The sequence below is a fragment of the Pseudomonas sp. P4_C3 genome (assembly GCF_056402075.1).
In genome coordinates, this window is record NZ_JBFUIC010000016.1 from 1 (window position 1) to 45474 (window position 45474).

The 45474-nt window shown below is 60.0% G+C and carries 44 protein-coding genes and 2 pseudogenes; 23 read left to right on the plus strand and 23 right to left on the minus strand.

The genetic code is table 11. The features are described 5' to 3' along the window. The coding region (gene hmpA, locus AC1DVH_RS05370; protein ID WP_477752918.1) for an NO-inducible flavohemoprotein at window positions 1-962 on the minus strand (962 nt) is incomplete at its 3' end. 156 nt (window positions 963-1118) lie between these two features. On the opposite strand from hmpA, the gene norR reads away from it, so the two are divergent. The 4 genes from norR (at window position 1119) to AC1DVH_RS05390 (ending at window position 5214) form a co-directional block, all read left to right on the plus strand. Next, window positions 1119-2669, plus strand: a complete 1551-nt coding sequence (gene norR, locus AC1DVH_RS05375) for a nitric oxide reductase transcriptional regulator NorR (protein WP_477752919.1) — start codon at window positions 1119-1121, stop codon at window positions 2667-2669. A 210-nt stretch (window positions 2670-2879) separates the two neighbouring features. Further along, window positions 2880-3782, plus strand: coding sequence for a chemotaxis protein CheW (locus AC1DVH_RS05380; protein WP_477752920.1), 903 nt, complete (start codon window positions 2880-2882; stop codon window positions 3780-3782). A 27-nt stretch (window positions 3783-3809) separates the two neighbouring features. Then, entirely contained in the window at window positions 3810-4268 is a 459-nt protein-coding gene (locus tag AC1DVH_RS05385; protein ID WP_477752955.1) for a GNAT family N-acetyltransferase, read from the plus strand. Between the two features lie 196 nt (window positions 4269-4464). Beyond that, window positions 4465-5214: a YkgJ family cysteine cluster protein gene (locus AC1DVH_RS05390; RefSeq protein WP_477752921.1), complete on the plus strand. Its 750-nt coding sequence runs from the start codon at window positions 4465-4467 to the stop codon at window positions 5212-5214. Between the two features lie 55 nt (window positions 5215-5269). Here the strand turns inward: AC1DVH_RS05390 and AC1DVH_RS05395 are convergent, their stop codons facing one another. Both AC1DVH_RS05395 and AC1DVH_RS05400 read right to left on the minus strand, forming a co-directional pair. After that, a complete protein-coding gene (locus tag AC1DVH_RS05395; protein ID WP_477752956.1) occupies window positions 5270-6409 on the minus strand; it encodes a transporter substrate-binding domain-containing protein in 1140 nt (379 codons plus the stop codon). Between the two features lie 139 nt (window positions 6410-6548). Further along, entirely contained in the window at window positions 6549-6806 is a 258-nt protein-coding gene (locus AC1DVH_RS05400; RefSeq protein WP_477752922.1) for a hypothetical protein, read from the minus strand. A gap of 194 nt (window positions 6807-7000) precedes the next feature. Here AC1DVH_RS05400 and AC1DVH_RS05405 point away from each other — a divergent pair, with 194 nt between their 5' ends. Together AC1DVH_RS05405 and AC1DVH_RS05410 are read left to right on the plus strand one after the other, a co-directional pair. After that, a complete protein-coding gene (locus AC1DVH_RS05405) occupies window positions 7001-7975 on the plus strand; it encodes a 2-hydroxyacid dehydrogenase (RefSeq protein WP_477752923.1) in 975 nt (324 codons plus the stop codon). Between the two features lie 178 nt (window positions 7976-8153). After that, window positions 8154-8663, plus strand: coding sequence for a DUF2165 family protein (locus tag AC1DVH_RS05410; RefSeq protein WP_477752924.1), 510 nt, complete (start codon window positions 8154-8156; stop codon window positions 8661-8663). Between the two features lie 23 nt (window positions 8664-8686). Here AC1DVH_RS05410 and AC1DVH_RS05415 read toward each other — a convergent pair whose 3' ends face one another. Next, entirely contained in the window at window positions 8687-9589 is a 903-nt protein-coding gene (locus tag AC1DVH_RS05415; protein ID WP_477752925.1) for a DMT family transporter, read from the minus strand. A 151-nt stretch (window positions 9590-9740) separates the two neighbouring features. Here AC1DVH_RS05415 and AC1DVH_RS05420 point away from each other — a divergent pair, with 151 nt between their 5' ends. Beyond that, a complete protein-coding gene (locus tag AC1DVH_RS05420) occupies window positions 9741-10616 on the plus strand; it encodes a helix-turn-helix domain-containing protein (RefSeq protein ID WP_477752926.1) in 876 nt (291 codons plus the stop codon). A 69-nt stretch (window positions 10617-10685) separates the two neighbouring features. Here AC1DVH_RS05420 and AC1DVH_RS05425 read toward each other — a convergent pair whose 3' ends face one another. From AC1DVH_RS05425 to AC1DVH_RS05445, 5 genes are all read right to left on the minus strand, one after another. Further along, window positions 10686-13115, minus strand: coding sequence for a TonB-dependent siderophore receptor (locus AC1DVH_RS05425; protein WP_477752927.1), 2430 nt, complete (start codon window positions 13113-13115; stop codon window positions 10686-10688). 237 nt (window positions 13116-13352) lie between these two features. Further along, the gene (locus tag AC1DVH_RS05430; protein WP_477752928.1) at window positions 13353-14342 is read right to left on the minus strand and encodes a FecR family protein; all 990 of its coding nucleotides are present in this window, start codon (window positions 14340-14342) and stop codon (window positions 13353-13355) included. After that, a complete protein-coding gene (locus AC1DVH_RS05435) occupies window positions 14339-14911 on the minus strand; it encodes an RNA polymerase sigma factor (protein WP_477752929.1) in 573 nt (190 codons plus the stop codon). The genes AC1DVH_RS05430 and AC1DVH_RS05435 overlap by 4 nt, the downstream gene beginning before the upstream one ends. A gap of 254 nt (window positions 14912-15165) precedes the next feature. Then, entirely contained in the window at window positions 15166-15573 is a 408-nt protein-coding gene (locus AC1DVH_RS05440) for an HPF/RaiA family ribosome-associated protein (RefSeq protein ID WP_007970346.1), read from the minus strand. Window positions 15574-15787: 214 nt separating this feature from the next. Next, a complete protein-coding gene (locus AC1DVH_RS05445; protein ID WP_008046773.1) occupies window positions 15788-16735 on the minus strand; it encodes a LysR substrate-binding domain-containing protein in 948 nt (315 codons plus the stop codon). Between the two features lie 135 nt (window positions 16736-16870). On the opposite strand from AC1DVH_RS05445, the gene AC1DVH_RS05450 reads away from it, so the two are divergent. Beyond that, window positions 16871-18247, plus strand: coding sequence for an L-serine ammonia-lyase (locus tag AC1DVH_RS05450; RefSeq protein WP_477752930.1), 1377 nt, complete (start codon window positions 16871-16873; stop codon window positions 18245-18247). Window positions 18248-18555: 308 nt separating this feature from the next. Continuing rightward, the gene (locus AC1DVH_RS05455) at window positions 18556-18870 is read left to right on the plus strand and encodes a DUF3509 domain-containing protein (protein WP_477752931.1); all 315 of its coding nucleotides are present in this window, start codon (window positions 18556-18558) and stop codon (window positions 18868-18870) included. On the opposite strand, the gene AC1DVH_RS05460 is transcribed toward AC1DVH_RS05455, so the two are convergent. Beyond that, a complete protein-coding gene (locus AC1DVH_RS05460; protein WP_477752932.1) occupies window positions 18867-19367 on the minus strand; it encodes a phosphate-starvation-inducible protein PsiE in 501 nt (166 codons plus the stop codon). The genes AC1DVH_RS05455 and AC1DVH_RS05460 overlap by 4 nt on opposite strands. Before the next feature lie 276 nt (window positions 19368-19643). Here AC1DVH_RS05460 and AC1DVH_RS05465 point away from each other — a divergent pair. After that, window positions 19644-19883: pseudogene (locus AC1DVH_RS05465) on the plus strand (YebG family protein); the annotation flags it as partial. A gap of 188 nt (window positions 19884-20071) precedes the next feature. Here AC1DVH_RS05465 and AC1DVH_RS05470 read toward each other — a convergent pair. Beyond that, on the minus strand, window positions 20072-21091 hold the full coding sequence (locus AC1DVH_RS05470; protein ID WP_477752933.1) for a Glu/Leu/Phe/Val dehydrogenase family protein: 1020 nt from the start codon (window positions 21089-21091) through the stop codon (window positions 20072-20074). Window positions 21092-21274: 183 nt separating this feature from the next. Between AC1DVH_RS05470 and AC1DVH_RS05475 the strand changes: the two genes are divergently transcribed. Continuing rightward, window positions 21275-22078, plus strand: a complete 804-nt coding sequence (locus tag AC1DVH_RS05475; protein ID WP_477752934.1) for a SirB1 family protein — start codon at window positions 21275-21277, stop codon at window positions 22076-22078. Window positions 22079-22101: 23 nt separating this feature from the next. On the opposite strand, the gene maiA is transcribed toward AC1DVH_RS05475, so the two are convergent. The 3 genes from maiA to hmgA are packed head-to-tail and all read right to left on the minus strand — an operon-like array spanning window position 22102 to window position 25362. Next, complete coding sequence (gene maiA / locus AC1DVH_RS05480) at window positions 22102-22737, minus strand: maleylacetoacetate isomerase (protein WP_477752935.1); 636 nt, start codon at window positions 22735-22737, stop codon at window positions 22102-22104. Between the two features lie 12 nt (window positions 22738-22749). Beyond that, on the minus strand, window positions 22750-24054 hold the full coding sequence (gene fahA, locus AC1DVH_RS05485; RefSeq protein WP_477752936.1) for a fumarylacetoacetase: 1305 nt from the start codon (window positions 24052-24054) through the stop codon (window positions 22750-22752). A gap of 3 nt (window positions 24055-24057) precedes the next feature. Beyond that, complete coding sequence (hmgA, locus tag AC1DVH_RS05490) at window positions 24058-25362, minus strand: homogentisate 1,2-dioxygenase (protein WP_477752937.1); 1305 nt, start codon at window positions 25360-25362, stop codon at window positions 24058-24060. Between the two features lie 164 nt (window positions 25363-25526). Here hmgA and AC1DVH_RS05495 point away from each other — a divergent pair, with 164 nt between their 5' ends. Beyond that, on the plus strand, window positions 25527-26327 hold the full coding sequence (locus AC1DVH_RS05495; protein ID WP_477752938.1) for an IclR family transcriptional regulator: 801 nt from the start codon (window positions 25527-25529) through the stop codon (window positions 26325-26327). A gap of 15 nt (window positions 26328-26342) precedes the next feature. Here AC1DVH_RS05495 and AC1DVH_RS05500 read toward each other — a convergent pair whose 3' ends face one another. The 3 genes from AC1DVH_RS05500 to AC1DVH_RS05510 form a co-directional block, all read right to left on the minus strand. Further along, complete coding sequence (locus AC1DVH_RS05500) at window positions 26343-28886, minus strand: LuxR C-terminal-related transcriptional regulator (RefSeq protein ID WP_477752939.1); 2544 nt, start codon at window positions 28884-28886, stop codon at window positions 26343-26345. Window positions 28887-29027: 141 nt separating this feature from the next. Then, window positions 29028-30398, minus strand: a complete 1371-nt coding sequence (locus AC1DVH_RS05505) for a DUF1329 domain-containing protein (protein WP_477752940.1) — start codon at window positions 30396-30398, stop codon at window positions 29028-29030. A gap of 23 nt (window positions 30399-30421) precedes the next feature. Then, on the minus strand, window positions 30422-32215 hold the full coding sequence (locus AC1DVH_RS05510) for a DUF1302 domain-containing protein (protein WP_477752941.1): 1794 nt from the start codon (window positions 32213-32215) through the stop codon (window positions 30422-30424). A gap of 591 nt (window positions 32216-32806) precedes the next feature. Between AC1DVH_RS05510 and AC1DVH_RS05515 the strand changes: the two genes are divergently transcribed. After that, window positions 32807-33577, plus strand: a complete 771-nt coding sequence (locus AC1DVH_RS05515; RefSeq protein WP_477752942.1) for an N-acetylmuramoyl-L-alanine amidase — start codon at window positions 32807-32809, stop codon at window positions 33575-33577. Window positions 33578-33650: 73 nt separating this feature from the next. Here AC1DVH_RS05515 and AC1DVH_RS05520 read toward each other — a convergent pair whose 3' ends face one another. The 4 genes from AC1DVH_RS05520 to AC1DVH_RS05535 form a co-directional block, all read right to left on the minus strand. Next, entirely contained in the window at window positions 33651-34562 is a 912-nt protein-coding gene (locus tag AC1DVH_RS05520) for an SDR family oxidoreductase (protein ID WP_477752943.1), read from the minus strand. A 197-nt stretch (window positions 34563-34759) separates the two neighbouring features. Continuing rightward, window positions 34760-35662, minus strand: coding sequence for an alpha/beta fold hydrolase (locus AC1DVH_RS05525; protein WP_477752944.1), 903 nt, complete (start codon window positions 35660-35662; stop codon window positions 34760-34762). Continuing rightward, a complete protein-coding gene (locus AC1DVH_RS05530) occupies window positions 35662-36444 on the minus strand; it encodes a class II aldolase/adducin family protein (protein WP_477752945.1) in 783 nt (260 codons plus the stop codon). The genes AC1DVH_RS05525 and AC1DVH_RS05530 overlap by 1 nt, the downstream gene beginning before the upstream one ends. 226 nt (window positions 36445-36670) lie before the next feature. Continuing rightward, window positions 36671-37126, minus strand: coding sequence for a flavodoxin (locus tag AC1DVH_RS05535; RefSeq protein ID WP_477752946.1), 456 nt, complete (start codon window positions 37124-37126; stop codon window positions 36671-36673). 102 nt (window positions 37127-37228) lie between these two features. Between AC1DVH_RS05535 and AC1DVH_RS05540 the strand changes: the two genes are divergently transcribed. Together AC1DVH_RS05540 and AC1DVH_RS05545 are read left to right on the plus strand one after the other, a co-directional pair. Further along, window positions 37229-37705 (plus strand): PAS domain S-box protein, encoded by a 477-nt coding sequence (locus AC1DVH_RS05540; RefSeq protein WP_477752947.1) that lies wholly within the window; start codon window positions 37229-37231, stop codon window positions 37703-37705. Window positions 37706-37759: 54 nt separating this feature from the next. Further along, entirely contained in the window at window positions 37760-38365 is a 606-nt protein-coding gene (locus AC1DVH_RS05545; protein WP_477752948.1) for a hypothetical protein, read from the plus strand. Window positions 38366-38368: 3 nt separating this feature from the next. On the opposite strand, the gene AC1DVH_RS05550 is transcribed toward AC1DVH_RS05545, so the two are convergent. Next, window positions 38369-39328: a MerR family transcriptional regulator gene (locus AC1DVH_RS05550; RefSeq protein WP_477752949.1), complete on the minus strand. Its 960-nt coding sequence runs from the start codon at window positions 39326-39328 to the stop codon at window positions 38369-38371. A 210-nt stretch (window positions 39329-39538) separates the two neighbouring features. Between AC1DVH_RS05550 and AC1DVH_RS05555 the strand changes: the two genes are divergently transcribed. The 7 genes from AC1DVH_RS05555 to AC1DVH_RS05585 all read left to right on the plus strand — a co-directional run bounded on the left by AC1DVH_RS05555 (window position 39539) and on the right by AC1DVH_RS05585 (window position 44045). Beyond that, window positions 39539-40108: an antibiotic biosynthesis monooxygenase gene (locus AC1DVH_RS05555; RefSeq protein ID WP_477752950.1), complete on the plus strand. Its 570-nt coding sequence runs from the start codon at window positions 39539-39541 to the stop codon at window positions 40106-40108. 70 nt (window positions 40109-40178) lie between these two features. Continuing rightward, entirely contained in the window at window positions 40179-40889 is a 711-nt protein-coding gene (gene folM, locus AC1DVH_RS05560; protein ID WP_477752951.1) for a dihydromonapterin reductase, read from the plus strand. Between the two features lie 20 nt (window positions 40890-40909). Beyond that, on the plus strand, window positions 40910-41470 hold the full coding sequence (folE, locus tag AC1DVH_RS05565) for a GTP cyclohydrolase I FolE (protein WP_477752952.1): 561 nt from the start codon (window positions 40910-40912) through the stop codon (window positions 41468-41470). Window positions 41471-41472: 2 nt separating this feature from the next. Next, the gene (gene folX / locus AC1DVH_RS05570; protein ID WP_477752953.1) at window positions 41473-41844 is read left to right on the plus strand and encodes a dihydroneopterin triphosphate 2'-epimerase; all 372 of its coding nucleotides are present in this window, start codon (window positions 41473-41475) and stop codon (window positions 41842-41844) included. A 96-nt stretch (window positions 41845-41940) separates the two neighbouring features. Then, a complete protein-coding gene (locus tag AC1DVH_RS05575) occupies window positions 41941-42237 on the plus strand; it encodes a DUF1244 domain-containing protein (RefSeq protein WP_218429330.1) in 297 nt (98 codons plus the stop codon). Continuing rightward, window positions 42230-42568 carry a HopJ type III effector protein gene (locus AC1DVH_RS05580; RefSeq protein ID WP_429488460.1) on the plus strand — a complete coding sequence of 113 codons (339 nt, stop codon included), beginning with the start codon at window positions 42230-42232 and terminating at the stop codon, window positions 42566-42568. Before AC1DVH_RS05575 ends, AC1DVH_RS05580 begins: the two co-directional genes overlap by 8 nt. A 226-nt stretch (window positions 42569-42794) precedes the next feature. Then, the gene (locus tag AC1DVH_RS05585; RefSeq protein ID WP_477752954.1) at window positions 42795-44045 is read left to right on the plus strand and encodes a 2-aminoadipate transaminase; all 1251 of its coding nucleotides are present in this window, start codon (window positions 42795-42797) and stop codon (window positions 44043-44045) included. 83 nt (window positions 44046-44128) lie between these two features. Here the strand turns inward: AC1DVH_RS05585 and trxB are convergent, their stop codons facing one another. Continuing rightward, window positions 44129-45085 carry a thioredoxin-disulfide reductase gene (gene trxB / locus AC1DVH_RS05590; protein WP_057716403.1) on the minus strand — a complete coding sequence of 319 codons (957 nt, stop codon included), beginning with the start codon at window positions 45083-45085 and terminating at the stop codon, window positions 44129-44131. Window positions 45086-45400: 315 nt separating this feature from the next. Between trxB and AC1DVH_RS05595 the strand changes: the two are divergent. Next, window positions 45401-45474 (plus strand): annotated as a pseudogene (locus AC1DVH_RS05595) (sulfate transporter CysZ); the annotation flags it as partial.

Below are 45474 nucleotides of genomic sequence, written 5' to 3' on the forward strand. Positions count from 1 at the left end.
CAGTAGAAGCGCTTGAGCTGCGGGTGACGCTCGGCCAGGCCATCGATCCAGTCGCGGAAGGCATGGACGCTGCCGTTGCGCGCGCAGTGGATGAAATGCACCGGCCGCTGAGTTTCCAGCGCAGCTTCGAGCATCGCCAGGGTCGGGGTAATGCCGACGCCGCCGCTGATCAGCACCAGAGGTTTGTCGCTGGCGGTCAGGGTGAACTCGCCCGATGGCGGGAACAACTGGATGCTGGCGCCGACATGCAACTGGTCATGCAAGTAGTTGGAAGCGCGGCCACCGGCTTCACGCTTGACGCTGATGCGGTACTGGCCTTTGTTCGCCAGCGCTGACAGCGAGTAGTTACGACGGATCTCTTCACCGTCGAGGATCAGTTTCATGCCGATGTACTGGCCGGGTTCTGCCTCCAGGATCGGGCCTTTGTCTGCAGGTTCAAAGTAGAACGAGGTGATCTCGGTGCTCTCCTCGACCTTGCCGGCCACGATGAATTCCCGCGCCCCGCGCCAGCCGCCCGGTGCCTGTTCCTTCTGGTCGTAGATGCTGGTTTCGGCACCGATCAGGATGTCCGCCAGTTGCCCGTAGGCCGCACCCCAGGCCGCGATCACTTCCGGGGTGGCGATCTCTTCGCCCAATACTTCGGCAATGGCCCGCAGCAGGCAGCTGCCGACAATCGGGTAGTGCTCCGGCAGAATCTGCAGGGCCACGTGCTTGTTGATGATCTTGGCCACCAGGTCGCCCAACTGGTCGAGTTGGTCGATATGGCGCGCATACATCAATACGCCGTTGGCCAGGGCTCGCGGCTGATCACCACTGGCCTGGTGGGCCTGGTTGAACAGTGGGCGGACTTCCGGGTATTCGGAGAGCATCATGCGGTAGAAGTGTGTGATCAGCGCTTCACCACCGCTTTCGAGCAGTGGCACGGTGGATTTGACGATGGCACGATCTTGAACGCTCAGCATAAAGTGACTCCTGGTCTTCTTGGATTGCTAACGGATTACCCTATGCCTATCAGTTTCCATGCCAACTACTTAGTCTTTATAAATCAATAAGTTAATAACTTAATAGTCATTTAGACACTGCCTGACTTATAGTCATACCGACTACACGGAGTCACTATGACTGCAAAACCCCTGCTCACCGCCCTGCTGCCCCTGGTCTCCGACCTGTCCCGCGAACTGCCCGAGGGCGAGCGTTATCGCCGCCTGCTGGAAGCCATGCGCGCCCTGCTGCCATGCGACGCCGCCGCTCTGCTGCGTCTCGACGGTGAATGGCTGGTGCCGCTGGCGGTCGACGGCTTGAGTACCGATACCCTCGGTCGGCGCTTCAAGGTCAGCGAGCACCCGCGTTTCCAAGCGCTGCTCAGCGGCCCAGGCCCGACCCGTTTCGCTGCCGACAGCGACTTGCCTGACCCCTATGACGGCCTGGTCGATGGCCTGGATGATCATCTGGAAGTTCATGACTGCATGGGTTGCCCGTTATTCATCGACGAGCGCCCATGGGGCCTGCTGACCCTCGACGCCCTCGATCCGGAGCGCTTCGAACCGATCGAGCTGGATGCCCTGCAAGCCTTCGCCAGCCTCGCGGCCGCCACAGTCAACGCCGCCGAGCGCATCGAGCGCTTGAACAACCGGGTCGAAGACGAGCATCAGCGCGCCGAGGTCTACCGCCAGGCCAGCGGCCAGCAGACTCGCGAGATGATCGGCCAAAGCAAGGCCCACAAGCGTCTGGCCGAAGAAATCAGTCTGGTGGGCGGCAGCGACCTGACCGTGTTGATCACCGGCGAAACCGGGGTCGGCAAGGAGTTGGTGGCCCAGGCCATCCATGCCGCCTCGCCCCGCTCCGACAAACCGATCATCAGCCTCAACTGCGCCGCGTTGCCCGACACACTGGTGGAAAGCGAATTGTTCGGCCATGTCCGCGGTGCTTTTACCGGTGCGCTGAACGACCGCCGTGGCAAGTTCGAACTGGCCAACGGCGGCACGCTGTTTCTCGATGAAGTCGGTGAGTTGTCGCTGACCGTGCAGGCCAAGTTGCTGCGCGTGTTGCAGAGCGGTCAACTGCAGCGACTGGGCTCGGACAAGGAGCATCAGGTCGACGTGCGCCTGATCGCGGCGACCAACCGCGACCTCGCCGAAGAAGTGCGCAGCGGCCGTTACCGCGCCGACTTCTACCATCGCCTCAGCGTTTATCCGCTGCTGGTGCCGGCCCTGCGCGATCGCGGACGCGATGTGCTGCTGCTCAGCGGTTACTTCCTGGAGCAGAACCGCTCGCGCATGGGCCTCAACAGTCTGCGCCTGAACAGCGACGCCCAGGCCGCGCTATTGGCCTACGACTGGCCCGGCAACGTGCGCGAGCTTGAACACTTGATCGGCCGCAGCGCCTTGAAAGCCTTGGGCAACTGCAAGGAACGGCCGAAGATTCTCAGCTTGAGCGCAGCCGACCTGGACTTGCCCAATGCCAGCGTTGAAACCGCTGCCGAGCAACCCGTCGCCGCCATCACGCAAGCGGTCACCGGCGACTTGCGCGAGGCCACCGAGCATTATCAGCGTCAATTGATCGGTGCCTGCCTGGAGCGGCATAACAACAACTGGGCAAGCGCGGCCCGTGAGTTAGGCCTGGATCGGGCGAACCTGGGGCGGATGGCTAAAAGGTTGGGGATGAAGTGATGGCCCCATCGTCGGAACGCCGCCCGGAGCAAGCTCGCTCCCACAGGATGTGTGAACGACGACGATCTAATGTGGGAGCGAGCTTGCTCGCGATGGCGTCCTACTGTTCACCGCAATTGTTAAAGCCTGCCCCAAACAAGTCGATAACCCGGCATCGAAGTCATTGGCGATCCCGGGATTGCCCGTCACCTTTTTCCAGAGAAGGTTCCTATGTCCTCCACCAAAGCCCGCGCAGACTCACTTTCGCTTCTGCTGTTTACCTTGCGCAGCGGCAAGCTGATGGCGATCAACCTGCTCAAGGTCAGTGAAATCATTCCCTGCCCGCCGCTGACCAAACTGCCGGAGTCGCACCCCCACGTCAAAGGCATCGCCAGCCTGCGCGGTGCCTCGCTGTCGGTGATCGACCTCAGCCGTGCCATTGGCGAACGTCCGCTGGAAGACCCGAACGGCGGCTGCCTGATCGTCACCGACGTCAGCCGCTCCAAGCAGGGCCTGCACGTGCAGGCCGTGAGCAAGATCGTCCATTGCCTGACCACCGACATCCGCCCGCCGCCCTTCGGCTCCGGTGGTTCGCGCGCCTACATCACCGGCGTGACGTCGGTCGATGGCACCCTGGTGCAAGTGCTGGACATCGAAAAAGTCATCCACGGCATCGCCCCGGCACAAATCGAAATGGCGCCGACCGAGCTGAGCATGGAAGACGCCGAACTGCTCGGCAACGCGCGCATCCTGGTGGTCGATGACAGCCAGGTGGCCTTGCAGCAATCGGTGCACACCCTGCGCAACCTCGGCCTGCAATGCCGTACGGCCCGCAGCGCCAAGGAAGCCATCGATTGCCTGCTGGACCTGCAAGGCACCGCACAACAGATCAACCTGATCGTCTCGGACATCGAAATGTCGGAGATGGACGGCTACGCCTTCACCCGTACCCTGCGGGAAACTCCGGATTTCGCGCATCTTTATGTACTGCTGCACACCTCGCTGGACAGTGCGATGAACGCCGAGAAAGCACGACTGGCGGGGGCGAACGCGGTACTGACCAAATTCTCTTCACCGGAATTGACCCAGTGCCTGATCACCGCGGCCAAGGCTGTCGCCGAACAGGGTTATTGAGTGTTGACCGAAGATTACTGCTGGCTGATGCGACGCGACCTCTCTGTCGTCGTGCCGCCCCCCGATTGGCCAGCCGGCCTGCAACTGGGCGAATACCGCCCCGAACTGGGCGCCGCCGTGCATCGGCTGATGGAGCTCGGTTATCTCGACGGCGCTGGGCGTGTAGCCGCGCTGGACATGTGGCAACGGCAGTTCGAAACCGATCCGGAATATGACCCGGCCCTGTGCTTCATTGCCCAGGATGCCGAAGGTGTGGTGGGTGTGTGTCAGTGCTGGACCAGTGCCTACATCAAGAACCTGGTGGTGCATCCGCGGTTTCAGGGCCGTGGATTGGGGCGTGCCTTGCTGTTGCAAGCGTTCAAGGTATTCCAGCAGCGGCGTGAAGGCTTCGTGGACCTGAAGGTTCTGGAAGACAACCTTCGGGCGCGGCGCTTGTATGAAAGCGTCGGGATGCGCGCAGTCCGCAGGGAGCCGGTTCCTCTCTGACATGCCGCCTTCGCTGGCAAGCCAGCTCCTACAGTGACCGAGCCGATCACAAAACATGTGTAGGGCGCGATTCCTGTAGGAGCGGGCTTGCTCCGGCCGGCGAGGCCAACTGAGTGGCGCATAATTTGCTTCGATAGCGGCTTTTGTGGCGGCATTCTGTCGCCGTTTCATGCCCTGTAATGCGAATGAACACTCAATGAATACAAGGTTTTCCTGCGTAGGCTGCGGCAAATGCTGCAACGGCCACCATGTGCCCCTGACCCTGAGCGAAGCCCGGATGTGGGCAGCCGACGGTGCTCAGGTGATCGTGCTGGTGGAAGCGTTTCTGGACAACGGCCTGGGCCTGCCAGTGCAACAACGGGAGCACACCGTACGCCGTTCGGCGGCGGTGCGCAGCGGCGAATCCGACGCGTACGTGGCCATCACCTTCGCCGCCTACAATGTCGGCCCCTGCCGGAATCTTGACGAAGACAACCGCTGCCGCATCTACGAACGCCGGCCGTTGGTGTGTCGCATCTATCCGATGGAAATCAATCCGCACATTCCCCTGAACCCCACCGCCAAGGAGTGCCCGCCAGAGTCCTGGGAAACAGGGCCAGAGCTGATTGTCGGTGGCAAACTGGTCGACCGGGAGTTATCGGAATTGATCCAGCGTTCCCGTCAGGCGGATCGCGACGAAATTCACACCAAGGATGCGATTTGCGCACAGCTGGGCATCCGCACGACGGCCCTGAAGGGCGACGGGTTTACCGCATATCTTCCGGATATGGCGGAGTTCGCCAGAATCATCGACGAACTGACCGGGCAAATGTTGCCGGAGTGGGGCAGCGAGTGGCTGTTTCATGTGTCGGGGGACGATATCGCCGGGCAGATTGTTGCGGCCGGGGCGAAAGTGGCGGCGGATGCGCCGACGAACTTTGCGTTCATTTCGTTGCGCACGGCTTGAGAGGTCAGGTGCGCAGCTTCGCGAGCTGCGCACGCGCCTTCAGACAGGTAAAGATTTAAAGCGTCGTGACCGCCAGACACTCCACTTCCACCCCTGCGTCCAGTACAAGCTTGCCAGCAAATGTCGTACGAGCGGGTAACCGATCCGCCGGAAAGTAGCTGCGATAAACAGCATTCATGGCAGCAAAGTCCTTCATGTCGGAAAGAATAACTGTGCATTTGGCCACCTGCGCCAGAGACGACCCATGATGCTGCAGTGCGTTGCGCAGATTGGCCATGGCCTGTTCCATTTGCGGCCCTATACCACCTTTCACCAACTCCCCTGCCTCCGTCATTCCGATTACGCCAGAGAGGTAAAGTGTCTGACCAACCTGAACCGCATTGGAAAATGGCATGCCTTCTTCGTTTGGAAAGTACCGAGGAAACTCGAGAGCCGGCGTCGGCAAGTAGCGCTGGGTAATTGCTTGCAGCTGACCATTTTGTTTCAACCGCTCAAGAGCAGCATTCAGGTTATTGCGCAGCAGGGTGTCGTTTTTGCGAACCGCCATGGCCACGCCGCTGCCCAGCATGGGATCGCTAATCGCCGGGCCGGCGAAGTCAAAACCTTGCCCCTGCGGTTTACTCAATAGCGCGTAGGTAATTTCGATCGAGTCTTGCAAAGTCGCATCCAGCTCTCCCGCCAGCAGGCTGGCGATCAATTGATCATTGAGGTTGAAGCTGCGTACTGTTACCCCCGCCTGCGCCCAACGCGCCTTGGCGAACGCCTCGCGACTGGTACCGGCCAGCACGCCGACACGCTTGCCCCGGAGCGATTGAGCATCGGGTTGCAGATTCGCCCCCTTGGGAGCCACCAGCCTGCTGCTCAGGGGATACAGGTTTTCGGTGAAATCGACACGCTCGCGACGCAACGATGTGGCTGTCATCGGCATGATTGCGTCGAAACGACCGCCTTCGAGCGCATCGATGTTGGTGGCGTAATCCTGGTCAACCCAGACACAGCGGGACTTGAGTTCGGCACACAGCGCATTGCCCAACTCGATATTGAGCCCTTCCAGTTCGCCATTCGCGTTACGGAATTCAAACGGCGGTACAAGCGGCTCGACACCGAAACGGATCTGTGGATCGACGACAGCTGTAGTACAACCCGCGGCCAGAGCCACTATCAGGGGTGCAGAAAAAAACTTAAGCAGACGCATGAGAAAACCTTCATCAAGATTCATGGAAATGAATCCTCGACGAATGGCCTTCGAGATTCCCAGAGGGCGAATCGCCAACCGGTGTAGGAACGCTCTGACTTACAGCAAGGAATACGGGCGACCTGAAAATGCCTGAACCTTAACGCTTACCCATCGATCGACGAGTTCCCGGCGGCGCCATGCCCGGTGTCTTGGTGTGGCCGTTCTTGGCGCCGTTCTTGTACCACGGCTGGTTGGAGCCCTTGGCGGCCGCCAGTTCGCCCGGTTTGAACGGGAACTTGAAGGCCGGGATTTCGGCTTTGGTTTCGCTGTCGGCGCTGGAGTCGACGCTGTCTGGCAGCTCTGCCTRCACGTCGCTCAGGGCGTCGGCGACCGGCGGTTGTTTCGGGGAAGTCATGAAAGCTCCGGGTGGTGCATGAAGTGTCGGGCCCGGTGAACGAGCCGCATGCCACAGTATAAGAAGTGCGGCAGTATAACTGGATGGAGCACCGCAAGCTGCAAGCTTGCATTGACCGCCTGACGACTCGCACAAATCCCGCGAAGAATGTTAGCGTGCTCATCATTCTTCACCGCCCGACGAGCCCGCCTCCCATGAAAAAGACTGTCCTGGCCTTCAGCCGCGTCACCCCGGAAATGGTCGAACGCCTGCAACAAGACTTCGATGTCATCGTGCCGAATCCGAAAAACGGCGACATCAACGCCCAATTCAACGAAGCCCTGCCCCACGCCCACGGCCTGATCGGCGTGGGTCGCAAACTCGGCCGCGCCCAGTTGGAAAACGCCGCCAGGCTGGAAGTGGTGTCCAGCGTCTCGGTGGGCTACGACAACTATGACCTGGCCTACTTCAACGAACGCGGGATCATGCTGACCAACACGCCGGATGTGCTCACCGAAAGCACCGCTGACCTGGCGTTTGCTCTGTTGATGAGCAGCGCGCGTCGCGTCGCCGAACTGGATGCCTGGACCAAGGCCGGGCAATGGCAGGCCACTGTCGGTGCGCAGCTGTTCGGTTGTGATGTGCATGGCAAGACGCTGGGCATCGTCGGCATGGGCAACATCGGTGCCGCCATCGCCCGGCGTGGCCGCCTGGGGTTCAACATGCCGGTCATCTACAGCGGTAACAGCCGCAAGACCGAACTGGAACAGGAACTCGGCGCGCAGTACCGCAGCCTCGATCAATTGCTGGCCGAAGCTGATTTCGTCTGCCTGGTGGTGCCGCTCAGCGAGAAAACCAAACACTTGATCAGCCATCGTGAACTGGCACTGATGAAGCCAAGTGCCATTCTGGTGAACATTTCCCGTGGTCCGGTGGTGGATGAACCGGCGCTGATCGAAGCGCTGCAAAACAACCGCATTCGGGGTGCAGGGCTGGACGTGTACGAAAAAGAACCACTGGCCGAGTCGCCACTGTTCCAGCTGAAAAATGCCGTGACCTTGCCGCACATCGGCTCGGCCACCCATGAGACCCGCGATGCCATGGCCAACCGTGCCCTGGCCAACTTGCGCAGTGCCCTGCTGGGCGAGCGACCGCAGGACCTGGTCAACCCGCAAGTCTGGAAGGGTTAACGCAAATCGGGCAGACGTTACAAGCGCCTGCCCGTTTGAAAAAAAGTCACTTTCAAGTTATTAAACAACTCTCTGAATACACACCCTGCAATTCAGTCAGCAGCCGAACAACAAAACCACGAGATAGACTCTCCTTGTTTACCCTGGCACTACGGGATCAGCAACGGAGATCACCCATTTGAACTCACTCACAACAAATCAAGTCATTCGACTCAGCAAAGCCAAACTGATGTTATTTACTAGCCTCTTTGGATTGCTGATGCTATACAACAATTTCACGGATTACTCGACCAACTATGAATACATCAGCCATATCCTGAGCATGGACACTACCAATGATCAAAGCAAATACAGACACAGGGCTATTACTTCCGCCATACTTCACCACCGCATTTACTGGCTGATCATTACACTTGAGGTGGTCTACACCCTATGTTGCCTGCTCGGAACCTATTGCCTTTACAAAAACATCAACGCCAGCCCCGAACAATTTCACGAAGCTAAAAAACCTGCAATCATCGGATTATTGATTGCCCTTTTTCTTTATTACGTCGGTTTTCAAACAGTCGGTACCGAATGGTTCAATATGGATGAGTCGAAAACCTGGAACTACAATTACAGGGCTGGACACATTGTTGATTTCATCTTTCCGTTACTGATATACATCGCGATAAAAATCGAGCACTGAGTCACTCAGCACTCGACGCCCCCTCAAGCCAGCTTGCCGTTGCCCAGCACTTGCGGCGTTTTGGGTTTGCGAAACACCAGTACGTTCCCCGACATCACCAACACCAGCCCCAACAGCGCCGGCACCGTCCATTGATAGCCCTCGGCGAACGCTGACACGTTGAGCGCCACCACCGGAAACAGCACCGTGCAGTACGCCGCCCGCTCAGGCCCCATGCGGCCGACCAGCGTCAGGTAGGCGGTGAAACCGATCACCGATCCCGGAATCACCAGGTACAGCAGTGACCCGATGTAACGCGTGCTCATTTCCATGTCGAAGGGAATGCCCTTGACCATACACCACACCGAGAGCATCGCCGCCCCGTAAGCCATGCCCCAGGCATTGGTGGTCAGCGGTTTGAGCCCGGCCTTCTGTTGCAGGCTCGAGAGCATGTTGCCCGCCGAGAAACACAAGGTGCCGCACAGGGCCAGACCGAGACCGAGCAGGGTTTCCGGGCTGGCGGTATGCCCGGCCAATTCAGGCCAGAACAACAGGCCCAGCCCAAGCAGGCCCAGCGCGCCACCCATCAGCACATTGCGGGCGATTTTCTGACCGAAGAACACCCGCGCGTTGAGGGCATTCCACAGGGTGGCGGTGGAAAACACCACAGCCACCAGACCGCTGGGGATCCACTGGCTCGCAGTGAGGAAGCACATGAAGTTGACGCAGAACAGGCACAAGCCCTGAGCCAGGCAAATCAAATGCCCGCGACGGTTCATCACTTGCAGGCGTCGGCTGAGCAGCAAGATCACGAACAGCACCAGCGCGGCGAGGCCGAAGCGATAGACGATCGACACAGGAATGGCCACCACACCCAGTTGCCATTTCAAGGCAATCCAGGTGGTGCCCCAGATCAGCACGGTCAACAGGTACAAAGAAAGGTTCATGGCAAAGGCTCCTCGATAGGCGCCCAGTGTCCGGCGCCACGCCTGGGCGCACTTGCATAAACTTGCGCTTTTGTCTGGCGACAGGCTGGCAGGCACGCGTCTACGGAGTAGGATGCAGGGCGTTGGATGCAGGTGTTAGAGAGCAACGATCATGGCTGTACTGGATACCCTACAAGTCTTTCAAGCCCTCAACCGCTCGCCGAATGCTCGCCTCGAGCACAGCGCCGAGCTCGGGGACGGCTTGTCTGCAGCTTTGTGGAGCAATCACCACGACGCCCAGGAATACGAAGCACCCAGCCACCATACGCTGTCCTGTTACATTGCTGGCGGCACCGGTACCTTCCGCCGCGATCAGCCCGCAACCAAGGGCGGCCCGGACAAACTGTGCATCCTGCCGGCCGGTCACCAGTCAGGCTGGGTGATCAACGGCGACATTCGTCTGGCGCACCTGTATTTCAGCCCCGAACAATTTGCCCTCGGCTGTGTCACCCTGCTCGATCGCGAGCCACGGGAAATGCAACTGCGCGAACAGACCTTTCTCGATGATCCGCAGCAGGCGCTGCGCTTTCGACAGTTGATCACCCTGAACTGGGACGAGCCGGGCGAGCGCCTGCTCACCAGCAGCCTGGCTCACGAACTGCTCAGCCATGCCCTGCTCAGCCAGGTCAATGCCCGGCAAGACCTGCGCCTTAAAGGTGGGTTGGCCGCGCATCAGCGTCGACATCTGGTGGAGTACATCGACAGCCATCTGGACGAGGCCATCAGTCTCGGCCAGTTGGCGGCGTTGTGCGCGTTGTCGGAATACCACTTCGCGCGGATGTTCCGCGAAAGCTTCGGCTTGCCACCCCACCAGTATGTGCTGGCACGACGCCTGAACCGGGCGCAGGAGTTGCTGCGCACGACCTTGCAGCCACTGGGGGAGATTGCGCTGGCCTGCGGATTTTCCAGTGCCAGCCATTTCACCAACCGGTTTCGCCAGGCCCTCGGTGGAACGCCCGGCGAATATCGCCAGGCGTTTTTGCGCTAGGCGCGGGATTTTCGACGTCCTTCAGGCCGCCATCGCGAGCAGGCCCGCTCCCACAGGGAGAAACAGTCGTCAGAACTCCAAGGTGCTCGACAACGTCACCTGCCGCGAGTCACCCATCGACACAAAGAACCGACTCGCCGCCGAGGTGTAGTAAGTACGGTCAAACAGGTTCTTCACGTTGAGCTGGAACTTGACCTTCTGCCCTTCGACCTTTGTGTCGTAGGTGGCGAACGCATCGGCCACGGTGTAGCTCGGCAGGTCGAAATCGTTCACCGCATTGCCCGCGCGCCCCCCCACATAACGCGCCCCGGCGCCGACCCGCAGTTGGTCGCCGCCGACGATGGTGCCGAAGTCATAGACGGCCGACAGCGAGCCGCTGTTCTTTGCCACGTTTTGCAGTTGATTGCCCTTGTAAACAGGGTCTTCGGTGACTTCGGCATCGGTGTAGGCGTAGCTGCCGATCATGCTCCAGCGATCCGTCAGCTGACCGCTCAAGTCCACTTCCAGGCCACGGGAACGCACTTCGCCGGCGGCACTGTAAATCGTGGTCGGGCCTTCGGCGTTGGCCACCAGCACGTTGCGTTTCTTGATGTCGAACAGCGCGATGTTGCCAGTGACGCGGCCCGGCAGATCGAGCTTGGCACCCAGCTCCCAGGACTTGGCTTCTTCCGGCGCGATGCCGCCGTCAAGCACGGTGCTGCTGCCGCTCAATGGCGCGATGGTCGAGTTGGGTTTGAACGACTCGGTGTAGCTGCCATAAAACGACAAGGCATCGGTGTATTTGTATACCAGGCCCGCGCGCGGCACCCATTTCTGCCCGTTACTGTCGGTGTTGGCGTGGAACGGTACGCCTTTGCCGGCGTATTGGTCGTACGCCTGGAAGCGCGCGCCGGCCACCAGAATCCATTGGTCGTTGAGGTGGATGGAATCCTGCAGGAACACCGAATCGCTACGCAGTTCATCGGTCTGCGCGCTGTCGGCCGCACTGACAGTGGTGCCCGGCACTTCCTGGCCATAGATCGGGTTCACGTAGCTGAACTGGGTGCGGCTTTTCTGGCGGATCAGGTCTTCGCGGAAAATCTTGCGGTACTCGTCATCGACGCCGAACAGCAGGTCATGCTGCATGCCGAACACATCCACGTTGCCTTCGAGGCTGGCGGTGGTGAAGCGGTCGGTGCTGATCGCATTCCGGGTGCCGTCCATGCTGCGGGTCAGGGTGCCCTTATTGGTGTCGATTGCAGTCACGCGCACCTGGCTGGCGTCGTAGGTTTCGCGGTTCCAGCTGTAGCCGAAATGGGCCTTCCAGTTGTCGTTGAGCTCGTGATCGGCCTCGAAGTGATAGAGGTCCGAACGCCCTTCCATGTTGTTGAACGGCTCGTCGAGACGCTCGTTGCGCGAGATGTCCAGCGGATGGTTGGTCCGTGGATCGATCAGCGTGCCTCGGTCAAACGGCGTGAGGAATTCGCGGTGCTCATAGGAGAACAGCAACTTGGTGCTTTCACCGTACCAGGCCAGCGACGGCGCGATCAGGCTCTCACGATGTACACCGAAGTTGCGCCAGTAATCTTCGTCTTCGTAGTCGAGCACCATGCGGTACGCCAGCCCAGAGTCGCCCAGGGCACCGGTGCTGTCGAGACCGCCGCCGCTGCCATTCTTGCCGTCGCCATAGCTCGAGCCGCGCACGGTCAAGCCGTTGTACTGCTCAAGCTCGGGCTTCTTGCTGACCATGTTGACCACGCCGCCCGGATCCTGGATGCCGTAGAGCAACGAGGCCGGGCCCTTGAGTACTTCGACCCGGTCGACGCTGGCGTTGAGACCACGACCCTGCACGATCGGCATGCCGTCTCGCATGATCGAGCCGTTACGGTTGTCGCCAAAGCCGCGGACCATCACCGAGTCCTGGGTGCTGCCAAGGGTGTTGGCCTGGGTGATGCCGCTGACATTGGCCAGGGCGTCATCGAGATTGCGCGGAGCCTGGTCGCGAATGACCTGGGCCGGGACGACATTGACGGTCTGCGGGATTTCCTGAATCGGGGCCGAGGAGCGCATCACCGAAGAGGTCGGTGGCGGCTGGTAACTCATGGACTCATCCATCACCGAGGTAATGGTGGTAGCGCCCAGGCTCAACGCACCTTCGGTCGGCCGTGGTTCCAGTGCAATGGTGTGCCCATCGGTGCGGCGGAACGTCAATCCCGAACCGGTGAGCAGACGTTGCAGGGCCTGTTCGGCACTCATCTGGCCATTGATGGCCGGCGCATTGAGGCCGTACGGCGCTTCATCGGTGTAGACGACACTGATGCCGGTCACCCGGCTGAAATCACTCAAGGCTTGGGGCAGCGGTTTGGCGGTCAGGGAAAAACTGAACTGCGCGAGTTGCTGGCTGTTGCCAGCCTCAGCGGCCAGCACCACGCTCAGCGGCAACAACGCCAATGCCGAAAAGCTCAACGCAGACACACCCAACCATTGTTTGACCGACCCCGATTTTGCCCTGGACTTCATGACTCATGACCTGTGTAGAACCGCAACGGATGCGAATGACTCGCAGTTTCAGTCACTACACGAATGGCAATCGGGTTTACCTCATCACAATTTGAAAATATTTTTACTTGAGTGATTGGGTGTCTGATCTGCCGCCATCGCGAGCAAGCTCGCTCCCACAGGGTTATGTGTTGCCCCAATATTGTGACCGACTCAATACCTGTGGGAGCGAGCTTGCTCGCGATGGGGCMGATCGATTCAACGCAAAATAATCAGATGCCCCAACACCTGATGCTGCTCAAACCCCAACACCCCCTGCAACGAACTCAACACCGCCTGCGGGTTCCTGCTCGGAAAGCTGCCACTGACCCGGCGCGCCGCCAGTTCATCGTTAAGCAACACGATCCGCCCAGGGTAATAGCGCGCCAAATCCTGCACCACATCGGCCAACGTCGCCTTGTAGTAATTGAGCCAGCCCTGGCGCCATGCCAACTGCGCTTCGCTGTCCACCGCGTGGAGTTTTTCCGCCGAGCCTTCGCCGTAGGCCACTTGCTGGCCAGCGGTAAGAATTTGCTGTTCGGCGTTCTGCTCCGCCGTCACGCCAACCCGCCCTGACAGCACCGTGACCTGCGCACCGTGGGGCTGCAAACGGACTTCGAACTGCGTGCCCAAGACCCGCGTCTGGCCTTTCTCGGCGTCCACCACAAACGGCTCGCCGGTGTGGGTGACACTGAAAAAACCGGCGCCGCGACGCAGTTGTACATGTCGCTCACCGCGACTGAAATCCACGGCGATGGCGCTGTCGGCATCCAGAGTCACCTGTGACTGATCGGCCAGGGTAACTGTGCGAATTTCCCCCGGTGCCGAGACGTAATCCGCCCCCAGGTCATCAATCCAGCGCATCGGCTGCCAGCCTGTGCCGAGACTGATCATCAACAGTAGACACGCGGCCATCGCCAGCGCACCCGACCAACGTCCGACCGTGCTGCGCCGCGAGCGTTTGATGGCATTGAGATAGCCTTGCATGGCAAAAGCGTCTTCATCGGCCAGCGTGCGCGCCGGCCCTTCGCTCAACTCCCACAAGACCTGCGCCTGGGCATACGCCTGCGCATGAGCGGTATCGGCTCGCAACCACTGGCTGAACGCCGCCTGATCACCACTGCCAGGCTGGTCATGCAACAGGCTCAGCCAGGCCAGCGCGGCCTGCTCCTGAGCGGGCGTCGGGGTGACGCGTTCGAAGTGGTTCACGGTGCTTTCCCTGGCGTTCGTGTTTCAGGCTCCCGAAGGCTGGCCTTGCAGGCTTCGAGGGCGCGCATCATATGTTTTTCCACGGCACTTTGGGACAAACCCATGGCCTTGGCGATCTCGGCGTATTTACGGCCGTGAATGCGATTGAGCAAAAAGATCTGCCGCGTGCGCTGCGGTAATGCGCGCAACGCCGCTTCGACGTGGCGCAAATCGTTGCCCGCCTCCAGCGCCGCTTGCGGTCCGCAGCCGTGGCTGTCCGGTGGTTCCACCATCAAGCCTTCACTGGCCCGGACCCGCGTGCCTTCACTGCGCAAATGGTCGATGGCGATATTGCCGGCGCAGCGCAGCAGATACGTGCCGAGCTCCTCGACCTGCACCAGCGGCCGCCGCCAGAAACGCAGGAACAAGTCCTGCACCAGGTCAGCCGCCGTCGCCCGGCAACCGACGCGCCGACTCACCAGTGCCTCCATTTGTGAACGCTGGGAGAGAAACACCTGGAGAAACTGCGCACGGTCGCCACGCTGTTCGTCGCGTTCGATATCGTGGGGGTCTGGGGGCAGAGTGATCATCGTTCATGTTCCGACCTGAAAACCGGGGAGGCCACGACAGCGTCAGGGGGCCGGCAAGGTTGCAATATTAATGATAAATATTCTCATATGCAAAAGGATCGGGTGCAGCCCTCTATTACGCCCATTGGCTGCACCGCAAACTCGGCCGTCCCGATAGCCCAGTCCAATGGCCATGGAATCCAAAAGCCACCCAAACGAAAACGGGCCTGCAATGCAGGCCCGTTCTAATGGGTAGGTAAAAAGTGAATCAGGTGTCAGCCGTTAAGCGCCGCCTGTTCGTTTTCCAGAAACTCTTCTTCCAGCAGCTGGTCGGCATGGGCGCCACTCTCGATGGGCACCACATTGGCTCGTTTGCCGCGTAATTTGCCGAACATATGCTCCAGCGCATGTTCAAGTTTGGTAGCTGCTCCGTCGATCGCCTGCTCCATGGTGGAGGCTTTATGGGTGACGGAAACCGGTTGATGGCCTTTTGGCCGCGCCTCCAGTTGGCAGCGCATGTCATGGGGACCCGGCTTGTCGCCGTTCTCGTCCCGCAGGTGAACCTCGACGCGTGTCAGGTCCTCTTCGTAGCGTTCGAGCGTGCTCTCAATGGTCGTACGTACCCACTCCTCCAGTCGTTTACTGCCTTGAATATGGTTATCGCTATTGACTTGGATTTGCATAGTTCATCCCTTATTTCAGCTAGCTCGCGAGAGGCCGGTCAGCTAAGCCCTTGGGCGTCATCACCGTGACCTCTTGCTTACACAATCGGTCTGTACGCTGAACAATTCAACCCCCTAAAAAAGATAAATTTTCAATCGCAAAAAAAGCCGGACAACCGGTAAAAGCGCTGTTAAGGTCGGGAGTTGGGTCGCCCTGCTCTTACGTAATAATTGCTCACATTTGCCGCTCCCCCAACGGGTGCAAACTGCGAAAAGCGCCCGCCTCCTCCACCAACCAATCGTGCACCGCGCGCACACCCGGATGGCTCAATGCCCCTGGTGCGTAAAGCAGCATGTAGCGCTTGTGATTGGGCACCGCCAGGCCGAACGGCACGATCAACGCCCCACGCTCCAGCTCATCGTTGAGCAGTGTCCGTCGGGCAATCGCCACCCCCATCCCGGCGATGGCCGCTTCGATCGTCAGGTGATTGCGATTGAACGTATGCCCGCGTCGCACATCCGCCCCCTCGAAACCGATGGCGTTGAGGTAAAACTCCCATTCCGCGTACTCATAGCTGCCGCGCCAGGCGGTGATGTCGTGCAGCAAGGGAAAGTGCATCAGGTCTGCCGGACCGTGCAGCGGCGGACGACCGCGCAACAGGCTCGGTGCACACACAGGAAAAATCTGCTCATCGAGCAAGGCTGTGGATAACAGGCCCGGGTAGCTGCCGTCGTTCAGGTCGATCGCCAGGTCGAAGTCGCCTTCATGCAACGGCACGCTGCTGTCCTCGGCCACCAGGCGCAACTGAATATCCGGAAAACGCTGCTGCAAACGCGGCAGACGCGGCGTCAGCCATTTGCTCAGGAACGACGGAATCGAACGTACCCGCAGAATCCCGCTGATCATGCCCGCATCCAGTCGCCGCAATTCCGCGTCGATGCTGCCAAATGCCTCGTTGACGGTAATGGCCAGACGCTGGCCCTCAGCGCTCAACTCCACTCCGCGGGCGCGGCGGTGAAACAGACGAAAACCCAGGCGTTCTTCCAGCTGACGAATCTGCTGGCTGACCGCCCCCGGTGTGATGTGCAGCTCTTCGGCGCAGCGGGTGAACGACAAGTGCCGCGCGGCACAGGCAAACACGTTCAACCAGACATATGTCTGGGCGTGCAATTGACGACTCATCGTTTAGTCCTGCTAAAGGATGTCTTAGGAATTTTCGTTGGTCACGCAGGATCGTGACAGGCAGTATCGCCCAAATTGCGCTTGTCCTACAGAAATGGCAGCGATTACCCTTCCATTGCATGTAAAGGCTTTAGCATGGCTATCAGTGTTTTCGATCTATTCAAAGTCGGCATCGGCCCGTCCAGCTCCCATACCGTCGGTCCGATGCGCGCTGCCGCAACCTTTGCCCAAGCGCTGGTCGATCACGGTTTTCTGGCTGACGTGCGACGCGTGGAAATTCGCCTCTATGGTTCTCTGTCAGCGACCGGCGTCGGCCACGCAACGGACCGCGCCTGCGTCATGGGCCTGATGGGCGAATGGCCCGACCGCATCGACCCCACCACCATCGACAGCCGCATTCACACCCTGCGCGAAACCGGCAAATTGTGCCTGGCAGGCGTTGCGGACATTGCCTTCGACTGGCAACGCGATCTCCTGCTGCTAAACGAGAGCCTGCCCTACCACCCCAACGCCATGTCCCTGGCAGCCTTCGGTGAAACCGGCGAACTGTTCGAGCAGACCTATTACTCGGTGGGCGGCGGTTTCATCATCGAAGCGGCCGAAGCCGAATCCGGGGTCGCACTGGCCGGCGATGTGGTGCTGCCTTACGATTTCTCCAGCGCCGCCGAACTGCTCAAGCTGTGCAACGAGCACGGCCTGCGGGTGAGCGAACTGATGATGGCCAACGAACGGGCGTGGCGTGGTGATGCCGAGATTCGCCAGGGCCTGTTGCATATCTGGTCGGTGATGCGCGAATGCGTCGAGCAGGGCTTGCGTCACGAAGGCATCTTGCCCGGCGGTCTGAATGTTCCACGTCGAGCGGCGAAACTGCATCGCAGCCTGCAGGAAATCGGCAAGCCGAATGTCATTACGTCCACTTTGTCGGCAATGGAATGGGTCAACCTGTATGCCCTTGCCGTGAACGAAGAAAACGCAGCCGGCGGGCGCATGGTCACGGCACCGACCAACGGCGCGGCGGGGATCATTCCCGCGGTGCTGCACTACTACATGAAATTCAATGCCGATGCGTCTGACGATGACGTGGTCGCGTTCTTCCTGGGCGCAGCGGCCGTCGGCATCCTGTGCAAGAAAAACGCTTCGATCTCCGGGGCCGAAGTCGGCTGCCAGGGTGAAGTCGGCTCCGCCTGCGCCATGGCCGCCGCCGGCCTGGCAGAGGTGCTTGGCGCCACCCCGGAGCAGCTGGAAAACGCCGCCGAAATCGGCCTGGAACACAACCTCGGCCTCACCTGCGACCCGGTTGGCGGACTGGTACAAGTGCCGTGCATCGAGCGCAATGCGATCGCCGCAGTGAAAGCCATCAACGCCACGCAAATGGCCCTGCGTGGCGACGGCCAGCACTTCATTTCCCTGGACCGGGTGATTCGCACCATGCGCGACACCGGCGCCGACATGCACGACAAGTACAAAGAGACGTCACGGGGCGGACTGGCAGTGAACTGGGTGGAATGTTGACCGTTTTGGTTGCACACCGAGGTTTATTGCCCTGAAACGTGCAGAAAACGCGGCCCCTGTAGGAGCGAGCTTGCTCGCGAAAAACCCTCAGGCGCCGCAAACCATCTGGTTTGACGCGTTATCGTTCACGACCATCGCGAGCAGGCTCGCTCCTACAGAACGTTTTTTTGTCCGACAATTTTGTCGGCATGCCCCTTGCTACATCCTGGTTGGAACAATGATGGCGAGATGGCCGGTGGTCAGGCATTGCGAACCAACCCGATCACGGCCGGTCAACAACTGCACGTTCAATCAGGCGGTGACACATCATGGACAACCCTTTCCAGCTCATTACCGATGCCTTTGCAGCGGATTACCAGATCAACCTGAGCATTCAGGGCCTGGATGGCAGCATCATGCTGACCCTGTCCAACAGTGGACGCGTAGTCGCAAAGCGCATGATCAGTGCCGAACAACGCAATGACCCCGAGCGCCTGAAACGACTGGTGCAAAGCATTCAGTTCGGCATTGCCATCGAGCAGGGCCACAGTGCCGTGGCCATCCTCGAATCCATGACCGATGGCGGCATGCACAGCCTGCCGCCACCAGCCAAAGGCCGGCCCCGACCCGCCATGGGGCTTTAAAGCTCGCCCTTTTCTACTTCGGAATGCTCACTGGAGCCCGCACCTGTTTTGCGGTGCGGGTTCTCAATCTTCACCGAAGGAAACTGCGACGAAGCATAACGCACCACCAGAATCGCAAACGCCAGCAGCAGAATCCCGCCGCACAGGTAGATGATCCCAAGGTCCGGCGGGTTGTGGTGCGAAACGTTGGAAATCAGCAGCCGCGTCAGCGCGGTGATCGCCACGTAGATCAGGAAGCGCACCGGCATGTGATTGGTCTTGAAGTAAATCCCGACCATCGCTCCCAGTTCCAGATAGATGAACAGCAGCAAGATGTCATCGATCTTGATGTGCCCCTCTTCGATCATCCCGAGGAATTCCATCACCGCCGCCCACGCGGTCACCGCACCAATGGCGAACAGCGCCAGGTAGTGGAAGGTTTCGACGAACAGATTGCCCAGGGACTCGGCCAGTCCATGCACGTTCTGCCGCAGTTTTTCGGCCCAGTTGATTTTCACGATGATGCTTCCTTAGGTCGGCTCGACCGGATGATGCGGGTTGGACGTGACGGTTTTTCTGCATGCAGAAAAAAGGCCAGCCCATGATGGCGAGCCGCTCTGGATCGCGCGCCGTGGCGTTTGGTCGCACCCGTACTGCGCCTCACCTGACAAATCTCGAATCCGGTCTACATTGAAAAGCCACTATCCAAAAGACAGGGTTTCGCTTATCCTTTAGCTGTATATAGATACAGTAGTCGAAATCGACAACCAATGTGAAGGCATGTGAGGTGGTGAATGGCCGTCGAAGTGGTATACCGCAGCAGCCGAGATCTGGAGCGCTTGTTCATGGATAAAGCCGAAGCTGACCGTCATGACAAAATGCTCGAACTGGCCGAATTGCTGGCTGAAGTGTTGCAAAAAGCCGTTCCGTCCCTGACCGAGCAGCAAGTGGAAGAAGCCGGGATCTACATGGCGAAGAATCGCGACGTGTTCGCCAAGGCGTTCAAGAGCCAGCCGGACGCCCTGTCCGAATTGCTCAGCGCACCGGTTGAAGTCGCAGAACCTGTCGCAGCGCTCGAGGTCGTTGAAGCCGCTGAGCCGATCGCCCCGGCCAAGCCTGCCAAGGCCCCCAAAGCCGCCAAGTAAGCAACGCGCAAATTGAACAGGCCCTGAGTCGAATGGCTCAGGGCCTTTTTCATGCCTGTGGAAAACTCATCCCTGACTCACCGGTACAACACTTTCTCCGCCAGTTCGTCCGCCACCCGGGCCGGTGAGCGTTTTTCCGCTTGGGCGTGGGCGAACACTTCAGTCAGGCGCGAACTGATTTTCGACAGGTGCGCGGTGATGGTTCCCAGTTCTTCGCCCCGATGTTTGAGCGAAACATAGATCAAACCGCCGGCATTGATCACGTAGTCCGGCGCATACAGGATGCCCCGCCGTTCCAACTGATCGGCGACGTCCAGATGGGTCAGTTGGTTGTTCGCCGAACCGGCCACTGCCGAGCAGCGCAGTTGCGTCACGCTGTGGCTGTTCAGCACTCCGCCCAAACCGCACGGCGCAAGAATATCGCAAGGCGTGCTGAGCAGTGCGTCGTTGGCGATGGGGTGAGCCCCGAGTTGCTCCATCGCCAGTTGCACCTTGCCGTGATCGATATCGCTGACCAGCAGTTCGGCCCCGGCGGCGTRCAACTGTTCTGCCAGGGCATAACCGACGTTGCCCAGGCCTTGAATGGCGACGCGCAGGCCTTCGAGGTTATCGCTGCCCAGTCGCGCCATTGCAGTGGCGCGAATACCGGTGAATACACCCATCGCCGCGTGCGGCGCGGGGTCGCCCGCCGAGGTGGTGCTGGTGACGTGTTGGGTCTGTTGGGCAATGCAATCCATGTCCGCCACTGAGGTGCCACTGTCGATGGCCGTGATGTAGCGCCCGTCGAGCTGATTGATACAGCGCCCGAAGGCTTCGAACAGCGCGGCGCGGTTGGCCACGTGAACGGGGCGGATGATCACCGCCACGCCGCCGCCCTGAGCCAGGCCGGCCAGTGCCGCCTTGTAACTCATGCCTTGGGCAAGGCGCACCGCATCCTCGACCGCAGACTCGTCGCTGGGATAGGCAAGGTAACGACAGCCGCCCAGGGCAGGCCCCAAGCGGCTGTTATGAATGGCAATGACCGCCTTCAACCCGGTGACCGAGTCAACGCTCAGATGCAGCGATTCAAGGCGGGTGCTTTGCATGAGAGCGAACATCGTAAGGCTCCCGAATCACTTCTTGTAGTCGCCAGTATAGGCTTGCGCCCAAAAATTGCAGAAGCGCACCGGAATAAGCACGGCCACGATGCAAGCTTTAGGAAATAACCTGCATTCGACCTTGTACGGCACTGGACGAACGCCGGAGAGGGGGCTAAAACGAGGCATTGCCCGGAGATTTTGATGACCCCGCGCCAATCGTTCTTCGCCTGCCTGCAACGTTCACCGCCCGCGCTGTTCGAGGCGGCACTGTGGATTGCGGTCGAGCACGACAGCGAAGTGGAGCCGCAAGCACTGCTGGCCGATTTCCAGGAGTTGCAGCAACGGGTCAGCGGCGGCTTGCCGATGCTGCCGGTCAGTGAACTGGCCCAGCCGCTGCTGCGGCGCCTGAATGACCTTGGCTTCGCCCAGGACGATTTCACGCCGTTGCGCCCGCAAGTGGCACTGCTGAACAAGGTACTGGAACGCCGAAGAGGGCAACCCTTGACGCTGGCGCTGATAGCACTGGAGTTGGCCAGGGGCCTGGAGATTCCCCTGGTCGGGGTCAACTTTCCCGGGCATTTCCTGCTGCGAGTGCCGGGCGCCGATCATTTGCTCGATCCCTGCGGCGGCCGTCGCCTTTATCCCAACGATTGTCGGGAGTTGTTGCACCGCCAGTACGGCCCGAACATCAAGCTCAGCGCCGAGCACCTGGAAACCGCCGAGCCGGTACAGATGCTGCAACGGCTGTCGCGCAACCTGCGCCAGTTGTACCTGTCCCACGACGATTTCATCAATGCCTTGATCGACGCCGAGCGTGTCCTGGAACTGGGCAACGCCAGCGCCGCCGACTATCTGGCCCGGGCCAGCTTGTACCAACGACTGGACTGCCCGAACGCCGAGCGTTTTGACCTGGAGCACGCACTGCTGCTCAGCGACGATCCGATCCAGCGGATTCGCCTGACGGAACGGTTAGGGCATTTGCCGCCGAACGCCATCGTTCATTAAAAGCAAAAGATCCTGCTTCTGACTTAAGGCGTATCTGGCTGATTCGCCGGATGCGCCTTGATGAACGCCGGGTGTGTCGCCGCCAATGCCGCCACTCGCCGGATTCGCGGGTAAGCTTCAAGAGAAACATTGAACCGCTCGGCCGCGTACAGTTGCGGGATCAAGTAGACATCCGCCAACCCGGGTTCGGTGCCGAAACAGTAACCCTCATCACCGATCAACTGCTCCACCGTCGCCAACCCTTGGCCGATCCAGTGGCCGATCCACTCCACCACCTGCGGTTCGTCGTGGCCCGACTGGCGCAGCCGATTGAGCACGCTGACGTTGTGCAGCGGGTGCACATCGCAGCCGATCACTGCCGCCACGCCGCGCTCGTGAGCACGGGCAGCCAGGTCTTTGGACAGCAGGGGCACCTGTGGATAACGCTCCTCCAGGTACTCGATGATCGCGGGAGACTGGATCAGCAATTCGCCTTCATCGGTGCGCAAGGCCGGCACACGGCCCTGCGGGTTGATGCCCAGATAAGGCGGCTGCCGATGCTCGCCACCCTGCGGTGCGATCAGGTTGACTGGCAAGGATTGATAATCCAGACCCTTGAGCGCCAACGCGATACGCACCCGGTACGACGAAGTCGAACGGTAGTAGGTATAGAGTTCCATGCCCTGCTCCTGTCAGCGCGCCGGCAGCACTTTGCCGCGGCATTCGCCGAAGCCAATGGACGCGAACCCGTCGCGGCGGCAACGTCCGCGCAGGATGATTTCGTCGCCGTCCTCGAGGAATTTACGCACCTCGCCCGAGGCCAGTTCGACCGGCTTTTTACCGCCCTCGGTAATTTCCAGCAGGCTGCCGAACTGACCGCTCTGCGGTCCCGACAACGTGCCCGAGCCGAACAAGTCCCCAGCCTGCAATTGGCAACCATTGACGCTGTGGTGCGCGACCATTTGTGCCACGGTCCAGTACATGTGCCCGGTGTTGCTCAGGGTCAGGCGATGGGCTGGCAGGTTCTGCTCGCGCATGGCCTCGGTGAGCAGCAACACTTCCAGTTCGATGTCGAACGCACCAGCGGCCTGATCGCGCTTGTCGAGCAGGTACGGCAGCGGCTGCGGATCGCCTTGCGGACGCGCAGGCTGGGCACGACGGAACGGCTCCAGTGCTTCGGCGGTGACCACCCACGGCGAGATGCTGGTGATGAAGCTTTTCGACAGGAACGGCCCCAGCGGCTGGTATTCCCAGGCCTGGATGTCCCGTGCCGACCAGTCATTGAGCAGGCAGAAACCGGCGATGTGATTGGCGGCGTCGCCAATGGCAATCGAGTCGCCCATGTCGTTGCCCTGGCCGATCCAGATGCCCAGCTCCAGTTCGTAGTCCAGGCGCGCACAAGGGCCAAACGTCGGTTCGCTCTGACCGGCCGGCAACGTCTGGCCTTTCGGGCGGCGGACGTCAGTACCGGATGGGCGAATGGTCGACGCACGACCGTGGTAGCCGATTGGCACGTACTTGTAGTTCGGCAGCAGCGGGTTGTCGGGACGGAACAGTTTGCCGACGTTCTGCGCGTGCTCGATGCCGACGTAGAAATCGGTGTAATCGTTGATTTTCGCCGGCAGGTGCATCTCGCAATCCACCGCCAGCGGCAGCAGTTTTGCGCCCTGGGCTTCGATCTTGCCGTGCAGGGTGCTGCCTTCGGCGAACAGTTCCAGCAAGCGTTCACGCAGGGCCACACGGGCCTCGCGGCCCAGTTCGAAGAACGCATTCAACTGGCCGCAACAAGTAGCCTCGACCGCAGCCTTCGCGGCGCCATCGAACAACCCGACTTCAAGGGCCGCTTGCAGATCAAAGATATGCTCGCCAATGGCCACGCCACTGCGCGGTGCCGAGCCATTGAGGCTGAACACGCCCAGCGGCAGGTTTTGCAGGGGGAAGTCCGCGTGGCCGTTGGCGGACGCAACCCAGCTGCGAGTGATGGAAGTCTGCGTCATGGGTTATCTCCGGGTCGGGTCGAAAGTGGCGGGCAGCGTAGCCCAGCAGGCGTCGTAGGTATTTTGCAGTTGTGGGCAATCGAGGGCGAAACGGCTTGGGCGCAACACTTGGCTGGTTTCGAACATGAACGCCATGGTGTTGTCGATTTTCGCCGGCTTGAGGTCAGCGTTGATCGCTTTGGTGCAAGTCTCACCGTCGGGACCGTGGGCGCTCATGCAGCTGTGCAACGAAGCACCGCCGGGTACAAAACCTTCAGCCTTGGCGTCGTATTCGCCCTGGATCAAACCCATGAATTCGTTCATCAGGTTGCGATGGAACCACGGCGGGCGGAAGGTTTTCTCGGCCACCATCCAGCGCGGCGGGAAGATCACGAAGTCGAGGTTGGCCAGGCCGTGGACGCTGGTTGGCGAGGTCAATACCGTGAAGATCGACGGATCAGGGTGATCGAAACTGACGGTGCCGATGGTGTTGAAACGGCGCAGGTCATATTTGTACGGCACGTTATTACCGTGCCAGGCAACCACGTTGAGCGGCGAATGATCAAGCTCGCACGCCCACAACTGGCCGAGGAATTTCTGCACCAGCGTGGTCGGTTGTTGCAGGTTTTCGTAGGCCGCCACCGGGGTCAGGAAGTCCCGCGGATTGGCCAGGCCATTGCTGCCAATCGGCCCCAGGTCCGGCAGACGCAGCGGCGCGCCATGGTTTTYGGCGACATAACCGCGGGCTTGCGGGTCAAGCAGTTCGATGCGGAATTTAAGGCCGCGTGGCAGTACGGCAATTTCCAGCGGTTCCAGTTCAAGCACGCCGAGTTCGGTGGCAATGCGCAGGCGCCCCAGTTCAGGCACCAGCAACATCTCGCCGTCGGCGTTGAAGAACACACGCTCCATGGAACGGTTGGCGCGGTAGTTGTAGATGCTGATCCCGGCCGGTTTTTCCGCGCCCGAGTTGGCCGCCATGCTCACCAGACCGTCGATGAAATCGGTCGGCTCGGCAGGAATCTCCAACGGGTTCCAGCGCAGGCGATTGGGGGTCACGTCACCCAGCGGACCGCCGGCCAGTTGCCGGTCAAGTTTGACGAATGCCGGGTGATTGGCCGACGGCTGGATGCGGTACATCCAGGTGCGCCGCGCCTCGCTGCGCGGCATGGTGAACGCCGTGCCGGAGAACAGTTCGGTGTAGAGGCCGTACGGGGCTTTTTGCGGGGAGTTCTGGCCGGCGGGCAGTGCGCCGGGCAACGCTTCGCTGCTGAATTCGTTGCCGAAGCCTGACAGGTAGGCCAGCGCTGGCGTCGTTGAATCGGGGTTCATGGAGCCTCCTGAACAGGGAGTCGGCAATGCCGGTCACCCTTTGGAAGAGTTACTGGCCAGCCTCGGTTATTTTTATCGTAATTAGATTACGCATAACGTAATTTGATTGGTATTGACCGTCAAGCTATAAAGACGCCCATTCGTTACAGGATCAAACCGCCACCATGGAAAAACCTACCAGCGACAGCAACGGCAAACAGAAAGTCCGCTCGGCTGAGGTTGGCACCGACATCCTCAAGGCTCTGGCCGAGTTGTCGCCCTCGACTTCGCTGTCGCGCCTGGCTGAACACGTGCAGATGCCGGCGAGCAAGGTTCACCGCTATTTGCAGGCCTTGATCGCCAGCGGTTTTGCCGAACAGAACGCCGCCACCAACCATTACGGCCTGGGCCGCGAAGCCTTGCGCGTAGGGTTGGCGGCACTCAACAGTATGGACGTGCTGAAAGTTGCCGCCCTGCCCTTGTCCGAGTTGCGTGACGACTTGAACGAAACCTGTTTTCTGGCGGTATGGGGTAACCAGGGCGCGACCGTGGTGCATATCGAACCGGCGGTGCGTGCGGTGACGGTGGTGACACAACTGGGCTCGGTGTTGCCATTGCTCAGTTCTTCGACGGGACTGGTATTTGGCGCCTACCTGCCCAGGCGTGAAACCGTGGACCTGCGCGATCAGGAGTTGCAGAGCAGCGCCACCCACAGCTTGGCGGATGATCAGGCGTACACGACGATGTGCGAACAGATCCGCCAACGGGGCCTGCATCATGTGCATGGATTGTTGATGCCCGGTGTGGATGCCTTGTCGGCGCCGGTATTCAACGCCATGGGCAAGATTGCGGCAGTACTGACCGTGGTCGGGCCGACCTCGCTGTTCCATGCCGATGAAAACGGTCCCGCGGCGCAGCGTTTGCTGTCTGCCACACGAGCAGTGAGTTGGCGCATGGGTTATCAGCCAGACGCATTGACAACCTGAACGCAACGGCGCTGATCAGACGGGCAGGATCAGCCCCAGCTTCTTGCCCATCGCCACGGCTTGCGTCCGACGCTCAACCCCCAATTTGCTGTGGATTCTCCGGGCGTGGGTTTTCACCGTATGCAAGGAGATGAACAGTCGCTCGGCAATTTGCTGATTGGAACTGCCTTGGGCAATGAGACCCAGCACCTCAATCTCCCGGGTACTCAGCGGGCTGACATCGGCGAGCATGGCCGTCACCGACTCTTCCCCGCGCAAACGGCTGAGCAAGTTCGGCTGGCGCAGCCCCAGTTCACGCAACGCCTGTTGCCCATTACAACGCTTCACCAGCGCCAGGCCCGCCTCCAAAGCCGCCCTGGCCAGACTGGGCTCCGCGGTCAGGTCCGCCACTTCGCTGATCGCCAAATGCAATTCCGTTTCCAGCGCCAGCATGGCATGCCGTTGCGCGTGATCGAGCAACTCCTGCAGCCGATCCAGCGGCTTTTGCGTCTGTTGCAAATGCATCTGCGCCAACACCAATTGGTACTCGATACGGGCAATCAGTTGAAGCGTGGCCGGTGGCGCCTGGCGTGCACGAGGCCCGCGATAGTGACGCAAGACACGGGTCAGCGCTTCACAGGCCAACTCCGGTCGCCCTTGCTGCAACCAGAAATGACTGCTGATTTGCAGCAGCACCCCGCGATACACCGTATCGGGAATCTGGCGCTGCTGCATCACGCGTTCGGCTTCGCGCAAACGATCAAACGCAAGGGCGTAATCGCGCTGATTGGCGGCCATCTGCGCTTGCCCGAGAAAGCCATACAGCGCGTGCTTGTCCTGGCTTTGCAGGCAGTCCTCCAGGCCGGACTGGAAGAAACCGGCGGCCAACTCATCTTGTCCCTGACAGAGGGCCAACCGCCCTCGCCGCAGGGCAATTCGCCCCAATAACGGCGTCGGTCGATCAGCCTGTCGGGACAACAGGTCAAAAACTTCAGCCAACAAGCTCTCGGCACGTCGGGGCGCACCGCGCATCTCCAGCAACTGCGCGTGATCGAGTTCAAGCAGCCCTTCGAACAATAGCGAGCCTTGGGCGCGCGCCAGACACAGCGCCTCACGATTGAACGTCTGCGCCGCATCGAGTTCGGCGTTGAGCAAGGCCTGCTGGGTCAGACCCGACAGGCACAACAATCGCACCGGCCAGGCATCGACGCTCAACTCGGCCAGCGCATCGAGAAAGTGCGCACGGGCCGCCTCCATGCGGCCTTGCAAATGCAGCAACCAGCCCTGTTGCGCCTGCCAGCGTGCCAGCAGTTGCCGTTGCAGTTTTTGCGTAGGCTGTGGGGCAAATCGAGCCAGTTGCTCAATGCACACGGCAGCATGATCGAAGCGCCCGGCAAACAACAACGCCGCAGTAACCAGTCCCACCAATTGCGGTGTAACAAGGGTCAGCTCAGCCTGTTGACGCTCGTGTAGATTCAACAACAGACAAGCATTTTCACGCCGGAACAAATGCTCGAAGCTGAAGTGCTGCAACAGGCTGACCGCCACTTCGAACTCCTGCGCCAACAGAGCCTGCTCGAACGCACCTTGCCAGTCTTCTTCGGTGCTGAACCATTGGCACGCGCGGCGATGCCAGGATCGCCCGGCCGGGGTCGGCTCTTCACGCATCGCCCGGGCCAATGGCTCGAAGATCCGCAACCACTCGACGGAGTCCTCCCTGGGTTCAATGAAGCAGCCCATTTCCTGCAACGCGTGCAGCCACTGTGCGCCCTCACCCGTACCGAAAAGATGCTCGCACAGGCTGGCGTTGAAGCGTGGCAGATGAACCAACACCTGCCAGACTTCAACCAACTCCGGCGGCAAGGTGTTGAACAACTCATGCTGCAGATAATCGAGCAGCGTCGCCGAACGCCCCTGTTCACCAGACCACGGACAACCATTGAGCAACGCGATCCGCACGCCAGCGCACCAGCCACCGCTGCGCTCAACTACCCTTTTGGCGGTTTGTGCCGCGAGGGTCGGCTCGACATGACCGAGCAACTGCCCGACCTCGGCCTCGGTAAACGCCAGCGTCCGGCCTTCGCACTCGTACAACTCATCATCCAGCAGCAGCCGCGGCCAATTGCAGGATGGTCGTCGACGGGAGCTCAGCCACCAGGTCAGCGCCGGGCTGGCGACGGCCAACAGGCGATCGAGCATCCGGTCGAGTTCCGGATTGGGTGCGCGGCAGTAATCATCCAGAAACAGCCAGGTCGGCGCCTGTAATCGGGCCAGATGCGCCAGCAGCCCGGGCTCATCCGCCGAGGGCAGACCCAGCGCTTGCGTCAGGCGCAACAGAAAATCGGCTGCACTCAACGACGCCCCCGCCAGCGGCAGCCAACAGACCCGAGAGTGCTCCGGCGCCCGCAGCAGGCATTCGGTGAGCAACGCGCTCTTGCCACTACCGGCCGGCGCGCAAAGTAACTTCACCCGCGCAGTCGAGACCAGCATGGGCTCGATCAGCCGCTCGCGGGACAGATGATGGGACGACAGTCGGGGCAGGAAACCGGGGCGGTCCAGACAGTGCGTCATTGCAGTCATAGTGATGCGCCTTTTTTATAATTCTGGCGCCACCCTAGTCCCCTCCCGAGCGCTTGTTGAAGAAGTATTCAACACACTGATCAACCCCTATAAAAAAGGTGACCGCGAAGTCACCCTTTTGTTTAAGAGTCTGTAGGAAACCTACCGAACCCCCGTACTACGCAAGGCTGCTGGCGTGTAGTCCCCCGCTTTTGCATCGATGTTGAATTCGAAGCTGCGCTTCTCTTCGTTCTTCATTCCCAGGGCGATATAGCGGCCGGCAATCAGGTCATACAGCGCTTCGACGGTGTAGGTCGGCACCTGGTGATCGTAGTAGAACTGGGCATGCCCTTCGGCGACGCGCCAAAGCTGGCCACGCCCGTCGTAGTGGTCGGCCAGCGCCACTTGCCAGCTGTCTTCATCGATGTACATGTGGCGTTTGGCGTACACGTGGCGCTCGCTCGGCTTGACCGTGGCGACGACTTCCCAGACCCGGTGCAACTCATAGCGAGTCAGGTCCTGATTGATGTGCCCGGCCTTGATCACATCGGTGTATTTGAGGTCTGGCGAGTCGAGCTTGTAGCTGTTGTAGGGGATGTACATCTCCTTCTTGCCGATCAGTTTCCAGTCGTAGCGATCCGGTGCGCCGGAAAACATATCGAAGTTATCGGTAGTGCGCAGGCCGTCGGATGAGGTGCCGACGCCGTCATAAGCGACCTGTGGCGCACGCCGTACCCGGCGCTGTCCAGCGTTGTAGATCCAGGCCTTGCGCGGCTCCTTGACCTGGTCGAGGGTCTCGTGGACCAGCAACACGTTGCCCGCCAGCCGCGCCGGTGCGGTCACTTCCTGCTTGAAGTAGTTGAGGACGTTATCGTCGCTGCCCGGTTTCAAATCACCGAGCAACGACGGCACGGCGACCTCGTCCTTGAAGCGGATCACGGTGAAATCGCCATTGGACTGCGGTGTCGCCTGGGTGATGGTGCGGCGCAGATTGCCGCCGTGGTAACGCGTGACGTGGTTCCAGATCACTTCCACGCCATTCTTCGGAATCGGGAACGCGTAGTAGCGATTACCGGTGAAGTTCGCCAGACCGTTACCGTCATTGATCGGTGTTACGTTCAGAGCGCTGCGTTTGGCCGACTCATAGATTTCCGCCGGTAACGCCACGGTGCGGTGGCTGGGATAGACCGGAATCTTGTAAGTCTCTGGATAGCGCTTGAACATCGCGATCTGGCCGTCGGAGAGCTTGTCCTTGTACTTGTCGACGGTCGCCGCGGTGATCACGAACAACGGCTTTTCGTTGGCGAACGGGTCAGCCAGGAAACCTTTGCTGTCCACCGCACCAGCGTTTTTCGGGATGCCGCCGGTCCAGGCCGGAATCGAGCCATCGGCATTACCGGCCTTCTCGGCACCGAGTGGGGTCAGGCTGGTGCCGAGCTTGTTGGCTTCTTCCGGCGACACCGCGGCCATCACGTTGGCAGCCAGCAGACTCAGGGCCAGAACGGTGCCCAATTGCAGAATCATCTTGCGCATTGAATTCATCCTTTTCAGCCAGATCAGAAGTTCACACCAAAGCTCAACGCCACGAAGTCACGGTCAGTGAGGACGTTGTAGTCCCCGCCGAAAAAGTCGGTGTAACTGAGGCTCGCGGTATAGGTGTTGCGATAGTCCGCGTCGACACCGAGGCTGATGGCCTTGGCGCCTTCGTTGAACAGACCGTTGGGGCCAAAGCCGGAAACGTCGTGGGACCACGAGAGGTTGGGTCTGAAATTGATCCCGGCGATCAGGTTGTTGTAATCGAGAATGGCCCGGGCGCGATAACCCCACGACGTCGAGGTCACGAAGCCGCCGGTATCACCGCCGAAACCATACTGACCAAACACCGAGTCGCGGCCGTAGCGCAGTTTGGTGCGCGGCTCCAGGCCGCCGACCCGAACCACCGCCGCCTCGCCCACCAGGGTCAGGCGATCCGCACCCGCGACCTGATCGATGAAATGCGTCAGGGTGCTCTGGACCTGCGTCACCTCCTTGCGGCGGTAGCCTTTGTTGTCGGCCCCCGGTGTAGTGGCGATGGGCGATGCCGCACCACCTGCAATCGGATTGAGCATGGCCAGGGTCAGGTCATTGGTGTTGACCTGCACCGGGAGGTTGGGGCGGTAGCTGATTTCGCCGCTCCACGCGGTGCCGGTGGATAACGTGGTGGAGAAGCTCGCGCCGTAGAGGCGGATGTCCTCCGGGTATTCGAGGTAATACTGGCCACGACCGAGCATCACACTTTGGGCCAGGCCCGAACCGCTGCCGGGCGCGATGCGGTTGGCGGCGGCAACGATCCCCGGAAGGCTTGCCAGCGTACCGGGGCCAGCGGTGGTGGTCCCGACATTCGGTGAGCGGCTGTGGTAGTTCATGAAGTACAGGCCGTACTCGGTGTCGTCCCCCAGCCAGCGCAATGCCGTCCCCCACTGTCCGGAGTCCCGGGCATCGCGGTCGCCACCACGGGGAACGATCACCCCCTCCTTGCTGACTTCGAAGCCCTGGCCAAAGGCAGCAGCAATCGGCTGCAGCGGTGCAATGGCCGGGTTGGCGACGGTGTAACCCTTGTTGCAACCATCGGCCACCACATCGACGCCGAAGAAGGTGCCGCAGTTATCGACAACCGTCTGGTCCCACTCCAGTTGATAGAAGCCTTCGACCGTCAATTTGTCCGTCAGCCCCTGGGAGGCAAACAGCATGTTGACCGGAATCAGGCCTTCCTTGATCTCTGCCCCCGGTCGACGGAACGCGGACACGTCGACCGGGTTGATGCTGTTGATCGAGTTGCCGATGAAAGTACTTTCGCCCCAACTGACCACCTGCTTGCCGGCGCGGACCGTGCCCGGCAAATCGGCGAGGGAGTAGTTGTGATAGACGAAAGCGTCGAGGATTTGTCCGCCTGAAGACTTGGCGCCCTCTTTGCGATTGTGATCGCTGATGTCCTTGAATGGCCGGCTCTCATCTTTCAGTTCGAAGTCGTACCAGTACTTGCCACGCACAAACGCACCGGTGTCGCCGTACTTCAGTTCGAGGTCGTGAATCCCCTTGAAGATTTTCGAGAAGGTTTCACCCTTCTTGAAATTCAATCGCCCGTCGTCGCCGGTCGAAGACTGGCCGGAACCGCCGTTGACGGTGCCCACCAGGGCGTTATCCGCATCACGCACGCCCCAACTCGCGCCGACCGACAGCGAGGAATCGAACGTCCCCTCGATTTCCCCAATGTTGAACGAAATGGCCTGTGCCTGGGCACAGCAGCCCAATGCAACCGCAGCCGCCAGCGCCTGTGGTGTGAAGATGGCGCGCATTGTTGTTTTTGTCATGCGTCTTCCCCGGTGAGTGACAGAAGGCCTCACCCTACTGCCGGGCACCGGGGTCGATAAGCGCACCAAGGAGGTATTCGTGGTGTACCTCTAAAGGATGACCGGCACAGGGTCATCACCCAGAGGACGAGCAGCCGAATCCTGACTGTTGCCGGGGTTGCAACAGTGCATGTCCGTAATTGGTATTTTTCCTACGACACCAAGGGCTTATTCTTGCCTGGCTGTCACGGTAAACCACCGCAGGCACGATGTACCCGCCTGTGCCGTGATGAAAGATTTCAGATGAATTGAGGATTCGGTTCATCGCCCCGCGTTCACTGACGTTGATTTGTAGCTCCTGATCCAACGTCTTACCTTGGCCGCTGCGTTTGCAGCGGCCTTTTTTATGGGCGATGTTTTTTGATGAGTAACGGCTGCCCGTCAGTCCCCCCTGAGCATCCAGAAAAAACTTAGCGCGCCTACATTTTTTTCAGAAAGCGCCTACAGCCAAAGGTAAACACCAAAAGCACTCGAGCCATTAAGTTGAACAACAAGTCGGCGCACGATTTTTATTTTCGTCCGGCTTCAAACTTACTTATTGCGAGTGCAACCATGAAATCCATCAACTACAACCAGTATCGCTCAATCCGAAGCTTCAACAGTCGAATACACTTTCTGATTCTTCACTACACGGCCGCTAACTTTTCAAGTTCTGTCAGTGCCCTGACCGGCCCGTATGTCAGCGCGCACTATCTGATTCCAGATATCACTGACCCCAGTTACCTGAGCGCCGGTCATACCGGGCAGGAAGTTTTCAACCTGGTGGATGAAAACCATCGCGCTTGGCACGCGGGCGTCAGTCAGTGGGGCAACCGCAGCAATTTGAATGACACGTCCATCGGCATTGAAGTCGTCAACCTGGCGACTGACAACAACGGCGAATTCACCTTTCCGCCGTATCACCCCGAGCAGATCGCTGCGATTGAACAACTGGCCCTGAACATCCTCAAGCGCTACCCGGATATCACGCCGACGAAGGTTTTGGGCCACTCCGATGTTTCGATCGGCCGCAAGAGTGACCCGGGGCCGATGTTTCCCTGGCAAGCGCTGTACTTGAAAGGCGTCGGAGCCTGGTTCGATGCAACCACTAGGGACGAGTATCTGCGCCAATACACCACATCGGGCGTACCAGCCCGAAGCGAATTGCTTGGGCTGTTCAAAACCTATGGATACGATGTTTCGGGCGCGTCAACGGAAGGCGGTTTTAAACAGTTGGTGCGGGCATTCCAGATGCATTTTCGCCCGGAAAACTTCGACGGAAAAATGGACGTGCAAACAGCCGCCAATCTGAAGGCACTGGTAGTCAAATACTTTCCCGGCTGATCGGTAACAAACGGCTCCCAGCCGACAAATGCAACAACCGGCAAGGTCAATCAATGTGACCTTGCCGGCAGTATCAGAGCGTATATCTCTGCAAATTCCCCATCATTTCCTTCAACGCTTCGATGTTGTCCTTCGGATGCGCCGCGCCTTCGAAGTCGCAAATCTGCTGCCAGTGCGCCGCCACGTCTTCCGGGGAGAAACCCGTCCGAGGATCGAACCCGGCACCGAGGCTGCGCTCCCAGCGGACCTTGCCCATCCAGCCGCCGCCGACTTCAAACAGTCCGGAGGTTTCCTGGCAGTCCTCGCTGGCCAGGTACACCACCAGCGGGCTGACCAGTTCCGGCTTGAGCTGTTCGAAGACTTGCGGCGGGATCAGGCCTTCGGTCATGCGCGTGCCGCCAGTGGGGGCGATGGCGTTGACCAGGATGTTGTTCTTGCGGCCTTCGATGGCCAGGGTGCGGGTCAGGCCATAGAGACCGAGCTTGGCCATGCCGTAGTTGGACTGGCCGAAGTTGCCATAGATGCCCGAGGTCGACGCGGTGAAAATCACCCGGCCGTAGTTCTGCTCGCGCATGTGCGGCCAGGCGGCGCGGGTGACTTTGTAGGCACCTTCGACGTGGACGCGGTAAACCAGGTCCCAGTCGGCGTCATCCATTTTGTGGAAGGTCTTGTCACGCAGGATCCCGGCATTGTTGACCACTACGTCGACTCGACCGAAGACGTCCAGAGCGTGCTGGACCAGTTTGTCACCGTCAGTGACCGAGTCGTGGTTGGCCTCGGCGATGCCACCAGCCTCGCGAATGTCCGCCACCACGCGGTCGGCGGCCGAGGCGTTGGCGCCCTCACCCTGGGCCGAGCCGCCAAGATCGTTGACCAGCACCCTGGCGCCCTGTTTGGCGAACAGCAGTGCATGCGCCCGTCCCAGGCCGCCACCGGCTCCGGTGATGATCACGACTTTATCTTCGAAGCGCACAGACTCATTCATGGGGGACTCCAGCAGGCCAGGGGACAATGAGTCCGAGTTTCAGGCACTGCGCAGCGGGTCACAATGAACAAGGGGGAGGCTGAATGGTGGGCGATAAGGCTGGGGGATGATGATCGCGTCGGACAGGATGACGCGCCCCCTGTGGCGAGGGAGCTTGCTCCCTCGCCACAGAAGCAGAACAGGTTCAACGCTACGAATCAGGAACACGCCACCTTGCGCGACGGCAAGAGCAGTTGATCGCGAAACGCCAGGTAGTGCTTGAGCACCTCGCAGGGCGCCTCGATCTGTGGGTAGTGGCCAATGTCGGGCAACACCACCGTGTCCGCCTTCGGGATCAGTTCCCGGTAACGCTCGACCATGTGCACGCCGGAGATCGGATCGACCCCGCCGTCGATCACTCGCAGCGGCACTTCACCGCGTTGCATCGCGCTCACCCAGCGGTTGCGCCAGACGCGTCGCTCCGGGATGTAGGCGATCAATTTGTGCATGATCCGTGGCCCGCGCTGGCTTTCGACCAGGCTCCAGAAGTCATCCATCTGGCTTTCACTGGGACGGGTTTGCGGACCGAAAATCTGCCGGAAGCTTCTCACCAGGCCATCACGGCTGAAGGCACGGCCAATGATCCAGCCCAAAGGGCTGAGCAAGAGTTTTTGCATCAATACCGGGCGATGGGTTTCCGGAAACAACCCGCCATTGAGAAACACGCAACTGGCCAGCTCCACCCGCGACTCGTAATGCCGGGCCAGCAGTTCCTGGGCCACGCTGTCGCCGTAATCGTGGGCAAACAGGTGCACCGGCTGTTCGACATTCAGGTGTTCAAGCAGTGCCTGTTGCAGATCCGCTTGCTCCAGCAGGCTGTATTCGTGATTCGCAGGTTTAGCTGAATCGCCGAAGCCCAGCATGTCGCAAGCGATCACGCGAAACCGCTGGGTCAAAGGCTGCCACAGGTAATGCCAGTCCCAACTGGCGGACGGAAAGCCGTGAATGAGCAACAGTGGCTCACCCTGCCCTGCTGTCCAGTAACGGATGCTCTGGTCACGAAAGATGAACGTCTGGCTGCGCTTGCGCCAGACACACAGAGGGATCTCGGCGAGTTCCATCAGAGTTTATAGCCCGGGTCCAGTTTATCGAGTTTGCGCAGCAGCGCCGGCCACGCCAGCGCTCCGCCCATGCCTTGAGCACTTCTGGTGACACCCGCGATCATGGCTTTGGCGCCGGCCAGAATCCGCGGTTCGATGGCGATCAGTTCAGCGGCACCGTTTTGCGCCATGACCTGAATGTCGCAGGCACGCTGAAAGGTGAACATCATCAGGAACGTATCGGCGATGGTGCTGCCGCAGGTCAGCAGACCGTGGTTATGCAGCATCAGGAAATTGTTTTCACCGAGGTCGGCCTGCAGCCGCACTTTCTCTTCATGGTTGAGCGCCACGCCTTCGTAGGCGTGGTAGGCCAGGCTGGAAAGCACGAACAACGACTGTTGGCTGATCGGCAAAACGCCCTGCTTCTGTGCCGACACCGCCACCCCTGAAGCGGTGTGGGTGTGGAGCACGCAGACGACATCGTGACGAACTTCATGCACGGCGCTGTGGATGGTGTATCCCGCCGGATTGATCTCGTAAGGACTGTCCATCAGCTTGTTGCCGGCCTGATCCACCTTGACCAGGCTCGACGCGGTAATTTCATGAAACATCAACCCGAACGGGTTGATCAGGAAATCTTCGGTGCCAGGCACCTTGGCGGAGATATGGGTGAAGATCAGGTCATCCCAGCCGTGTTGAGCGACCAGGCGATAACAAGCCGCCAGGTCGACGCGGGTCTGCCACTCGGCAGCACTGACCTGGTGTTTGACTCTGTGTGGCGATTGGACAGGAGCGACAGTCACGGCAAGGAACCTCGGTGTTTTTATGATGGAGTGTTTCCTATGTTTACCGAGTCTAGTCACCCCTTGAGGTTCGTGTACTTGCATTCGCAGCCAGCTTTGTGGCCCTGCGAGTCAGTCGCCCAGCCACCCTGGATCCATGTCAAACGACCGGCGCCAGCGATGGTCTGACAGGCAGTTTTTTACCGTACTGTCAGAACCCTGACTGGCAAGGATGCCGGGGCAACGATCAGGCGCGCAGTGCGTTGATCAGGTCCGCCAGCCAGGGCTCGGCGTCCGTCTCGGGGGTCACGCTCTCGCTGGCATCCAGCCGCAGCATTGGCAGTACTTCGCGAATGCCCAGCTCTCCGAACAATTCGCGCATCTGCTCGCCGCCGCCACAAAAAGTATCGCCATAACTCGCATCACCCAATCCGATCACCGCGCCCGGCAAACCGCGCCAGGCCGCTGGCAACTGGTCGCGAATGGTCGAATACAGCGGTTGCAGGTTGTCCGGCAGCTCACCCATGCCGGTGGTCGAGGTCACCGCCAGAAAGGCTTCGGGGCCGAACGCCTGGAGATCGGCGAGGGTCGCACGCGGGTTGTGAAAGGTTTCGAAACCGGCGGCTTTCAACAGGCTGGCGGCGTGGCGGGCAACTTCTTCGGCCGTGCCGTACACCGAGCCGGAAATGATGGCGACTTTCATCAATCTGATCCTGAATCCGAGTAAAAGACCCGGATATTAACAGCACGGTCGTGATTGTTCTTTTAGAATGCAATCGACAATCAATCAGGAAAGGATCCTCCGATGATTAATGCGCAACTGCTGCAAATGGCTATCAACACCTCCAACGACGGTATCGTGATTGCGGAAAAGGAAGGCGATCAGGACAAAATCCTCATTTACGTCAACCCCGCGTTCGAACGCCTGACGGGGTACTCCAGCGAAGAAATCCTCTATCAGGATTGCCGCTTCCTGCAGTCGGGAGACCGCGACCAGGAAGCCCTGCCGTTGATTCGCGACGCCTTGAACCGTGAAGGATCCTGCCGGGAAATACTGCGCAACTACCGCAAGGACGGCACACCGTTCTGGAACGAGCTGTCCCTTTCAACGGTGAAAAATCCAGCGGACGGGCAAACCTACTTTGTCGGCGTGCAGAAAGATGTCACCGCGCAGGTCAAGACACAACAGCGCGTGACACAGCTTGAAGCGCAGTTGGCTGAACTCCAGGCCGAACTGACGGCGCTCAAGGCGACGAACGGCAAAAACCAAATCAAGAATTAATGGTCAGTAACTACAATCACCGCTGACTTTGTAACTATATCTTTTGAGCTGGCCATGCAACGCGACGCACTCCTGACCCAGGATGAGCTGGATTTCATCCAGAGCATGCAACACAACCCGCAACTCAATGTGCGGGACGCGACGTCGAGCCTGCTCGTCAACGGGGGATCGCAAATTCGTGACCTGCTCACCCGCCTGGCGGCCCATGAGCAGGTGACCATTCAAGCCACCTTCGAAAACCAGCAAATGACCTTCCCCCTGCACCTGGTGGAAGACGAGTTCCATGCGCTACACCTGCGCCTCGGCGTGCCGAGCATCTATGAAGACGGACCGATGGTCCGGCCTTGGCGCCTGGTACTGGACGAACCGGTAGCACTGGAAAACGCCAAGGGTCAAACAGGCACCCTCTGGGTGCACGAAGTGTCGTGCAAAGGGGTTTTGCTGGAGGTTCGCAACAAGACCAAGCCGCCGAAGCATTTCGCCTTGTGGTTCAGCCCGTCAGGCTATGAGCGGATTGCCTTGCGTGGCACTTTCGAGAAAGAAAACGAACAGGGCTTCTATGCCTATCAACTGAGCCAGAGCGATACGGACGAAACCGAGCGCCTGCGCCAGTTCATCCTGCAACAACATCGGTTGACTCATCCCGCGCTGCACCTCTGAACCTCAAGTATCCAGACTACCCGCCAGGAACTGCTTCAGACGCTGGCTCATGACCTCCCCTTCATTGCCCAGGCATCCGATCGATGACCCGGCCAGGCTCTCCTGTACCAGATCGCAAGCATCACCGGCCAACAACAATCGGCACTCCAGACTCATGGCCAGGCGATTCAAGCGCCGCGGCAACTCGGGAGCCGGCACATGATTGGAAAACAACACCAGCGCCAAGGGCTTGACCCTTTCACACGTCAGCACCAGCTCATCGAACGGCTGACCAATGTTCAGCACGCGAACGGCCGCTGGCCCGGCACTCAGAAACAGGGCAGCGACCAACAGTTCCAGCTCGCGGCAATGGCCAACCAAGGCACAGATGACCACCCGAGGCGGCTGTTTGTCTCGCAGCAACAACAGACGCTGCACCACCCGGGAACGCAAAAATCCATCCAGGAACAGCCACTCGCTGGTCCCGCCGAACTGGTCCTGTCGTTGCAACAATTGCTTCCAGACAGGGATCAGAATGTCCTGAAACACCACCGGCAGGGCGTGACTGGAAAAGATTTGCCCGTAGACCTGCTCCAGCCGAATGTCGTCAAACCCGTTGACCGCAGCAAGAACCTGCTGCTGCCACTGTGCATAATCGGCTTCCACGAGGTTGTTGGGGATAATGTGCGACAACGCCTGGAGCGGCTGGGTTTTGGCCAGGATCCTGCCGATCTTGCTGACGACTACACCGCGCTCGACCCAGCCGAGGACGTCGCGAACCCGTTCGATATCGGTCAGCGAATACAGGCGATGCCCACTTTCGGTGCGCATTGGAACAATCAGGCCATAACGTCGCTCCCAGGCTCGAAGCGTGACCGGATTGACGCCTGTCAGGCGCGCCACCTCGCGAATCGGATAGAGCTGTTCCTGTTCAAGGGAGACAGCCCGCGGTACACCTGAAACTACGTCAGTGAGGACAGGCATCTAGGATTGTATGTCCATGTGCAGGTGGGATCCCATTTAACTCCTCTGCCCCACAACGATTCAAGTTCATAATCGAAAAAAATCGCTCAAAGACGAAACCGGCAGAATGAGGAATAATCCTTGCTTGTTTCAAGCCGCAGCCCACTACCCCGGCGCTGCGCCTGGCGAAGTTCCTATCCGGAGCGACGCAAATGTCTACGGAGATGCACAATGTCTACCCCTCCCGTCACGCTGATGGTTGCGCGCCGCGTTGCCAATGGACGTTATCAAGACCTGATCGCCTGGCTGCGCGAAGGCGAACAACTGGCCACCGACTTTCCTGGCTACCTTGGCTCCGGAGTACTCGCACCGCCGCCCGGTGATGACGAATGCCAGATTATCTTCCGCTTCGCCGACGAGCAGACCCTGCATGCCTGGGAGTATTCCGCTTCGCGCAGCGCCTGGCTCGGACGCGGCAGCGAGTTGTTCGCCCACCCGACAGAACATCGGGTCAGCGGCATCGAGGGCTGGTTCGGTGCCGTCGGTCAACGCCCGCCGCGCTGGAAACAGGCCGTGGCAATCTGGTTGGCGTTCTTTCCGGTTTCCCTGCTGTTCAACTTTGCGCTGGGGTCGCTGCTGAGTGAGATGGCGCTGCTGCTCCGCATGTTCATCAGCACCCTGTGCCTGACGCCGTTGATGGTGTATTTCTTCATTCCACTGTCGACCCGTTTGCTGGCCAATTGGCTGAACAGCACGCCCGTACGCCGCTTGCCCGCCGCCCCCTCCACCCAAAACCACTGATATTGCGCACAATAGGTAGAGCGCTCCCGTCGCTGGTATAGTTTTGTTCTCACCGCGACGCGAGCCGTTCATGACTTTTTCTGCAGCCCCCATCCTCATTACCGGAGCCGGCCAGCGTGTCGGCCTGCATTGCGCCCGGCGACTGCTGGAAGATGGCCAGCGCGTGATTTTCAGCTACCGCAGCGAACGACCCGGCGTACAAGCGCTGCGCGATCTGGGGGCCACGGCGGTGTTCGCGGACTTCGCCAGCGAGGCCGGGATCCTCGCCTTCATCAGCGAACTGAAAACCCACACCGACTGTTTACGGGCGATTGTCCACAACGCCTCCGAATGGCTGGCCGAAACGCCGGACACCGACGCTGCAGCGTTCACCCGCATGTTCAGCGTGCACATGCTGGCGCCCTACCTGATCAACCTGCATTGCGCCGACCTGCTGCAACGCTCAAGCCCCGCAGACATCGTGCACATCAGCGATGACGTGACCCGCAAGGGCAGTAGCAGGCACATCGGCTATTGCGCCAGCAAAGCCGGGCTCGACAGCCTGACCCTGTCCTTCGCCGCCAGGTACGCGCCGGCCATCAAGGTCAACGGGATCGCGCCAGCCCTGCTACTGTTCAACCCTGAGGACGACGCGGCCTACCGCGCCAAGGTGCTGGCCAAGTCCGCGCTGGGCATCGAACCCGGCTGTGAAGTGATCTACCAGAGCCTGCGCTATCTGCTCGACAACCCTTATGTCACCGGCACCACCCTGACCGTCAACGGCGGAAGGCACATCAAATAAGTGTCCCGCGAGGATTTTCCATGACGTTATCGCTGCCCCAGAATTATCGAGAGATCCTCATCGGTCTCGGTGAAAACCCCAACCGCGAAGGTTTGCTCGATACGCCGATGCGCGCGGCCAAAGCCATGCAGTACCTTTGCCATGGTTACGAGCAAAGTGTCGAAGAGATCGTCAATGGCGCGCTGTTCGCCTCCGACAACGATGAAATGGTCATCGTCGACAACATCGAGCTGTACTCGCTTTGCGAACACCACATGCTGCCCTTCATCGGCAAGGCGCATGTGGCTTATATTCCAACCGGCAAAGTGCTGGGCCTGTCGAAGATCGCACGGCTGGTGGACATGTTCGCCCGGCGCCTGCAAATCCAGGAAAACCTCACCCGGCAAATCGCCGACGCCGTGCAACAGGTGACCGGCGCGGCAGGCGTCGCGGTGGTCATCGAGGCACAGCACATGTGCATGATGATGCGCGGCGTCGAGAAACAGAATTCGACCATGAACACCTCGGTGATGCTCGGCGCCTTCCGCGAATCGAGCAACACCCGCCAGGAGTTCCTGCAATTGATTGGACGGAGCAAGTAGCAATGCCACAACTTCAGCCAGGCATGGCACGCATCCGGGTCAAAGACCTGTGCCTGCGTACCTTCATCGGCATCAACGAGGATGAAATCCTCAACAAGCAGGATGTGCTGATCAACCTCACCATCCTGTACGCAGCCCAGGAAGCGGTGCGGGACAACGACATCGATCACRCGCTGAACTACCGGACCATTACCAAGGCGATCATTGCCCATGTGGAAGGCAACCGCTTTGCGCTGCTCGAACGCCTGACCCAGGAAATTCTCGACCTGGTGATGGCTAACGCATCGGTGCTCTACGCCGAGGTCGAGGTCGACAAGCCCCACGCGCTGCGATTTGCCGAGTCGGTGTCGATTACGCTGGCAGCGAGCCGCTAGCTTCAAGCCACAAGCGCCAGGCTGTAAACTTGCAGCCACCGCCATCCAACTTGCAGCTTCAAGCGTGCCGCTTGAAGCTGTCTCGCAGAGACCGCCATGACCGATCAACAACGCCTGGAACTCGAAGCCGCCGCCTTTCGCCGGCTGGTGGCCCACCTCGACAGCCGTAAGGATGTGCAAAACATCGACCTGATGAACCTCTCGGGCTTCTGCCGCAACTGCCTGTCCAAGTGGTACAAGGCGGCGGCTGACGAACGCCAGATCGAGGTCAGCCTCGATGAAGCCCGCGAAGTGGTTTACGGCATGCCGTACGCCGAGTGGAAAGCCCAATTTCAGCAAGAAGCCAACGCCGAACAACAGGCGGCGTTCGCCAAAGGAAAACCCAATGAGTGATTTGAACACCCTGCGCGCCAGCCTCAACAGCGGCGAACACGCCTTCGCCGATACTCTGGCGTTCATTGCTGCCGGTTACGACTACCAGCCTCAGGCTTTCAACAATGGTGGCGTGGAAAACGCGGCCGGGCAGAACGAAGGCTCGTGCAAGACCCTGGGTCTGGCGTTGCTCGAAGGCTTGAGCGATGAAGAAGCCCTGCTGGCTTTCGGCGAGCATTACCGTTCGGTTGTTGCCACGCCGGAAGGCAGCGATCACGGCAACATCCGCGCGTTGATGGCCCATGGTCTGGCTGGCGTGAAATTCACCCAACAGCCACTGACCCGCCGCTGATTCAAATTGTAGGAGCGAGCCTGCTCGCGATGAACCTGAGAGCGCTGCGGGGCATCAGGCACCCAGTGTTATCGTTCACGACCATCGCGAGCAGGCTCGCTCCTACAGACGATCGACAGCACATCCCGACTTTTAAGATTGACCCGGCCACTTTATTTCGTTTGCCCCCTACCACCGCTCACGGCTTAGATAAAAAGAAGTCCTCCTTCTTCCGAGCCGGTCATTCATGCGCAGCGAAACCATCAGCCAGTCGATCAACATCGTTCACCCTGTCACGCTCAGCCACGGCAAAAACGCCGAGGTCTGGGACACCGATGGCAAACGCTACATCGACTTTGTCGGCGGCATCGGCGTGTTGAACCTCGGCCATTGCCATCCGCGTATCGTCGAAGCCATCCGCGAACAAGCCACCCGACTGACCCATTACGCGTTCAATGCAGCGCCCCATGCGCCTTACCTCGAACTGATGGATCGCCTCAGTGCGTTCATGCCGGTGGGTTACCCGGTCAGCGGCATGCTTACCAACAGCGGCGCGGAAGCGGCGGAAAACGCCCTGAAGATCGTCCGTGGCGCCACCGGCCGTAGCGCAGTCATCGCCTTCGACGGCGCGTTTCACGGCCGCACACTGGCCACCCTCAACCTCAATGGCAAAGTCGCGCCCTACAAACAGAAAGTCGGCGTGCTGCCGGGCCCGGTGTATCACCTGCCCTTCCCCAGCCAGGATAACGGCGTCAGCTGCAGCGAAGCCCTTAAAGCCATGGAGCGCCTGTTCAGCGTTGAGATCGATGTCGAAGACGTCGCCTGCTTTATCGTCGAACCGGTGCAGGGCGAAGCGGGCTTCCTGGCCATGGACGTCGAATTCGCCCAGGCGCTGCGCAAGTTCTGCGACGACAAGGGCATTGTGCTGATCGCCGATGAAATCCAGTCCGGCTTCGGTCGTACCGGCCAACGCTTTGCATTTTCGCGACTGGGTATCGAGCCTGACTTGATCCTGCTCGGCAAAAGCATCGCCGGCGGCGTGCCGCTGGGAGCGGTGGTCGGGCGCAAGTCGCTGCTGGACAACTTGCCCAAGGGCGGACTCGGTGGCACTTACTCCGGCAACCCCATAGCCTGCGCTGCGGCATTGGCAACCCTGGACGAAATGACCGATGCCAACCTGCATGCCTGGGGCACACAGCAGGAAGAAGCGATTGTCGGCCGCCATGCAACCTGGCGCGCGAACAACCTGACGCCGTACCTGGGACGCCTGACCGGCGTCGGCGCCATGCGTGGCATCGAGTTGATCAACGCCGATGGCTCGCCCGCACCGGCCCAATTGACCCAACTGCTGGCCCTGGCGCGGGACGCGGGCCTGCTGTTGATGCCCAGCGGCAAATCGCGGAACATCATTCGCTTGCTGGCCCCGTTGACCATCGAGGCAACGGTGCTGGAGGAAGGGCTCGACATCCTTGAGGCGTGCCTGGCCAAACTGGCCTAAGCATATCTCCCCTGTAGGAGCGCATTTGTGTTGCCCATAAAAAACCGGCCGAAGCCGGTTTTTTCATTTCAACGAAAGCAGAATCAAGCGTTCTGCAGATTGTCGAGGTAACGCTCGGCATCCAGTGCCGCCATGCAACCGGCGCCAGCGGAGGTGATGGCCTGACGGTACACGTGGTCAGCCACGTCACCGGCGGCGAAGATGCCTTCGAGGCTGGTGGCGGTGGCGTTGCCGTCACGGCCGCCCTGCACAACAAGGTAGCCGTCTTTCAGGGTCAACTGGCCTTCGAACAGCGAAGTGTTTGGCGTGTGGCCGATGGCGATGAACACGCCGTCGACTTTCACTTCGTCGAAGCTGCCGTCGTTGTTCTTCAGGCGCGCACCGGTCACACCCATGTTGTCGCCCAGCACTTCGTCCAGGGTCGCGTTCAGCTTCAGCTCGATCTTGCCTTCGGCAACACGGGCATTCAGCTTGTCGATCAGGATCTTCTCGGCGCGGAAAGTTTCGCGACGGTGGATCAGGGTCACCTTGCTGGCGATGTTGGCCAGGTACAGGGCCTCTTCAACAGCGGTGTTGCCGCCGCCGACCACAGCCACAGGTTTGTTGCGGTAGAAGAAACCGTCGCAGGTCGCGCAGGCCGAAACGCCCTTGCCCATGAACGTTTCTTCCGATGGCAGGCCCAGGTAACGAGCGCTGGCGCCGGTGGCGATGATCAGGGCGTCGCAGGTGTAAGTCGCGCTGTCGCCGGTCAGGGTGTACGGCTTGGCGGCGAAGTCCACGGCATTGATGTGATCGAAAACGATCTCGGTTTCGAAACGCTCGGCGTGCTCGCGCATCCGCTCCATCAGCGCCGGGCCGGTCAGGCCGTGGACGTCGCCCGGCCAGTTGTCGACTTCGGTGGTGGTGGTCAGTTGACCGCCAGCCTGCATGCCGGTGATCAGCAGTGGCTTGAGGTTGGCACGGGCGGCATAGACCGCGGCGCTGTAACCGGCAGGGCCGGAACCGAGAATAATCACTCGCGAATGACGGACTTCAGACATGACCTGCTCCTGTTGACCGGCCCGGAACACCTGGCGCGGAACGCCGGATTGCCGGCTGGAATAAAAAAGAACGGTTGAAAGCACTTGGGGAAGGCTTGAACCCGACCGTCCTGTAAAAAGATTGGGTGCAGCGTATCGAGGGGGCGAAGATTAAGGAAATACGGATTAACAATCCAGCTCATAGGTGGTCTCTATGCCATCTGACCGACGATATCGACGTCTTTGTTACAGTGAATGTCGATACCACTGCCGCGCTTTCGCACATGAAGCAAAGCCGGTAAGGTCGGCGCGTTTTCCCTTTGCTCGGAGCACATCATGCCTGCCCCCGTTCTGTCCGGCCCGCAATACCTGCGCGAAGGCCTCAAGCTGGTGCTGAGCCCCAGCCTGCG

Excerpts from the sequence above, each read along its gene's own strand:
- norR (WP_477752919.1), top strand. The coding sequence starts at position 1,119 with ATGACTGCAAAACCCCTGCTCACCGCCCTGCTGCCCCTGGTCTCCGAC.
- AC1DVH_RS05380 (WP_477752920.1), top strand. The coding sequence starts at position 2,880 with ATGTCCTCCACCAAAGCCCGCGCAGACTCACTTTCGCTTCTGCTGTTT.
- AC1DVH_RS05385 (WP_477752955.1), top strand. The coding sequence starts at position 3,810 with ATGCGACGCGACCTCTCTGTCGTCGTGCCGCCCCCCGATTGGCCAGCC.
- AC1DVH_RS05390 (WP_477752921.1), top strand. The coding sequence starts at position 4,465 with ATGAATACAAGGTTTTCCTGCGTAGGCTGCGGCAAATGCTGCAACGGC.
- AC1DVH_RS05395 (WP_477752956.1), bottom strand. The coding sequence starts at position 6,409 with ATGCGTCTGCTTAAGTTTTTTTCTGCACCCCTGATAGTGGCTCTGGCC.
- AC1DVH_RS05405 (WP_477752923.1), top strand. The coding sequence starts at position 7,001 with ATGAAAAAGACTGTCCTGGCCTTCAGCCGCGTCACCCCGGAAATGGTC.
- AC1DVH_RS05415 (WP_477752925.1), bottom strand. The coding sequence starts at position 9,589 with ATGAACCTTTCTTTGTACCTGTTGACCGTGCTGATCTGGGGCACCACC.
- AC1DVH_RS05420 (WP_477752926.1), top strand. The coding sequence starts at position 9,741 with ATGGCTGTACTGGATACCCTACAAGTCTTTCAAGCCCTCAACCGCTCG.
- AC1DVH_RS05425 (WP_477752927.1), bottom strand. The coding sequence starts at position 13,115 with ATGAAGTCCAGGGCAAAATCGGGGTCGGTCAAACAATGGTTGGGTGTG.
- AC1DVH_RS05435 (WP_477752929.1), bottom strand. The coding sequence starts at position 14,911 with ATGATCACTCTGCCCCCAGACCCCCACGATATCGAACGCGACGAACAG.
- AC1DVH_RS05440 (WP_007970346.1), bottom strand. The coding sequence starts at position 15,573 with ATGCAAATCCAAGTCAATAGCGATAACCATATTCAAGGCAGTAAACGA.
- AC1DVH_RS05445 (WP_008046773.1), bottom strand. The coding sequence starts at position 16,735 with ATGAGTCGTCAATTGCACGCCCAGACATATGTCTGGTTGAACGTGTTT.
- AC1DVH_RS05450 (WP_477752930.1), top strand. The coding sequence starts at position 16,871 with ATGGCTATCAGTGTTTTCGATCTATTCAAAGTCGGCATCGGCCCGTCC.
- AC1DVH_RS05455 (WP_477752931.1), top strand. The coding sequence starts at position 18,556 with ATGGACAACCCTTTCCAGCTCATTACCGATGCCTTTGCAGCGGATTAC.
- AC1DVH_RS05475 (WP_477752934.1), top strand. The coding sequence starts at position 21,275 with ATGACCCCGCGCCAATCGTTCTTCGCCTGCCTGCAACGTTCACCGCCC.
- maiA (WP_477752935.1), bottom strand. The coding sequence starts at position 22,737 with ATGGAACTCTATACCTACTACCGTTCGACTTCGTCGTACCGGGTGCGT.
- fahA (WP_477752936.1), bottom strand. The coding sequence starts at position 24,054 with ATGACGCAGACTTCCATCACTCGCAGCTGGGTTGCGTCCGCCAACGGC.
- AC1DVH_RS05495 (WP_477752938.1), top strand. The coding sequence starts at position 25,527 with ATGGAAAAACCTACCAGCGACAGCAACGGCAAACAGAAAGTCCGCTCG.
- AC1DVH_RS05500 (WP_477752939.1), bottom strand. The coding sequence starts at position 28,886 with ATGACTGCAATGACGCACTGTCTGGACCGCCCCGGTTTCCTGCCCCGA.
- AC1DVH_RS05505 (WP_477752940.1), bottom strand. The coding sequence starts at position 30,398 with ATGCGCAAGATGATTCTGCAATTGGGCACCGTTCTGGCCCTGAGTCTG.
- AC1DVH_RS05510 (WP_477752941.1), bottom strand. The coding sequence starts at position 32,215 with ATGACAAAAACAACAATGCGCGCCATCTTCACACCACAGGCGCTGGCG.
- AC1DVH_RS05515 (WP_477752942.1), top strand. The coding sequence starts at position 32,807 with ATGAAATCCATCAACTACAACCAGTATCGCTCAATCCGAAGCTTCAAC.
- AC1DVH_RS05520 (WP_477752943.1), bottom strand. The coding sequence starts at position 34,562 with ATGAATGAGTCTGTGCGCTTCGAAGATAAAGTCGTGATCATCACCGGA.
- AC1DVH_RS05525 (WP_477752944.1), bottom strand. The coding sequence starts at position 35,662 with ATGGAACTCGCCGAGATCCCTCTGTGTGTCTGGCGCAAGCGCAGCCAG.
- AC1DVH_RS05535 (WP_477752946.1), bottom strand. The coding sequence starts at position 37,126 with ATGAAAGTCGCCATCATTTCCGGCTCGGTGTACGGCACGGCCGAAGAA.
- AC1DVH_RS05540 (WP_477752947.1), top strand. The coding sequence starts at position 37,229 with ATGATTAATGCGCAACTGCTGCAAATGGCTATCAACACCTCCAACGAC.
- AC1DVH_RS05545 (WP_477752948.1), top strand. The coding sequence starts at position 37,760 with ATGCAACGCGACGCACTCCTGACCCAGGATGAGCTGGATTTCATCCAG.
- AC1DVH_RS05550 (WP_477752949.1), bottom strand. The coding sequence starts at position 39,328 with ATGCCTGTCCTCACTGACGTAGTTTCAGGTGTACCGCGGGCTGTCTCC.
- AC1DVH_RS05555 (WP_477752950.1), top strand. The coding sequence starts at position 39,539 with ATGTCTACCCCTCCCGTCACGCTGATGGTTGCGCGCCGCGTTGCCAAT.
- folM (WP_477752951.1), top strand. The coding sequence starts at position 40,179 with ATGACTTTTTCTGCAGCCCCCATCCTCATTACCGGAGCCGGCCAGCGT.
- folE (WP_477752952.1), top strand. The coding sequence starts at position 40,910 with ATGACGTTATCGCTGCCCCAGAATTATCGAGAGATCCTCATCGGTCTC.
- AC1DVH_RS05575 (WP_218429330.1), top strand. The coding sequence starts at position 41,941 with ATGACCGATCAACAACGCCTGGAACTCGAAGCCGCCGCCTTTCGCCGG.
- AC1DVH_RS05580 (WP_429488460.1), top strand. The coding sequence starts at position 42,230 with ATGAGTGATTTGAACACCCTGCGCGCCAGCCTCAACAGCGGCGAACAC.
- AC1DVH_RS05585 (WP_477752954.1), top strand. The coding sequence starts at position 42,795 with ATGCGCAGCGAAACCATCAGCCAGTCGATCAACATCGTTCACCCTGTC.
- trxB (WP_057716403.1), bottom strand. The coding sequence starts at position 45,085 with ATGTCTGAAGTCCGTCATTCGCGAGTGATTATTCTCGGTTCCGGCCCT.